Below are 55,404 nucleotides of genomic sequence, written 5' to 3' on the forward strand. Positions count from 1 at the left end.
TCGCCGACACCCGGCGCCTGACCGGCTCTTTCCCCTCGATCGACTACTTCGAACGGCGCGGCATGCCGTTCATCGTCGCCGTCAACTGCTTCGACGGCGTCCCGCCACACACGATGCCCGACGTACGCCGAGCCCTGAACATCACACCGCAGGTGCCGGTGATGCTCTGCGACGCCCGGGAACGGCGCTCCGGCACCGACGTTCTCATCACATTGCTCGAACACGCCCATGGGCAGCTGCGCCGCCCGGCCCACGTCTGAGAGGCGACCTCCGGCACCGACAACCGGGACTTCTGGCCCTGACCCGGCCGGCCTCGACCCCCTGATTCTTGAGGTGCCGGAAGGACCGCGACAGGCACCGGCAGACAGGGGAGGGATCGAGATGACACGTACTACTCACCCGGCGTCCGCCAAGGTCGGCGGGCTGGATCAGCAGAGCACGATGACGACGGCTCGACGGTTCGGTACGGCGATCTGGGCAGTGACCAGGGTGGCGCTTGGCTTCGTCTTCCTCTGGGCGTTCCTCGACAAGCTCCTCGGCCTGGGCAAGGCGACCCCGAGCGAGCGCGCCTGGATCAACGGCGGGTCGCCGACGACCGGCTTTCTCAGCAACGTCGAAGGACCCTTCAGCGGATTCTTCGGCGGCATGGCCGGCCAGGCCTGGGCGGACTGGTTGTTCATGGCCGGGCTGCTCGGCATCGGTGTCGCGCTGATCCTGGGAATCGGAATGTGGATCGCGGCGATCTCCGGCACGCTGCTACTGACTCTGATGTGGCTGGCTGCCCTGCCGCTCGCAAACAACCCGTTCCTCGACGACCACCTGGTGTACGGCCTGGTGCTACTCGGCCTGGCGGCCACCGGCGCCGGCCTGCGCTACAGCCTCGCCGGCTGGTGGCACAGCCTGCCGATCGTGCGGCAGAACGGCTGGTTGGCCTGACGAACGACCGCGCCAACAGCCCGAAGCGGCCCCGCTGACCAGGTCAGCGGGGCCGCTTGCTCTTTGGTCTGGGTGATCTCGGTCTGAGTGCGACGCGTATGAGCGCCGGCCTCGGCTCAACGCCGAGACCGGCACCCACATCCATCAAACGGCAGTTGTGGAGCATCCGAACCGGACGCTCACCGCTCACGGCGGCCGTCGCCTGAACCAGGCGATCATCACTGCACCTCTATGCTAGAGGTATGCTGTCCAGGCGGTAATGGAATGTGGGGCATCCCACGTCGACGCCCTCCGGCGGGCCCGCGCCGGAGGATCAAGGTACAGCAGGTTCTCGCGCATTGACGTTCCCGACACCACGATTGACTCCTTGGACCGGCCCTGGCCTGCCGCAAATGGCGCCGGGAAGGAGATCCGGACCCGGCCAGTGCCGCCCACCGACCACTGACAATGGCCGAAGTGTTGCGGAATGGCACGCCAATGCGTCAGACTCAATTCCGAACACGGCCGTATCCCGAGGAGTGAGCATCTGTGGCCAAGAAAGTTATTACTCTCCTGACCGACGACCTGGACGGCAGCGAGGCCGATCGGACGGTGGAGTTCTCGCTGGACGGTGTCAGTTACACCATTGATCTGTCCGAGAAGAACGCCGGCAAGCTGCGGAAAGCCCTGGACGCGTACATCGCTGCCGGCTCCAGGGTCAGCCGCAGCACCGCAGCTGGACGAGGCGGCCGGGCCGGCTTCACCGCCCCGCCGGCCCGCTCCGACCGCGAGCAGAACCGGGCAATCCGCGAATGGGCCGCCAAGAACGGCTACGCGGTCTCCGAACGAGGCCGCATCCCGGCGAACGTGATCAACGCCTACCACAAGGGCTGAGCGCACCGTCGGGCACATTCCCGAGTACAGGTGCAGGCAAGGTTCCACCCGGACAGGTATCGGCGCCGGCGGCACAGCCGGGCCAAATGCGGGCCCGGCGGCAGGGCGGATCATCCGCCGGCGCCAACCGATCCGAACGAGTGCCACTGCCCTGAGGATCCGCAGGTCACGCGGACCATAGGATCCGGCTGGGCGGATCGTGGCGGACTGGATCGGCCGCCACGGTCAACCTGGTCCAATCAGCTGAACGACACATGATCAAACGCGAAAACGCCACTCATCTCGGCGCGACGTGATCGCAACTCGCCAAGCTCGTCGTTCAGGTCACGACGCTGGCGCAGCTGCGGCTCGCCCACCTCAAGCATCTTCAACCACTCGCCTACCCCGGCTGCGGCAAGATCCTCGGCGAATCGCTCGGGAGCTATCCCGCACTGCAGCCGATGCGGCCAGATCCGCACCCGCTCGAACAAGAACTGGCCGTCGCGGACCGCGAGCCACGCCCATCCCTCGGCGCAACCGTCGTTCCACCGTACGTGCAGGCTGCGCAGCAGCGGATCGGTCAACTGCCGGCTGACGAAGGCTTCCACCGCCCGGGTCCGGGCAACCGCGCCCAGATCGTTGACATACCCGGTGCGACCGTCCGGGAGCCGACCGATGATGTCCCGGTAGCTGACCGACCCAGCGGTGTCCGCAGCGGAACCCCCGCCACCGATCCGCTGGAAGGCGCGCGCGTCGAGAAGGTACTCCACCACCCGCCGACCGGACCTGGCCATGGACAGGGCACTTGACTCGATCCGCAGCAACTCCAGGCCGACCGCCTCGCACACCGCGTCCGTCATCCGCTCGTCCCGCAGTTGCTGCGGCGACCGTGCGGCCGGATCGACGAACACCACAACAAACGCCGGATGGTAGTCCGGCACGCCACACACCACGAAGTCCAGCCGGGACCGGGTCGCGACACTCCACTGGCGGGTGGTCACCCCTGGTGGGCGCCCAGCCAGCACCTGCCCGAGCCGCCTGTCCGGTTGGATGACCCAACCCGAACGCTCGAACAGTTCACCACGTTGCCGGCCTGCGGCATGCTCCGTGGAACTCAGGACCGGGCGCAGCCAGGTCCGCCGGGTGCCGTCGTCGTTCGTCAACATCTGTCCACCACGTCGCTGTCCACCGCACTGCGCCGAGATCGGCGATGCCTGACCATGCTAGTGGTCACCCCGCGACAGATCAGCGACGACGCGACGCCCGCTACCCCGGAAGCAGACGCAGTGCCAGCTCCGGGCAGTTCGCTACGGCGCGGTCGGCGTGCCGGCGCAGCTCCTGCGGCACGATCGGCTCCCGGCTGCCGTCCCGGGAGACCGGAAAACCCCAGTCGTCCCGGGTCAGCAGCTCCGGCAGGAACTCGATACAGAGCCCGCGCCCGTCACAGCGGGCCCAGTCGATCTGCAGCCGCGCACTGTCCGGATCGTTCACCTGTCGTCACTCCCTAACGGCGCCACCCTGAGGAGACCGCTTGTGGGTCACCACGATAGCCGCTGGGTTCGTCGAAGCGTCGGTGGTCACCCCCGGCGGGCCATGGCTGCCCGCCCGTGTCGGCCGACGGCGCACCGTAGGGATCAACCGGATCCACCGGCTGGGCGTACCCGTCACCAGGATCGGCGGCCTGGTAGCCGCCGCCATACATGGCGACGTACTCGGCGGCCGGTTGGTACCGGTCCTCCTCCGACCAGGCCGGCCCGACCGCCGAGGCCGCAGCGGAGTACGCCGGCCCGCCGTCGTCCGACCAGCCACGGTAGTCCGGCTGCGTCGTGTAGTCCGGCTGACCGCCGTAGTCCGGCTGACGGCTGTAGTCGGGCTGACCGGAGTAGTCCGGCTGACGGCTGTAGTCGGGCTGACCGGAGTAGTCCGGCTGACGGCTGTAGTCGGGCTGACCGCCGTAGTCCGGCTGACGGCTGTAGTCGGGCTGACCGCCGACGTACGCCGGGCGCTCGGGCGGATAGGTCTGCTTGGCGGGGGTCGACGGGAACGGTTGCTCGCTCGGGCCGGCGGTCTCTGCCGGCTGATGGCCGGGCGTCGGCTTACGGTACATGTCCAACAGGCTGGGGCTCGTCGCATAGCTGGGCTGTTGCGTCGCCACCGGAGCCGCACCGTATCCGCCGGTCACCGGAGCCGCGTCGTATCCCCACCCAACCGGAGCGCCCGGGTAGGACCAGTCCTGCCCCGGCCGTACCCTGGTGTCGCCCGCCGTCTCCCACGCCTGACGGAGCGGCGACGAACCGTCGGCGGCCTCCCCTGTCCGCGCCCGCCCCACCGCGCCGGCGGCGAGCTCCGGCGGCCGACCACGGCTTGCCGCCCCGGCAGCGGCCTGCCGGGGACGAGGTCGCAGCCACAGCATCACCCGCCACCCGAGCGCGGCGAGCACCGCGAGCAGGCAACCGGCTGCGACCGCCAACATCCAGACCTCGCCGGCATCGGTACCGGTGCCGATCGAGTGACCGAACGCCGCCGGCCAGGAGGCGTACGCCAGCCAGTGCAGCGCCCGCCACAGCCGGATCCCGGTATACCGGCGCAGCAGGCTGGTCACCACCAGAATCAGCATCACGTCGCTGGCCAGCGTGCCCAGGCCCATGTACAGCGGCCGATACTCGGCACCGAACGGAACGAACAGGTCGTACACCCGCAGTTTGGCGTACGGGTCGAACAACAGCGTGACGATGTGCACGACGAGCAACGCGATCGCCAGCAGCGCCGCGTTGCGGTGCACCAAATTGACCGCGAACCGGGGCAGGCCGAACGCCGGCCGTCCGGACCGGCTGCCCACACCGAGCACCACCACCACCGACAGCAGGATGAGTGCCATCACCCCGGTACCGCGCGCGACGAACCACCCAGCTTCCGTCACCGCTGCGCCTCCTCCTTCGCCGACCAGCCTCCGACAGTCCGCACCGCACCGCCCACCGCCACCAACCGGGCCGGAGCGCCGACACCGGCCAACCAACCGGGGGCCGCCGCGCCGCGTACCAGCGCCGCCGTACTCAACGTGTTGGCCCGTACGCAGCTGAACGCGGCCACGGAAACGCTGCGCCACCGCCGCGCGGCCGGCAGCGCGGTACGCGGATCGACGATGTGGTGCATGGTCGCGTCCCCGGCGGTCCACTGCCGGCTGACCGTGCTCGACGTGGCCAGCGCCCCACCAGCCGGCAAGCTGACCACGCAGTACGGGTCACCCGGCGTGTCCTGCACCCGGATCCGCCAGCCGCCGTCCGGGGCGGGACCGGCGGTGGCGATGTCCCCGCCCAGGGCCACCAGCGCACCGACCCCGCACCGCCGGGCCACGTCACGTGCGCAGCGGTCGGCCGCCCACGCCTTGGCGGTGGCACCGAGGTCCAGCTGTACGCCGTCGGGCACGGTCAGCTCGGAGCCGTCCAGGCGGACCTGCCGCCAGTCGATCATCGGCACCGGGGCGTCGGTGGCGATCCCCGGACGGCCGTTCAGCGTCACCCACCGCAGGTCCTCGTCGTAGCCGAGCCGGCACATCGCGGCGCCCACCGTCGGATCGACGTCCCCGTCGGTTTCACTGGCCGCCCGCAAGGCGACCGATACCAGGCCGGCCAGCAGCGGGCTGACCGGCACCGGCGTACCGCCGGATCGGCACGCCCGGACCAGCTCGGAGTCGGGTCGGAATCGGCTACAGGCACCGTCGACGGCGGCCAGTACGTCCTCCACGATGGTTCGTGCCGCCGACGTCGCCGTCGGATCGGTCACCACCACCCTGGCCAGAGTCCCCCACACCTGCCACTGGACGCAGTCCTCGCCCACCGGCAGGGTCTCCAGCAGCGGCATCGGGTCACGACCCGCCGGAGGTGGCCTGGCCGGGTTCGTCGCCGCCGTCGGTCACCGGCGGGAACTCCGCCGCCGGAGCCGGATCGACCGGGTCGGGATCAGCCACGGCCGGATCGCCGGCCGGCTGATCCGCCGGTGCATTCTCGGGTGTGGTCGCCTGCCCGTCGCTGCCCGGCTGCGGGTCGTCGACGGCGCCGGGAACGACCTCACCCGGGCTGGTCGGCACATAGGTGTCCTGCTCCGCGGTGTGTTCGGCGTGTGCCGCCACGGCGACGCCGAGCGTCCCGGCGATGCTCACCGCGGCGAGCCCACCGGTGAGCATCGTGACCCGCCGATAGCCGCGTTCCCGCTCGCCCAACGTCGCCTCCTGCGTCAGCGTCGGCGGCGGACCACCCGCCGTCAACCCGGGATACGGCTGTGGCCGCCAACCGGTTCAACCGTCGCGGCGGCCGCCCGGGCGGTCGTCCGCCAACTTCCCCCGTCGGCCGATTTACAGCGCCAATGATCGATGACACCGTGTCCACAGCGGAGGGCGAGGCGCGCCCGCCGCGTCGGGTGGGCGGCCGGACCGGCGGCCACCGATCGCCAACGAAGGGAAACGGATGTCGACAAGGTCAGCGCCGAGGTCCACAGCGGCAACCCTGCTAGCGGCCGTCGCCGCCCTGCTGATGATCATTTCCGTGGCACCGGCCAGCCAGGCGGCCGGGCCACGCTTTGCCAATCTCGATCCGGGCGGCTCGCCGAAGCTCACCGAGAAGGTCCCGGTCAACGTGGTCTTCCTCGGCTACAGCCAGGCCCAGGTGAAACGGTCGGCGTACCTCGACGAGTTGCCGAAGCGCTACGAGCCGGTGGTCCGTTCCCGGCTGTGGTACGACGAGGTGGAGAAGCTCGGCCTGACATACACCTACGACTACCACCTCAAGTACGCGGACCGGCGGTACACCGACCGGTTCTTCCGTGAGCTCACCCGCCTGGCGACGCCGGCTCCGCTCACCGTGTACCAGGATCTCTACAACGAGCAGACCGGCAAGGTCACCACGATCACCGACAACCACCACATCGACGCGCCGAGCGTGGAACGCTGGCTGGCGCTCAACCCTCCCGCGGGCGTCGACACCCGGCGGAACACCATCTTCTTCATCAACTGGTTCGGCCGCTCGGACTTCAAGTTCCACGTCTACACCAAGACGAACGAACCCGACCCGGACACCGGCTACAACTTCGGCGCCGAGCGGGACAGTCGCAAGATCTCCGCGTGGGGTGGCACCACCGCCGACGATGAGGAGAACGGGCTCGGCTCCACCCGCCGGATCTGGTTCCACGACCTGTCCGCCGGCCCCGAGTCGTGGACGGAGAACTGGAACGTCGACGACCCGGACCTGGACGGCAACGGCGTCGAGGACTACCGGATGCCGCCGGTCTGGGAGTACGCGGCCAACGGCTACCGCTCCCCCGCCGCGCTCGCCAGCGACCTTGGCCTGATCACCCGGTACGTGGCGCTGAACCTGCTGTTCACCACCTCGCCGCTGTACCCGGCGGAGCTACCGACCGCCACCCCGCCGGAGTCGATCAACCTGGACAGCAATGTCTACGAGGGATGGAGCGGCGTCGACGCATCCGCCACCTATGTCGACGAACAGCTGCTGCAGCGGGAGCTCAAGGAGCTGCGCTGGCGCAACGTGCTCGACTACGACAGTCAGGATCTGCCGTTCGAGGGTGAGGCGCGGCGCTGCTACTTCGCGCTGATGGACGATGACGAGTCCTGCTACCCGGAGTTGGGCTACGAACCGTTCGCCAACTTCTATCTGCAGAACACCTTCGAACTCGACCGGGTGCTCGACGACCGGGACCGGGTCGACTACGAGATGCCGATCTTCAGCTACGCGCTGCCGGCCGGGACCCCGGTGCCGGCGTTGGGCTTCGCCGACGACAATTACACCGACGGTACGCAGTCGTACGTCTTCGCGTTCGTCTCCCCGGACATCGTGGCGGCGGGCTACGGGCTGACCACCACCCTGATCCATGAGGTCGGCCACCACCTGGGCATGAGCCACCCGCACGACGGCTACGACAGTGAGACCGGTGTCGACTACGGCCCGGCCGACGAGTTCTTCTTCGCCTGGTCCGGCGACCAGGTCAACTCGATGATGAGCTACATCGACCTGAACTGGGACTTCAGCCAGTTCGACCGGGACAACAGCGACCGGTTCCTCACGGCCGCCTACAACGACGCGGCCAACCAGTTGGCCGGGGCGGTGCTGGACGGGGACCGGCCCGGCCGGGCCCACGGCAAGCTGCGGCAGGCCGATCTGCTCCTCGGCGCGGCGCAGCGGGCGCTGTCCGCGCACGACTACCGGCGGGCGTTGACGCTGGCCGAGCAGGCGTACGGCAAGGTCGTCGAGGCGGCGGAGCAGACCGGCGTGTCGGCCGACGTGGTCACCGAGGCGATGGCCGCCCAGGCCAAGCAGGCCCGGATGACCAGCGAGCTGACCGGGACACACGAGTTCATCGACACGCTGGGCCCGGACTCCCCGCGTAGCAAGCCCTGATCCGGCGAGGGGTGTCCGAGGATCGCTCCTCGGGCACCCCCGCTTCCGGGCTGCCACTTCGCCGAACAGATCGGTGGGAAGGGCGCGGTTCGGGTGAGCCGGCGCACCACCCGTACTGCATCCTAGGAGGATGGGAAGAAGTCGTCGGCCGCAGGCTGCCTATGCCGAACAGGCCGGTGTGAGGGCCACGGCGGAGCGGCTGGTCGCCACCACCAAGCCGAAGGTCACCGTACCGTCCGGCGCGACCGTGCCGTTGTAGGCGGCGTTACGCACGACGACGGATGCGCCGTCGCCGCCCGCTTCCCCACCCCAGACGGCCTGGATACGCTCGTCGCCCGGCCACTGCCAGGACACCCGCCAGCCGTGGATCGGCTCCGTACCGATGTTGCGGACGGTGACGGTGCCGACGAACCCGCCGGCCCACGCGGCATCCACCACGGCGGACGCGACGCAGCCGGCCACCGGCAGGGTCCGGGCAGGTCCCCCCACTGTGTAGACGTCCCGCCGGCCCTCGCCGTCGCTGAACCGGAACCAGTACTCGGTGTCCGGAACCAGCCCGTCGAGGGTGACGTCACCGTAGCGTTGCGGGCCGGAGACCGCCGCCGCGACCGGGTCGCGCCACTGCTGGGCGTCGGCCCGGCTGGCGAACAGGGTCACCGTGATCGGCAGGGTGTAGCCACACGGTGGACCAACCAACATCATCGAGTACGTGACCGTCACGCTGGTCTGAGTCGTCCCGGTCACCATACCGGTGAGCGGCAGCACAGGCGGGCACGCCACGGTCGGAGTCGGACCCGGGGACGGGGTGACGACCTGCGCCTGGGCGGCGCCGGCCCAGCCGGCGAGGGTGATGGTCGTGGCGGCCAGTAGTGCGCCGAGTCGGTGCAACATCTACGAACTCCTTCGGTTGAGCGAATCCGCCAGGTCGCAACGACGGGTACGCGTTCGCCACCGGCTCGCGGAACTGGGGGGAGAACGTCGCCAGCGGCCAGCAGGCCACAAGGCACGGTGCGACCCGGGACGGATGACCTGACTGCGGAGAGGATTGCCCGATGCCGGGCGGCGAACCACCTGGCTGCCCTCTCGACTCGGGTCGAGCCACTCGCACTGCTCCCGATGCGACTGAGCCGAATTCAAGCATGTGACGATGATCGATGCAATCCGCCATGCAGGTACGCCTGGGACACCCTTCCCACCTGCACTGGTGCCGCTGGTCCGCCACCGCCGGGAACCGGAAGCGGGCGGTGGTGCGATATCGGCTCGACCGGTTTGACAGCGCCTGCGATCATGATCGCCGTGACCAAGCTGAACCAGATCATCGCGGTGGAGAAGGGCGTCAAGAGCAAGTCCTTCGCGGAGTTGACCGAGGCGCACCACGCGGTGCAGAAGCAGCCGCTGCTGTCCGGCATCTCCCGCACCTACCAGCCCAAGGACGAGGAGGGCGAGCAGTTCCCGCCCGAGTCGACCCGGGTGCAGGTGCACGCCGAGCAGGTCATGCGGGACGTGGCGAAGACGCTGACCCGGCTGTTCGACGTGACCGCGACCAAGGACTGGGCGAACACCCGGGCCACCGCCGATGTGGTGGTCGACGGCCGGACCCTCGTCGCCGCCGCGCCGGTGTCGTATCTGCTGTTCCTGGAGAAGCAGCTGGTCGACCTGCACACCTTCGTCAAGAAGCTGCCGGTGCTGGACGCCGCCGAATCGTGGAGCCGTGACGAGTCGACCGACTCGTGGCGTACCGAGCCGGTGCGGACGGTCAAGACGAAGAAGGTGCCCCGCAACCACGTCAAGGCCGAAGCGACCGAGAAGCACCCGGCGCAGGTCGAGGTCTACTACGAGGACGTCCCGGTCGGCTACTGGACGACCGTGAAGTTCTCCGGGGCGCTGCCGGCCCGTCGGGTCAACGAGTTGCTGGACCGGATCGCCACCCTGCAGACGGCGGTCAAGTTCGCCCGCGAGGAGGCAAACGGCGCCGAGGTCACCGACCAGCGGATCGGCGACGCGGTCTTCGGCTACCTCTTCGGAGGGTCGTAGACCGGCTGTCGCGATACCCTCACAGTCTCTCCCGGAATGAGCCCCGGGGGATGCCCGAAGTCCGGGTTCCCACCCGGGTGAGGGCGAAGGAGCACCAAGCTGAAGCTGACGCAGAAGCTGACAAAGCGGTCCCAGTGCGGGTTCGAGTCCCGCCCCCGGTACCAGACCGCACCGGGGTAGCCCAACTGGCAGAGGCAGTCGCCTGACATCTCAGACTCTCGCTCCACGCTCAGCATTCGCCACCGGTCGCCAGGTCGAGAAGGGACGGACAGGGACAACTGGATGCTGGTTCGATTCCAGCTCGCGCCTCCACGTGGCGCGATAGTTTAAGGGCAAAACCCAGCGTCATGAAGAGTGATCCGTCCCTTTAAACGTGCTGGCGACAGCAAATGGGTGGCAGCCCAGAGGCCCGGAGACAGGACAGCTCTCCGGGCCTCGCCATGTCTGCCGCCGCACCCGTGCCCGTCTCTGATGATCCGACACACCACCCGGATTACGGACATTAGACGCACAAGGTGCTAGATTCACCCCGACCGCGCAGTCCACATCTAGCCGAGAAAGCGGCGCGACGGGAGACGACGCGACGGGTTCCTCGTGGGCCGCTGTCCGCAATGCGAAAGTCTGCACAATTCACAGTAGAGCAAAGATGACTTTGGAGTCACCTCACACGCCTGACACACTGTCGCATATGGACCTGCTCGCGGAGGCCACCATGAGCGTGCGGCGCGGACCCCGCGCGGTGCTCATGGCACCCGCTTACGACCACGGGACCTACCTGAGCGCGGAAAGTCTTGGACTGCGCTCGGTGGCCGCTTCTTTGCGTACGGTCGGTGCCGATGTTCAGGTGATCGACGAGTGCGCCATTCCCATGCCGAGCCAGGTCAGTAGGCTCATGACGAGGCAGACATCACCATTCAGGATCTCTGGGGCAGCCTGATGTCGGGCAGTCCACTCGAAGGCGTTCCAGGGTTGGTGATCCGCCGCGACAGGCAACTACACCAGACCGGGCCCCGACCGCCTGTCGAGGACCTCGACAGCTTGCCCTTCCCTTACCGTGCCCACACTGGCGACACGCCGCCAGTAGGCCACGTCGCGATGTCCACCAGCCGGGGATGTGCCGCCCACTGCAGCTTCTGCCAGTCGGGAAACTATGGCAACCGCTACCATTCGCTGCCACGGTGGCGACACCGATCTGCCGAGAATATAGTCCGCGAGCTGGTTCAACTGAATAATATGGGCATCACTGCGGTCAGCATCGTCGATGACGACTTTCTCGGCGGAGACGGGCGCGGGGTAGATCGGGCCCGGATCTTCATTGCGTTACTCCGAGCATCCCGGCTGGATATTCGATTCTCCATCGAATGCCGGGTGGACGAACTCGACGAGGAGTTGCTGACAGACCTACGCCAGGTAGGACTACGACATGTGCTGATCGGCGTCGAGGCAGCGAACGACTCCGATATCCGCTTGTTTGCCAAACGTACCACAAATAGTCAGGTCAGACACGCCGTCGCCCTGCTCCGTGAACTACGTATCGACTTCTCCGTCGGATTCATCATGTTCCATCCGCTCAGCACCGTCAGTGGACTCGAGCAGAATCTGAACTTTCTGCACGATCTACGGATCGGCACATACAGCAGGGTGACGAACCGACTAGAGCTGCACCCTGGCGCACCCTTGACCAACCACTACCGTCGCCATGGAATCGTTTTCTACGAGGAAAACTACCGCTTTTACTATCAGTTCTCCGATCCGCAGGTCGCGACTGCATACGCCATGTTTCGCGAGCTTCTCCGACCCTTCGTGACAGCCGAAACCGCAGGCTACCAGGCCCGTTTCACCGCAGCGACCGCGTTCGACCCCGCAGACGAGAAGATGGTCGAGCGGCAACTTGGGAGACTTTCAGAAAGGACCTCTACGGCACTGGTGGAGGCCGCAATTGAATGCCTACAACACGCCGTGTCCGTTGGCGCCGACATGGCATCCAGCAATCTCAGACATCAGATCGAGCGGACTGCGACGGGACTCACGGACTCCTGTCGACAATTTCTACCCAGGATCACGAAAGGAGGGTGACGATGCGTTATGACGGTGGCTGGATAAGTGGCAACAGTGGCGGCGGATGAGGCAGCTACGCAGGATTCGCGGACCAGCACGATAGCCAACCGGATCCCGCGTAGGAAAGCATCAATTTACCCCAACTAGGAGAAAGTATAGCGTGTCGGCACAGATCACAGACTACCTTTACTACGGGGCCTACCTGTCAGGTCTATCAACTGCCAACCTGGAGCGGACAATGTCCGCGATGCAGCGGCTCCTGCGGGACATCGTGCCGACGTCGACAGACCAGGTCGTCACCGGAATCCAGCTAGTTACTGCGGAGTTGCGCGGCGAAGTTGAGCTCGTCGACGAGACGTCGGCCGCGTGGTGTCTCCTGGCAGAGGACATGGACAAAATCGCGGCCGTCCTCGACGGTCAGCGGTCGGAGCTGGCACCGGCGCAGGCCGGCATCGAGGCTGCGGCACCGGCCATAGCTGAACAGTTGGGCCAGATCGGCCTCGACGTCGAGTCGGCACCGCCGAAGATCGTGGACCGCTTCCCCGTCCCGTTCGACTCCTTCGAATGGTCCGCCTTCGCCCCTGACGCGGAGGACGAGGAGCGGTTTGGCATCGCCCGCGGTGTGTGGTTCCGCCAGGACCGGCTTCGGCCGCTGTACAGCGAAGCACTCTATGCCCACGAGGTCGTCCATACGGTGACTGGCACAGTGGATCCGCACATCTACGCGATGGGGCTTGAGGAAGGTATCGCAGAGGTGATCGGCACCTGCTACGCCGGTTCGGCGGTGATCGGGGCAGACGCGGTCCTCAACATCCTTCTCCATGGCCGGCACGGAGCGGATCGGCCACGCGTCTGGGCGGCGTACCGCGAGCACACCCGGCAGGCGTTCCTGCTGTACCGCGAATTCGGCCTGCTAGGGCTGGCCGAGTTGGTGCGGCGGGGTCGGGCTGCGATCCATGCGGCCGAGGCGACGATCCAGGCTGGCGGATACCGTGAACTCGACCTGCCCCGAGACGGGTTCGACGACGACACCACCCGCGTCCTGGAGATCTTCACCTGCGGGTTCATGCCGGCTCATGTCTTCACCCCGTTCGAGTGCCACCTGCTGCGACACGTCAGGCAAGGCAGCACTTTCGACGAGGTCTGCCGTACCGCTCAGGTGCCGCCACCGGCCGGCAACCCTGTACTGCGACGACTCGGGGCCGAGTCTGCGTTGTTCGTCGCTGACGACGACCGGATCGCGTACTCGAATGTGGAGCGTTATCTGCGAATCGGGCAACAGACCGGCAGACCGGTCCTACGTTATCTGCCGCCGGCAGACCTCCCGTCTACGTGGGCCCTCGGATGACCGATCGGATCCGTGGTGGGCGTGACGCTCCGAGGCGACCGGGCCGGTCGTTGGCCGCGACGTTGGCGGACCTCTACCGCAGCCGAGGTATGTTGCTCGGGTTGCTCGCCATCACGCTGGGAATCATCCTGATCCTGGTGTCCCCGGCCCCTGGGCCGTCGATCACCACCGACGCGGCCGGCGGTATCACCGTCACCAACCCGACCGGACTGCTGGCCCGGTTGCGGCTCTACGACATCGGCGTGGCTCTGTTCCAGACCGGGCTGGTGATCACCGTGTTCCAGGTGCTGCTCAACCAGATCGCCGAAGACCGATTTGTGGAGCAGGTCCGTTGGACGATGCGGGAACATGAGGGCTCGGTTCGCAGCGCCGTCGCCGCCTCGCTGGCGGCCAGCCAGAGCCTGGACGGACTGAATCTGGCCCCGGCCGAGCTCGACCGCGTGATCGAGAATGCGGCGCGGCTGCGTACTGGAAGCCCGGAACTCGGCGCGGTGATCGCCCGCAAGCTACGGACCGGGGTGTTCGAGTCTCGAGAGCTGTGGCGCAACCTGGTGGTCCGGGCAGAGATCTACCGGGTCGACTCGGCCACCTCGAGTGGGCGCAAGTTCGACTACTACGACGTCTACTTCCAGTTCGGATATCACACGACAAACGTCAGCCGGACCAGGTTCGCCTTCAAGGTGGCACGCTGGCAGGACGAGTACGACCGGTTCCTGCGCGCCGAAGAGATGGGCGCGGTGTGGCGGTTGCCGTCGACCGGCGAGTTCGACGACGACTGGTCTGCGGGATTCGAGCTGCTGGCAGTCAACTTCGGCGGGCAGTCGGTGGAGTTCCAGCGCAACGACGCGGAGCGCGAGTACGTGGCGCACGCCCCGGTCGACGACTTCGCCGACCGGTCCGACGTTTTCGTGCAGTACTCCTTCAACGCGAAAGTTCTCGCGGACGGCAACCTACTCAGCTTCGAGGTGCCGAAGCCGACGTTCGCGGCAACCTACTCGGTGAGCGTGGCGGTGGACGACGTCGAGCGGGTCCGCGCGCTCGACTTCTTCGGCTCGACCCGGCCGGCCTCGGTCGAGTACGCCCCGAGCCTGCAGACGACCCGCTTCGTCGGGGTCTCCGTCGACGACTGGATCCTGCCGAAGGCCGGCATGGTGGTGGTCTGGAAACGCCGCCCGGAATCTCACCGGTGAACCCAACGGTGATAAGCGTCCAGGTCCACGTTGCCGCCGCAGATGACCGTCACGACGTGACGACCGACGAAACGGTCCCGGTCTTCCAGGACAGCGGCGACGCCGAGGGCGGCGGAGGGCTCGACGACCAGGCCCGTGTGCTCCAGGAGCAGCCGCATGCCCGCGATGATCGACGCCTCCTGGACGAGAACGGCGTCGTCCGCCACCACCAGCAGATCGCCCAGCACCGCGGCGATGGGGTGCCGGCCGGCGACCCCGTCGGCGATGGTGTCGGCCGATTCGGTGCTGACGACCCGGCGCTCATGCCAGGAGCGAGTCATCGCCGGTGCACCCACCGGCTGTACGCAGATCGCCTCGACGCCGGGTGCCAGGGTCTTCAGGACGTGTCCGATGCCGGTCGCCATCGCGCCACCGCCCAGGGCGAGCAGCACAGCGTCGAAGTCGGCGCCGGCACCCGCCAGCTCAAGGCCGATCGTCGCGGCACCCTCGCAGGTCTCGATGTCGAGACTGTCCTCGACCAGTCGAACACCGCGCGATCGCGCGATCGCGGCAGCTCGCTCACGGGCCATCTCGAAGTCGCCGTCGACCAGGTCGAGCTCGGCACCGAGCGCGCGGATCCGTTCGAGCTTGGCGGCAGGCGCCTGCCGTGCTGCCACCACGGTCACGTCGAGGCCACGGCTGCGGCCGGACCAGGCGAGCGCCTGGCCGAGGTTGCCGGCGCTGGCACACACCACAGCGGTGTGGCCCTGCCCGGTCAGCAGGCTCGCGACGAGCTCGGTGCCCCGGGCCTTGAAGCTGCGGACCGGGTTCGCCGTCTCCAGTTTGATGCTCACCGTGCAGCCGAGCTCGCGTCCCAGCGCATCGCACCGGTACAGCGGAGTGTCCCGGAACATGGGGTCGATCACGTCGCGGGCCGCACGGATCCGGTCAATATCGAGGCGGGTCCTGGGCACACTGGCACCGTACCCCCCCGGAAGTGCCGCCTCGGCCAGCGCATCCGTGGCTGCGGCGGTCGCGCCGATAGCAGTCGCCCCGGGCACCGCGATACAGATAGACGACAGACAATTTACAAATGGGCACCCGAACCGTATCGTCAGCGCATCGGACGGCAGCACGGGGGACTTGATGCCTGACAAGATCGACTTCAGCATGCCACGGACCAGCCTGGCGGACAGCCACGTACTCACGGCGCAGCGATGGGCCAACGCCACCTACGCCGGCGTGCCGGGATACATCAGGTGCCCGGAGGACGGCTACACCGGCTGGCCCACCGTGCTCTCACTGACCCAGGGACTGCAGTACGAACTCGGCATCTCCCCCACGGTCCAGAACTTCGGTCCCGGCACCTTCAACGCCGTCAGGACGCGCAACAGGCTGCCCGCCGAAGAGACCAACACCAACCTGGTGCGCATCTACAACGCCGCGCTGTGGTGCAAGGGCTACTGGGCCACGACCAACCAGGCGATCTGGAGCAGCGACTCGGAGACCGCGTTCGGCCAGCTCTACGCCGACGCCGGTCTGTCGTACTCCAACCTCCAGTCGCGCCGGACGATGTGGCCGCACATAGCCAGGGCGATGCTACGGATGGACCAGTTCCGCCTGGTGCCGCAGGGTGACGCCACCATCAGGCGCATCCAGCAGCGGCTGAACTCCCGGTACGTGGCCGGCGTCGGCATCCCGGCGATGATCCTGGTGCCGTGCGACGGGATCTACTCCCGGGACGTCCAGCAGGGCTTCATGATGGCCGTCCAGTACGAGATCGGCCTCCCGCTGAGCGGGATCAACGGCAACTTCGGGCCCGGCACCCAGGCCGCGTTGCGCAGCGTGGGCTCCGGTCGCCTCACCGGCGACCTGCGTTACCTGTTCCGTTCGGCGTGCTACTTCAACTCACCCACCATGCTGCCGGGCAACCCGCAGGTGCCACTGGACTACCGGCCGCAAGACATCGACACCGACACCGAGACGGCGACCCACCTGGAGTGGTTGCGGGCCTTCCAGCGGTTCTCGCAACTGCCGGTGACGGCCACCAACGACTACGCCACCTGGGCCCAGGCGCTTGTCTCCTGCGGTGATGTGGACCGGCCGGCCACCGGCTGCGACTGCATCACCGAGATCACCGCGGCGCGCGGCGCACAACTGATGGCCGCCGGCTACCGGATCGTCGGTCGCTACCTCGACGAGCACCTGCCGCCGACGGACCCGTACTTCCTGGGCAAGGCGCTCAAGCCCGGCGAGCCGCAGACCATTCTGGACGCCGGCCTGCGGTTCTTCCCGATCTTCCAGTACAACGGCACCGAGCTGGCCAACTTCACCTACACCAAGGGGTACGATCAGGGCCGCATCGCCCATCTCAAGGCAGTCGAGCACCGTATCCCTGCCGGCACCTGCATCTACTTCGCGGTCGACTTCGACGCGCTGGATATCGACATCGACAGCGGCGTCAAGCCGTACTTCCGGGGGGTGCAGGCCGCGCTCGCCGACCTCGGCGGCCGGTACCAGTTCGGCGTCTACGGCTCGCGCAACGTGTGCATCCGCGTGTCACGCGAGGTCGGCGCCCGATGGTCGATGGTCTCCGGCATGTCCTGGGGCTACTCCGGCAATCTCGGCTTCCCGTTGCCGGAGAACTGGTCGTTCAACCAGATCCGGGAGTACGCGTTCCAGCCGGGCTGGGGTCTGGACCACAACGTCTGGCGCGACGGAGCCGACCCCGGCGTCTCCGCCCTCGTACCCGGTCTGTGAGCGAGTGAGGAACCCGAGATGATCACCAGACGTAGCCTGCTCGGCGGCGCTGCCAGCGTCGGGGTACTCACCCTGACCCCGTGCGACCCTGCCCGCGCGGCCGATCGGGGCTGGACCCGCGGCGTCTCCGCCAACGGTTGGCGGATCGACCCGGCCGCCGTCGCCACCCACCGGGTCGAGGGCTCCGCCGCCTCGGTGGCGCTGCGCAGCGGCCCCGCCGCAGCGGTGCTGCTGCATGTCGCCCGCCGCTGGCACTACGAGATCGCGCCGGTCGACACCGGCGAAGGCGGCGGCATCGCCGGTCACCGCACCGACCGGGCCACCGTACGGGCCGACTTCGAGTCCAACTATCTCTCCGGCACCGCCGTCGCGCTGCACCCGACCGCGTACCCGCTGGGCGGCAGCGAACCGCTGTGGCCACACCAGGAGGCCGTCGTGCGGGAGATCCTCGTCGACTGCGCCGGCACCGTGGTCTGGGGCGGTGACCTGAATCCGGTCATGGTCTCGCACTTCCACCTCGTCGCCCGCCCCGGTGGCCGGGCCCTGACCCGCGTCGCCGCCCGGCTGAGCCCCGGCACCCACGCCCACGCGGTCGCCGCCCTGCGCTGACCGACCCCGACGCGGCGTCAAACACCCAAGATCAATGTGAGCGTCAGAGACCCTAAACCTCTGTTTTAGGGTCTCTGACGCTCACATTGATCTTGTCTCTGGCGCCGGGCCGGGCCAGCCTCGGTCGGGGTCGGTGTTGATTCCGCTACGGTTGGCCGATGCGGCAACTTGACGATGAGACGGTCCTGGCGGTTGGCCGGCTGACGTTGGCCGCGACCGAGTTGGAGTATCTCCTCGCCTGGGTCGGCGCTGATCAAGCAGGCGGCGATCCCACCGCGGTCTTCGCCAAGGCGGGCGAGCCGTTGCGGGCCGCACGCGGGTCGGTCCAGTTCGCCGCCGCCGACCATCGTGACGAGTTCGTCGCATTAGTTGAGGCAGCCGGGGCATACCTGTTGCAGGGCCAGGCGGCCGTGCGCGCGATGTGGTTCGACAATGGCCGGGTCGACGCGGCGACCTTCGACGAGATCTCCGGACTCCTGCTGCGATGCCGGGACCGGTTGCAGACGCTCCTCAGCGAGTCGCAGCACGCGCCGACCACTTGACCTCCAACTCCCCGGCACCACAGCGCGCGGCCGACGGGCAGGCTGCCGGGCAGGTGACGACGGCTTCGGTCACCGGCGCGTCGGCGACCCCGGGCGGCCTCGAACGCGACCTGGCCGATGACCGCGCCGATCAGCCGCTGCACCGTGATCTCGTCCTGGCCGAGCAGCACGACGCCGTCGTCGACGCATCGCTTCGGGTACGGCTCGAAGCGCGACGGATGGGCCTGCGCCAGGTGCAGGGCGTCCCGGCCGACCGCGACGGTGTGTGAGGTGCCGAAGTCGATGCCGAGCCGGATCAACGCTGTCACACCAGCCGCTGTAGGGCGAGCGACACAGGCCGACCCGAGCGCATGGTGTCACGTCGCCGGTGCCAGCTCCACCCGGCCAATCAGCTCGCGGACGGCCTCGGCGCGGCCGGTCCCCAGCCCGTGCCGGGTCACGTTGACCGCGCCGGCTGCGGCACCGGTACGGACGGCTTCGTCGAGGCTGCCGCCCCGGGCGAGGACCGCCGACACGCCCGCGGTCATCGAGTCGCCGGCGCCGCGGTGGTCGACCAGTTCCAGTTGGGGCACCCGCACCTCGACCACGTCGTCGTCGATCAACGCCAGTGCCGGCTGATCAACACGGCTTCCGCTCCGTCGGAGCGCGGCTGGTGTGCGGCGCGGACCAGCGCGTCGACACTGTCGTCGGCCGCCCGACCCGCGTCGATGACCTCCTCGTGGCTGACCTTGAGGAAGGACACCCCGCCGGCCAGCACCGCCGCCAGCTGCCCGCCGGACAGATCGGCGACCACCTGAGCACCGCTGGCGCGCAGGTCGCTGGCGAGCCGCCGGTACACGTCGTCGTCGACCACGTCGGGATGCGCCGGGCCGCTGAGCACGGCGACGTCGGCGCGCATTCCCTCGGCCAGGGCGATCCCGTACAGCTCGTCGAGGTCGTGGCGGACCAGCGGTGCACCCGGGTTCTCCGCGACCACCTCGCGGCTGCCGTCGGGGCGGTCGTGGACGTACCAGCCGCTGCTGGACTGGCGTGGCACCATTCGCAGCTCGATGTCCTCGTCGTCGAGGACCTTGCTGAGCACCGCTCCGACCTCGCCGCCGACGGCGGCGCAGAGCACCACCCGGGCACCCAGCGAGGAGATCCTCCGCGCCTGCCAGATTCCCTGCCCGCCGGCGTGCAGATGCAGTTCGAGTACGTCGGCCTGCTGCTCGATGGTCACCGACAGCACCGGCGCCGGGGCGAACACCATCACGTGGTCACTCATACCGCCGGTATTCCCCCGTCCGGGGTGATTCACGCCAGCCGGGAGGACAGCACCGATGCGTTCTCGTGGGCGCGCAGGAAGCCGGCGACCGCCGCCGACCAGGGGAACAGCTCGGCGCGGCGGCGGGCCGCCAGCCGGCGGGCCGGCACCGGTCGGGCGGCCAGGGCGCAGATGGCGTCGGCGAACCCGGTGCCGCCGCCGGTGGCGGCCAGGCCGGCGTCGCCGATCACCTCCGGCAGCGCGCTCTCGGCGGCGACCACCACCGGGGTGCCGGCGGCCAACGCCTCCAACGCGGCCAGCCCGAACGTCTCGACCGGGCCGGGGGCCACCACCACGTCGGCGCTGGCGAGCAGCCGGGCGATCTCGTCGCGGTCGCCGATGTAGTCGGCGAAGTGCACGTCGAGGCCGGCGTCGGCGGCCTGAGCGCGCAGCCCGGACTGGCGGGGCCCGGTGCCGACGATCACCCCGGCCGCCGGTACGCGGCGGCGGCGCAGCTCGGCCAGTGCGGCCAGCACCCGTTCGGGGCATTTCTCGGCGGACAGCCGGGCGCAGTGCAGCACCAGCAGTTCGCCGTTCGGGGCGTAGCGCTCGCGGACCGCCGGGTCGTGCCGGCCGGGGTGGAACTGGTCGAGGTCGACGCCGAGTGGCACCCGGACCAGGTTGTCCGCGCCGATCCGGGTGAATTCGCGGGCCGCCCAGCCGGTGGTGCAGACGACCTTGTCGTAGTTGGCGGCGGTGGCGGCGTTGAGTCGGTCGGCGACCGGGTCGGTGAGCCGCGCGGCGCCGGGCCGGCGACCGAACGGCAGCCGCAGCAGCCCGTCGAGGGTCTCGTGGGAGACCATCAGCGCCGGTACGCCGGCGCGCCGGGCCCATTGGCCGGTCCAGCGCAGCGTGGTGCGGTCGGAAACCTCGATACGGTCCGGGGCCAGGTCGGCGAGCAGCCGGCGCACCCGGGACCGGGCCAGCAGCACCCGGTAGCCGCCGGTGCCGGGCACCACCGGGCCCGCGACGGTGATGACCGTTCCTTGTCCGGTCTCCTCGACCGCGTCGGCCGGCCCTGGCGCGATCAGTACCGGGTCGTGGCCGGCGGCCAGGTACCCGGCGCCGAGTTCCCGAAGTGCCGTCCGTAGCCCGCCGGAGCTGCCGGTGACAAAGTTCGCCAGCCGTACGATCCTCATGATGCCGTCATCATGTCGCGATCATGCGGGCCGACAGCGGGCCGGCAGGACACAGTCTCGTGACGTGTCGGCGAACTGTGGTCGACCGGCAGGTCGGCGCCGGGGCGTTCAGGACCAGCCGTAGCCGGCCCGCAACGCGTGGCACACCTTGTCGAACCGGCCACGGTCCAGGATCGCGCCTTCGCGGCGAATGCTGTCCTCACGCATCGTGAGTACCCGGTCCAGCCGGATCCAACTCGGCCGGCCGTCGTTTCCCCAGGTGCCCAGCCCCAGCCAGTGCCGGTCGCCGTCGCGGTCGGACTGGCTGGACAGCATCAGCCCGTACAAAGTGCGGCTGTGCCGCCCGACGACCAGCACCGGACGGTCCTTGCCCTGGCGCGGGTCGTCCTCGTACGGCACCCAGGTCCAGACGATCTCGCCGGGGTCGGCGTGCCCGTCGAGCTCCGGGGCGTACGACAGCTGGCGGCGCTGCAGCGCGGCGACCTGACGGGGTCGGGCCGGCTTCGCCGGTCTCGGGCGCCGTTGAGTTGGGACGCGCTGCCCGGTCAGTCGGCCAACGGTCGCGGTCACGCCCTGCCAGAGTCTGCCCACGGCGACACAGACTAGCGGGGTGCCCCGGGCGGGGTCGCGGCGCACGGGGCCCAGCGGCCCGCCGGCACCGGCACCTCGCTGAAATCGGTGTCGGCGGCCAGGTAGAAGCCGGGGTACGACGGCTGGTTGTAGGTGGTCTGTTGGCGGGCCACCTCGGCCCGGTACTGCGGGTCGTGCATCAGGGTGTACATCTTGCGGCCGGTGACCTCGGTGCTGAGGTAGATCCGGATCGCCGAGCTGTCGACCGTACGGACCAGCAACTCCTCCCGCCAGTCGCCGAAGATGTCGGCGACCAGGCCCGGGTTGCCCTTCGTATGGTTGTTGGTGCGGGTGCCCTCGGCGGTGAGCAGTCTTCCCCGTCGCCAGTCGTCGATCGTCGGGGTCTGGTCGATCGCCCCGTCGACGATCTGGGTGGTGCCGTCGGCGGCCCACCGGATGCTCATGTTGGTGCCCGGGGTCCGGGTGTCGATCCGTTCGCCGGTGACGTCGCGCAGCCCGATGCCGCTGACCGCCCAGGCTTCGAAGCCGGGCCGGTCGGGGTCGATGTCGCCGATCATGCCGCGGCCGGTGTCCACCCCGGTGTAGTCGCCGAAGATCACCTCGCCGGTGGCGGCGTCGAGCAGCCCGTGCCCGTACGGCGCCCACGGTCCGCCCTCGAAGACCAGGTACGCCTCCAGTCCGGGCCGGTCCGGGTCGATGTCGGTGACGTGCATGGCGTCGCCGTGACCGAGCCGGGCCATGGTGCCCGGTGCCGCGCTGGGCGGCGGCAGCTCGGCGAAGGCGCTGTACAGCAGGCTGCCGTCGTCGTCGATGACGGCCGCCCCGTAGACGATCTCGTGGCGGCCGTCGACGTCGACGTCGGCGGCGCTGATCGAGTGCTGGCCCTGGGTGGTGATGGTGGCGAATTCGGGGTCGGTGCCGTCGCGGCCGTGCGGGGAGTCGTTGAACGGGTTGGTCATCGGCGTCCAGCCGCTGTCGACGTACCACTGCCGGGTGAGCCGGCGTCCGTTCCAGCCGTAGGCCACAAGTGTGGAGCGGGTGTAGTAGCCGCGGGCGAAGACCGCCGACGGGCGGGCACCGTCGAGGTAGGCCACCGCGGACAGGAACCGGTCGACTCGGTTGCCGGGCTCGATGCGGGCCATGGCGTAGTCGCCCCACATCAGGCCGTCGTCGTGGCGGCCCGGCTGGTACGGGATCGTCTGCAGTTCCCGGCCGGTCGCGCCGTCGAAGACGGTGAGGTACTCGGGGCCGTCGACGATGAACCCCTCGAAGGCGCGCAGCATGTTGCGGGTGCTGCGGGCGGGGGCGTACCCGTCGATGAAGTGGTCGACCAGGGCTTCGGCGTCGGCCTGGGACAACGGGTAGGCGTACCGGTCGGCGATGCCGAACGCCGCTTCCAGGGTGGCCGGCCAGTTCCCGGCGGTGACTTCGGGGTGGGTGTGCCAGCCACGAAACATCGCCACCAGGTGGTGGTAGTAGTCGTCGGCGGACATCCGGTAGTCGTCGGCGTGCGCGTAGCCGGCGCGGCGGTCGGCGGCCGGCATGGTGATGTGGCGGGTGGTGGCGACCCGGCCGTCGGCCCGGTAGGTGATGGTCCGGGTGCCGGGGGCGGTCTTGAGCATCATCTCGGACCGGCCGTCGCCGTCGAAGTCGTAGACCAGGAACTGGGTGTAGTGCGCGCCGGCCCGGATGTTCACGCCGAGGTCGATCCGGTGCAGCAGGCTGCCGTCCAGGCGGTACGTGTCGAGGTAGACCGGCCCGGTGTAGCCGACCTGGGAGACGTCCTTGGAATTGGACGGGTCCCATTTGACGACGAACTCGTACCGGCCGTCGCCGTCGACGTCGCCGACGCTCATGTCGTTGGCCGAGTAGGTGTACGCCTCGCCGGCCGGGGTGACCCCGGCGGCGGGGCGGCGCAGCGGCAGGTCGTGGTAGGTCTGCGACCAGGGGGTCACGGCGCGACCGCGGTCGACCTCGACACCGCGCACGACGGCCGCGACCCGGTAGCTGGCCGCGCCGGCGGCACCGGTGTCCAGGTAGTTGGTGCTGTCGGTGACGGTGGCGATGCGTCGGCCGTCGCGGTAGACGCGGAAGTCGGTGCCGGTCATGCCGGTGGCGTCGTGGCCGGTGACCTCGTGGGCGAGCAGCCGCCAACTGAGGAACACGCCGTCGCTGGTGGCGGCGGCGACCAGGCCGCGGTCGAGGTGTTCGAGTTGGACGGTGCCGGGCCCGGCACCCGCCGGACCGGGGTGGCCCGGGTGGCCCGGTGCGGCCGCTGCCGGTGCGGCGGTCAGGGTCGACCCGGCGACGCAGGCCGCGATGATCAGTGCGCTTGCGGTGGTGGGGCGACGACGGCTCATACCGGGCTCTCCTCGGGTGAGGATGAAACGATACAACAAACTGAAGGTTATGAATCTCCTGCACCGACTGTCAAGGGCGGCGAATCGCCCCAGGGCAGCTATGAACCGTTCCACCACGGCTACGGCCAGACCGTTCACCGTCGACGATCACCACACGTCGTCGAGTTGTGACCCATCGACCTATCGACTAGGGTCGGCCTTTCATCCGGCGATGCCCCAGGCCCGTCACGCGACCGAGCCCGTCAAGCCCGCAACGGCGACAACGAGGTAGGAGATAGACGGTTGAACAACCTCCCGGCACCCCCGTACCGGCACCGGCCGGCACATACCGCCCATACTGCGGGCACCCGCCTCGCTGGTCTCGCCGCCGTCGCGGTGCTCGCGCTGGCCGCCTGCACGACCGGTGAATCCCTGGAGACCGACGGCGGGGACGGCACCTCCGACGGCACCCTGGTCGTGGCGATCTCCAGTGAACCGGACAGTCTGGACGTGCACGTCTCCACCGCCTCGCCGACGTTCCTGGTGCTGGAGAACGTCTACGACACTCTCGTCGAGCCGGCCCCCGACCTCAGCTTCCAACCCGCCCTGGCCACCGAGTGGGAGGTCAGCGACGACCTGCTGACCTGGACCTTCCACCTGCGTGCGGGCGTCACCTGGCACAACGGACGCGAGTTCGTCGCCGACGACGTGGTGGCCAGCTTCGACCGGATCACCGACGCGGAGACCGCCGCGAACGCCTGGCGCTTCGAAACCGTCGACGAGGTACGCGCGGTCGACGACCGTACCGTCGAATTCGTCCTCACCCAGCCGACGCCGAACCTGCTGGCCAACGTCGGCGGGTTCAAGGGGATGGCCATCGTCGCACCCGAGCTGATCGACGGCGACGGACTGACCACCGACGCGATCGGCACCGGGCCGTTCCGGTTCGTCAGCTACACCCCTGGCGACCGGATCATCCTGGAGGCCAACCAGGACTACTGGGGCGACGGACCGCACGTCGACCGGGTCGAGTTCCGGTTCATCTCCGAGCCGACGACCGCGCTGACCAACCTGCGCACCGGCGCGGTGCACCTGACCAACAACGTGCCGCCGCAGGAGGTCGCCACCCTGCGCGACGACCCGGCGGTCGAGCTGGGCCAACTGGCCAGCAACGACTACTGGTACTTCACCTGCAACTTCGACCGGGCGCCGTTCGACGACCTCGACGTGCGGCGGGCGCTGTCCTACGCCCTCGACCGGGAGCAGGTCGCCCAGGCCGCGTACTTCGACGCCGCCACGCCGGTGCAGTCGGCGATGCCGCCGGGCAACTTCTGGGCCACCGACTACGCACCGTTCAGCTTCGACCCGGAGCAGGCCCGCGAACTGCTCGCCGAGGCGGGCGTGACCGACCTGACCGTGGACCTGATGTTGACCAACGAGTTCCCGCACACTCTTGCGGCCGCCGAGGTGCTCGCCAGCCAGTGGCGCGACGTCGGCGTCGACGTCGAGATCCGTACCCTGGACTTCGCCAGCTGGCTCGACGAGCAGGGCGCCGGCAGCTACGACTGCTACGTCCTGGGCTGGTTGAACAACCTCGACGGCGAGTACGCCTACTACGCCCAGCACCACTCGACCGGCTCGTTCAACTTCCACGGGTACGCCAACCCGCAGGTCGACCAGCTGCTCGACCAGGCGCGGGCCAGCGTCGCCGACGCCGACCGCAAACCGCTGTACCACCAGGCCGCCCGGTTGATCATCGACGACGTCAGCTACGGCTACCTCTACAGTCCACAGGCCTCCCTGGCCTGGGTGCCGCAGGTGTCCGGGGTCGAGATGCACCCCGACGGCAAGACCCGGCTGCGCACCGTACGGCTCGGCGGCTGAGCCGGCGCGATGACGCGCTTCCTGCTGTGGCGGGCGCTGCAGGCGGTGATCGCGATGCTCGGGGTGAGCGTCGCGGTGTTCCTCATCGTGCATCTGGTGCCCGGCGATCCGATCCGGCTGGCCCTGGGCACCCGCTTCGACGAAAGCCTGTACCAGGCGATGCGGGCCCGGGCCGGGCTGGACCAGCCGATCGTCGTGCAGTACTTCCGGTGGCTGGGCCGGGCGCTCACCGGCGACCTGGGGGTCAGCTTCCGCAGCGGCGAGCCGGTGACCCTGCTGCTGCTGGCCCGGCTCGGCCCGACCAGCCTGCTCGCCGGTGCCGCGCTGACCGTCGCGCTGGTGATCGCCCTGCCACTGGGGATCATCTCGGCGGTGCGCTCCGGATCGCTGATCGACCGGGTCGCCACCGCGTTCAGCCAGCTCTGGGTCTCAGTGCCGGATTTCTGGAGCGGGATCATGTACATCCTGCTCTTCGCCCTGGTGCTGGGCTGGCTGCCGGCGTCCGGCTACGTGTCCCCATTGGACGATCCGGTGCGGGCGCTGCGGCACCTGGTGCTGCCGGCGCTGACCGTCGGGCTGATCTCCGGCTCGGTGCTGACCCGGTTCGTCCGCTCGGCGGTGCTGGAGGCGCTGCACCAGGACTACGCGCGGACCGCCCGGGCGAAGGGGCTGTCCCGCTGGCAGACGGTCCGCCGACACGTGCTGCCCAACGCCTGGATCCCGATCGTCACCGCGGTCGGCCTGCAGCTCGGCTTCCTGCTCGGCGGCGTCGTCATCGTCGAGGTGATCTTCGAGTGGCCGGGGCTGGGCCGGCTGGCGTACGACGCGGTGGTGCGCCGCGACTACAGCCTGTTGCAGGGCGCGGTGCTGGCCATCGCGCTGATGTTCCTCGTCGTCAACTTCCTGGTGGACCTGCTCTACAGCTACCTCGACCCCCGGGTACGGCACCGGTGACCCGCCGACTGTTCACCCTGCTGCTGCGCAACCGGCTGGCGCTGGCCGGGCTGCTGGTGCTGGCCGGGTTGGCCGTGGTCGCCGCGGTCGGTCCGTGGCTGGCCCCGTACGACCCGAACGCCATCGACGTGCCCGGCCGGCTGGCGGCGCCGTCGCCCGCCCACCCGTTCGGCACCGACAACCTGGGCCGCGACGTGCTCAGCCGGGTGCTGGTCGGTGCCCGGGTGTCGCTGCAGGTGGGGCTGGTCGCGGTCGGCATCTCGCTGGCCGCCGGGCTGGCGATCGGACTGGTCGCCGGCTACTACGCGGGCGCGACCGACGCCGTGCTGATGCGCACCATGGACGTACTGTTCGCGTTCCCGGCGATCCTGCTCGCCATCGCCGTCCTGGCCATCCTCGGACCCGGCATCACCAACGCGATGATCGCCATCGGCATCGTCTACACCCCGATCTTCGCCCGGATCGTGCGGGCCGCGACCATGGTCGCCACCACCCAGCTGTACGTCCTGGCGGCCCGCGCCGTCGGCGCCGGCGACCTCCGGATCCTCGTCCGGCACGTGCTGCCGAACATCGCCGCGCCGGTGATCGTGCAGACGTCGCTGAGCCTGGCCTTCGCCATCCTGGCCGAGGCGGCGCTGTCGTTCCTCGGCCTCGGGGTGCAGCGTCCCGACCCGGCGTGGGGCCGGATGCTCGCCGAGGGCCGCGACTTCGTCAACCTGGCCCCCTGGATGGGCATCTTCCCCGGCCTGGCGATCTTCCTGACGGTGCTGGCGTTCAACGTGGTCGGCGACGGGCTACGCGACGCGCTCGACCCTCGGCAGCGCTCCGTGATCGAATCGAGAGGGCAGGCCGGATGAGCGGCGACCCGACGGGCGCCCCGAGCACCGGCGACCCGGTGCTGTCGGTACGCGACCTGACGGTGCGCATCGGCACCCGGCGCGGCGTCGCCCGCGTCGTCAACGGGGTCAGCTACGACGTGCACGCTGGCGAGACCCTCGCCATCGTCGGCGAATCCGGCTCCGGCAAGACGGTCGCCGCGCTGGCGGTGATGGGGCTGCTCGACGAGCCGGCCCAGGTCGGTGGGCAGGCGCTGCTGGACGGCACCGACCTGCTGGCCCTCGACGATCGACAGTTGCGCCGGGTGCGGGGCAACCAGATCGCGATGGTCTTCCAGGACCCGATGACCTCGCTCAACCCGGTCAAGACCATCGGGTCGCAGCTGGTCGAGCCGATCGTGCTGCACGGCCACGCCACCGGCGCGGCGGCCGTGGACCGGGCAGCCGACCTGCTCGACCAGGTCGGCCTGCCGGACGCCCGGCGACGGCTCGACAACTACCCGCACCAGTTCTCCGGTGGCATGCGCCAGCGGGTCATGATCGCCATGGCGTTGGCCTGCGAGCCGCGGGTGCTGCTCGCCGACGAGGCGACCACGGCGCTGGACGTCACCACCCAGGCGCAGATCCTCGACGTGGTGTCCGGCCTGCAGCAACGGCTCGGGCTCGCCGTCGTGTGGATCACCCACGATCTCGGGGTGGTGGCCGGCATCGCCGACCGGGTCGCGGTGATGTACGCCGGCCGGATCCTGGAGGAGGCCGGCGTCGACGACCTGTACACCGCACCCCGGCACCCGTACACCATCGGGTTGCTCTCGGCGGTGCCGCGCGTCGGCGTCGAGCGGCCGCGCCGGCTGGCGACCATCGGCGGCCAGCCACCGGACCCGACGGCGTTGCCGCCCGGTTGCGCGTTCTACCCGCGCTGCGGCTACCGGCACGACGAGCGGGCGGCCAGCGAGGTGCCGCCGCTGCGGACCGTCGCCGCCGGCGGGCACCGGGTGGCCTGCTTCTACGACGTACCGGCAGGCCAGGATGGCTGAGCACGGGCCGCTGCTGCGGGTGACCGACCTGCAGGTGCACTTTCCGCAGCGCGGCATGGGCCGGCGCCCGGCCGGGCCGGTGCGGGCGGTGGACGGGGTGAGCTTCGACATCGCCGCCGGCGAGACCCTCGGTCTGGTCGGCGAGTCCGGCTGCGGCAAGAGCACCACCGGGCTGGCGGTGCTGCGGCTGGTCGAGCCCACCTTCGGCACGGTCACCCTGGGCGACGTCGAGCTGACCGCGCTCGGTCTGCGCCGGATGCGGGCGATGCGCCGGCACCTGACGATGATCTTCCAGGATCCGTACGCCTCACTCGACCCGCGGATGTCGGTCGGTGCGATCATCGCCGAGCCGTTGGACGTGCACGGCCTGCACAAGGGCACAGTGGCCCGCCGGCACCGGGTCGGTGAGCTGCTGGAACTGGTCGGTCTGGACCCGGACCACGCCAACCGGCATCCGCACGAGTTCTCCGGCGGGCAGCGCCAGCGCATCGGGATCGCCCGTGCGCTGGCCGGCGAGCCGGACCTGATCGTCGCCGACGAGCCGATCGCCGCCCTCGACGTGTCGATCCAGGCGCAGATCATCAACCTCCTGGAGGACCTGCGCGACACTCTCGGGCTGGCGTACCTGTTCATCGCCCACGATCTGGCCGCCGTCGGGCACCTCAGTGACCGGATCGCGGTGATGTACCTGGGTCGGATCGTCGAGATCGCCGACCGGGCCACCCTGTTCACCCGGGCGGCCCACCCGTACACCCGGGCACTGTTGTCGGCGGTGCCGGTGCCGGACCCGGTCGCCGAACGCTCCCGCCAGCGGATCATCCTGCAGGGCGCGGTGCCGTCCCCCGCCGATCCGCCGAGCGGCTGCCGGTTCCGGACCCGCTGCCCGGCCGCGTTCGACCGCTGCGCCGTCGACGATCCGGCGCTCACCGTACGCGGCGACGGTCACCTGGCCGCCTGCCACCTCGTCGACGAGCGTCGTGGTTGAGTCAGTCGGTCAAGTCGAACGCACCGAGCTTCGCGCCGCCGATGAACGCCTGCCACTCAACCTGCGTGAACGTCAGGATCGGCCCCTGCCCCCGGGCCTTGGTGTCCCTTACCCCCACAGCGTTCCCGCCCAGGTGAGCGACCTCTACGCACGCACCGTTGTTGCCGGATCGGCTGGACTTGAACCACTTAACCGAGTCCATCCTTCTTCTCCTGAATCAATCGGGTGGACTCCCTGGGCGACAGCGTCAGGGAGAGCAGGTGATCGAACACGCCCGTGAGCCGCCGGATCTCGGCTGGCGACTCCAGGAACAATTCTCCGGCCAGGGTCTCGATGTAGCCAAGGGGCGGGTCACCATCCGCGAACGTCAGGACGTCGAAGCCGCCGTGCACGGCGAGGTGGGCACCGGCGGCGAGCGTCAGGACCTGCACAGTGACATTGGGCAACGCGGAAACCTTGACGAGGTGATCAAGTTGCTCGCGCCGCACGTCGGCGTCGCTGACCTCCAACATCAGCGACTGCTCCGTGATGATCGCGTGCAGCCGAAGCGGTGGCTGGCGCGCCGTCAGCACTTCCTGACGCTTGAGACGCGCCTCGACACGCTGAGCGATCTCCTCCTGGTCGGTCTCCCGACCGATGCGGATCACCGACTCGGCGTACGCGCGGGTCTGGATGAGCCCAGGGATGAGGGTCGGCTGAAACTCGCGGAGTTCGACAGCCTCGGCCTCGTAGGCGATGAACGTGGCGTAGCGGGCCGGCAGCGTGTTGAGCCGCTGCCACCAGCCCTGTTCCCGCACCTGCTCGGCCATGTTACGGAGGGCCAGCCCGTGCTCTTCGTCGTGCGGGACGCCGTAGGCGACGAGGATCTCCAGCACATCCCGCGGACGCGGCTTGATGTCGCCGGACTCGATACGGGCGATCCGCTGCTGCGAACACTTGAGCAGCCTGGCCGCGTCTCCCTGCGTGAGACTGCGTGCCTCGCGTAGCCGCCGCAGCTCCCTGCCGAGACGGCGAGACCGAGGCGTCGGTGGAGTGAATCCGGCCATGCGTTGATCCTCCCTTATGCGCCACCAGCGAGTCCACGTAGGCATCGCGGCCTGACACTTGCCTACATCGTACGATGCTGCAACACTATCGAACAGTAAGGCCGCGACGCAAAACGGCGACAGGTTGCACTCGTACGCATTTCCCGGCAGACGAGACAGGTGATCAAATGGATTCGGCCCTCGGGACGGTTACTTCTGATCAGATTCGCGAGGTGCAGAAGTCGTTGGGTCGTCGGCTAGCCCACTGGCGCAAGGCCGCCGGCATGACCCAGGCTGCCCTCGCCAAGCGGACCGCCTACTCCCGAAGTGCAGTAGCCAATGTAGAGATCGGCCGAGAGTCGATACCCCGTAGCTTCTGGGAACGCGCCGATGGCGAACTTGGCGCCGGAGGAACGCTGGTGGATGCGTTCGACAAGCTCCATACCCTGGTCAACACGCTCCGGGCCCATCGCGCGTGGGCCGCCGAACGGGACAGACTGCGACACCGTCAGGCAGCCGTCCCGACCTACCCGGCTGACGGATGGACGGCCAGTTCAGCCGGCTGTGAATGCGCGATCACGATCGCCCGATGGGGCAGGCAGGAAGTTCTCGCGTTGAGAGAGGCATTGCGGCTCAGCGTCGAAGCGTTCGCCGAACGGATTCGCGTCGCCACTTCGACCGTCACCGCATGGGAGGACTACAGGCAGCCGACGCAGCCCAGTCTGGCGATGCAAGCGGCTCTCGACGACCTACTCAAGATCGCCGATCAGGATGTCCGCACCCGCTTCACCAAGATCCTTCGGATGCCGCCAGCATCCAGCGACCTTCTCGACGCGCCTGAAGTCTGATCGCCAGGTAGTGAGGACTGTGGATCCCGGTCAGAGCAGGCGGGCCACCTCGTCGCGCATCACCTCGGTGGAGCCGCCGCCGATAGCGAGGAACCGCACGTCGCGGGCAATCCGCTCCACCGGACCGTCCTGCACGAACCCGGCACCGCCGAGAAACTGCACCGCACTGTACGCGATCTCGTTGGCCAGCTCCGGCAGCTGCGACTTGAGCACGGCGGCGTACGCCCGCGTGTCGGCACCCCGGTCGGCCTGCGTGGCGGCGTGGTACAGCAGCGTCTTGCCGGCGGCGAGCCGGCCGACGAGGTCGGCGACCCGGTGCCGGATCGCCTGCTTGTCCCAGAGCACCCCGCCGTACGCGGGTCGGAGCCGCACCGAGGCCAGGACCGCGGCCAACGCCGCCTCGGCCAGCCCGACCACCTGCGCGGCCAGGCAGAGCCGCTCGTGGTCGAGGCCGGCCATCATCAGCGCGAAGCCGTCTCCTTCGGCGCCGATCCGGGCGTACGCCGGCACCCGGCAGCCGGTGAGGACCAGCTCGCCGGTGTCGGAGCTGTGCCAGCCGGACTTGCCGAAGGTGCGGCCGTTGGCCAGGCCGGGGGTGTCGCGTTCGACGGCGAACAGCGACAGTCCGTGCCGGCCGGGGCCGCCGGTGCGGGCCACGACGAAGAAGATCCCGGCGATGTTGGCGTTGGTGATGAACGTCTTCGTGCCGTCGAGCAGATAGCTGTCCCCGTCGCGGCGGGCCCGTACCGCCAGCCGGGTCAGGTCGGAGCTCGCGTCCGGTTCGGTCACCGCGAGCGCGGCGACGGTCCGCCCGGCCAGGATCCCCGGCAGCCAGCGGTCGATCTGCCCGGCCGTGCCGGCGCGGGCCAGGTGCAGCGCCGAGAAGTCGGTGTGGGTACCGACCGAGCTGGCGACTCCGCCGAAGGTGGACCGGGCCAGTTCCTCGTTGAACACCACCGCGCCCCGGACGCCGGCACCCCCGCCGCCGAGCTCCGGCGGAAACGACAACCCGAGCAGGCCGAGCTCGCCGAGGCGGGCGAAGGCGGCGGGCGGCACCCGCCGTTGCCGTTCCCAGTCGGGCGCGGCGGGCACGATGTCGCGGGCCACCACCTGGCGGGCAAGGGTGCGCAGCGCCCGATGCTCCTCGGCGAGGAACGTGGCGTCCAGGGCGAGGCCGGCGAGGATCCGGTTGTCACCGGTCACCTGCGGCTCCCGGCGTCGGCTCGGCCGGCGTCGGCTCGGGGTGTGGCTCCCGCCACTGGATCGCCCGGCCCTGGCTCAGCCGCGCCACCGGGTTGCCGGACCGGTCGTGCAGCGTCGACTCGTCGACACAGAAGTCGGTCGTCGACCAGACCGTCCGGTTGGTCACGTGGTGCCACTGGCCGGCGACGTCACCGAGGTCGGGGGCGAAGTGGATGGTGAAGTCCACCGACGGCACGAAGTGTGGCGGCTCGGCCAGGGCGAACAGCCCCGGCGGCAGCGCGTCGAGATAGATCGAGGCGACGGCGTGCGGGCCGAGCGTCTCACCCAGATCGGTCTGCGGCGAGATGCGGACCCACGCGGCGGTGCCGTCGGCGAGGCTCGGCGGGCCGGCGGCCCGCACGTCCAGTTGGGCGCTGTAGGCCAGCGGCCGGTGCCGGGGCGCGTACGCCGGCAACTGCTCGGGGTCGCCCCACGGTGCCGGATCCTCGCGACGACGCCAGCTGAACTCCTGCCCGACCGGCACCAGGGACGCCAGCGCATGCACCCGGGCCCGGCCCTGCTGGGCCAGGGTGATCCGCAGGCTGGTGGTGGACCGGCCCCGGTGCAGCGTCTCGGTGGTCAGCTCCACCGGACCGGGGCGCACCCCGGCCACGAAGTGCATGGTGACGGCCTGCGGGGCGAAGCCGTCGACGCTGTCGGCGGCCTCGACGACCCGGCCGAGGACGAAGCCGCCGAAGATGCCCTGCATGCCGAGCCACCGCTGGGTGAAGACCGGAGCGCCCATCCGGCTACTTCTCCACTCGGACGTAGTCGCCCGGCCGTGGTGCCGGTCCGGTGCCGAGTCGCCGCCAGCCGGACAGGTCGGCGCTGACCACGTCCCCGGTGGCCCCGCCGGGGACCTGGTCGCCGGGCGTCCAGGTGGCACCGGGCAGGTCCAGCAGCACGGCTCCCGGTCCGAGGTGGACGGTTTCGGCGACCGGTGCGGCACCGGCCGGCAACTGGTCGGCGGGATGGAACACCGCCGGGCCGCCGAACCAGGCGAGCACGGTGGCACCGCCGGGTGCCGTCATCCGGGTCCGGACCGCGCCGGCCGGAATGTAGGTCAGGTCGCCACGCCGGTAGGTGGCGTCGCCGAGGTGCAGCTCCCCGGCGAGCACGACGAACTCCTCGTCGACAAGGTAGCCGCCAGCGACGTCGCGGGAGAAGCCCGGCGGGAAGTGGCCGTGCACGACGAACGCCCCCGACCGGGAGGCCAGCCGGGTGAGGTGGAAACCGAGGTTGGCACCGGGCATCGGCACCTCCTGCCACGGATGCCGTGCCGCGGTCAGGTCGACCTGCTCCGGCCGTGGAGCGCGTGGGGCACGGTTGCCGCCGCTCATCCCAGGCCCGCCCGTTCGGCCAGGGTCAGCGTACGGCGGGCGCCACGCAGCACCGCCGCGTCGACCAGCCGGCCGGCCGCGTCCAGCATCACGCCAGTGCCGTCGGCGGTGGCCGCCTCGAGCAGGGCGATGGTGTCGCGGGCCGCCCGGATCTCGGCGGCCGTCGGCGTGTAGACGTGATGCACCACCGGCAGCTGGTTCGGGTGGATGCAGGCCCGGCCGACGAAGCCCTGCCGGCGCAGCCGGCGGGTCGAGGCGTCCAGGGCCGCCTCGTCGGCGGTGATCCGGGAAACCGGGCCGACCGGCGGGTGGATGCCGGCGGCGGCGCTGGCCACCACGACCTGGCTGCGGGTCGGGGCGAGTTCGGCGTCGTCGGCGCCCGGTTCCAGGCCGAGTTCGCCGGCCAGGTCGACCTCACCGAGCTGCAGCTGGTACACCCGGGGCTGCCGGGCGATGGCGGCGATGTCGAGCAGCGCGGCGGCGGTCTCCACCATCGGCATCAGCAGCGTGTCGTGGTCGGCGGCGTCGGCGAGCACCCGGGCGGCGTCAGCGACCTCGCTGGCAGTGCCGACCTTGGCCAGTACCACGCCGGTGAGCCCCGGCTGGCCGGCGACGGCCCGTAGGTCCGTGTCGCGCAGCGGGCCGGAGTTGACCCGTACCCAGATCGGCAGGTCGCCGGGTCCGGCGGTGAGCCAGCCGACGACGGCCTCGCGGGCGGCGGCCTTGCCGGCCAGCGGCACCGCGTCCTCCAGGTCGACGATCAGCGCGTCGGCGCCGCGCCGCGCCGCCTTGGCCAGCTTGTCGGCGGCGTGGCCGGGCACGTACAGGTAGGATCGGGGTGGCACCGGGTCGCCCATCAGACGGTCACCTCGCCACGTACGAGGGCCTTCGCCACGACGGTACGCAGCACATCGTTGGTGCCTTCGCCGATGCTCATCAGGATCGCGTCGCGGTACAGCCGCTCCACTTCGAACTCGGTCGAGTAGCCGTAACCTCCGTGGATCTTCATCGCGTCGATGGCGGCCTCCAGGGCGACCTCCGAGCAGAAAATCTTCGCCATGCCGGTCTGCGCGTCGGCGCGACCCTGGCGGACCGCGTCGGCCGACCAGTACGCCATCAGCCGGGCCGCCTGCACCTGGGTCGCGATGGTGGCGAGCTTGAGCTGGATGGCCTGGAACTCGGCGATGTGCTTGCCGAACGCCTTACGTTGGCGGGCGTAACCGAGGGCCTCCTCGTGGGCCCGCTGGGCGATGCCGACCGACCGGGCGGCGATGTTGACCCGGCCCCATTCCAGGGCGGACAGCGCCTGCTTGAGACCGATCCCTTCGACGCCGCCGAGCAGCCGGTCGGCGGGCACCCGGACGTCGTCGAGCAGGATCTCGCAGGACTCGGTGCCCTTGTAGCCGAGTTTGGGGATGTCCTTGGTGACGGTGAAGCCGGGCAGGACGGCGTCGATCAGCAGGATGCTCATGCCCTTGTGTGCCGGGCTGGCCTGCGGGTCGGTCTTGACCAGGACCGGCAGCGGGTCGGCGTACCGGGCATTGGTGATCCAGATCTTGGTGCCGTTGACCACGTAGTGGTCGCCGTCGCGGCGGGCGGTGGTGCGGATGCCCTGCAGGTCGGTGCCGGCGTCGGGTTCGGTCAGCCCGATGCCGGTGCGCCGTTCACCGGTGGCCAGAGCGGGCAGGTACGCCTGCTTCTGCTCCTCGGTGCCGTGCATGGCGATCATGCGGCAGGCCAGCGAGTGGCTGCCGAGGATGCCGGCGATGCCCATCCAGCCCCGGGAGATCTCCTCGAAGACCAGGGCGAACGACACCGGGTCGAGGTCGAGGCCGCCGTAGGACTCGGGGACGGTGACGCCGAACAGGCCCATGTCGGCCATGCCTTTGACGATCTCCGTCGGGTAGCGGCCGGTCTGCTCCCATTCCCGGGCCACCGGGATTATCTCGCGGTCCACGAAGGAGCGCAGCAGCTGCTGGAACTCGCGCTGTTCCTCGGTGAGGGTGAAGTCCATCGGGGTCTCCTGGGTGGTCGGCGGGCTCAGCGGGGATCGGCCGGCGTGGGTCGGCGTGGCGTGGGTCGACGGAAGACCGGCAGGGCGCGGCCGTCGGGCAGGTCGACCCAGTCGACGGTGACCGGGTCGCCGATCCGCCAGCCGGCATCGTCGGCGTCATCGTCCGGCCCGGTGCCGGGGCTGAAGCCGTCGAGGCGGGTGAGTAGCAGCGGGCCTTCGGCGAGCAGGACCCGGGCGATGGTGTACGGCACCGCCAGGTCACGGCGCGGCGCCCGGTGCACGACGGTGAACGTGTCGACGGTGCCGTCGCCGCTGGCTTCGGTGAAGCCGAGCCGCGTGGTGTCGCCGCAGCGGACGCAGACCGCGCGGGGCGGATGCTGATGGTGCCCGCAGCCGGTGCAGGTCTGCAGCACGAGGCGGTGTTCACGGGTCGCCTGCCACCAGTCGGCGGTCAGGTCGTCGGCGGGTGGTACCTCGGGCAGCGGGTTCATCACGACACCCCCAGCACGACGGTGGCGTGGGTGGACAGGATCGCGCCGGTGCCGTGCGCGACGGCGATCCGCGCGCCCGGCACCTGCCGGGCACCGGCCTCGCCGCGCAGCTGGCGGACCGCCTCGACCAGCAGCAGCACCCCGAACTGGCCGGGGTGGCAGTACGACAACCCGCCGCCGGAGGTGTCCAGCGGCAGGTCACCGCCGGGGCGGATCCGGCCGCCGGCGATGTAGTCGAGCACCTCGCCCTCGTCGCAGAAACCGAGAGCTTCGACGCTGAGCGCGGCGGTGATGGTGAACGAGTCGTACACCTGCAGCACGTCGACGTCGGCGGCGGTGATCCCGGCCCGGGCGAACGCCTCCGCGCCGGCCTCGCGGGCCCCGGTGTCCAGGATGTCGTCGGCGGCGGTCATCGACGTGTTGGTGGAGCGTTCGCCGTAGCCGAGCACCGCGACCGGCACCCGGCGCAGGTCACGGGCCCGGTCCGCGCTGGTCAGCACGATCGCGCCGCCGCCGTCGGTGACCAGGCAGCAGTCGGCGACGGTCAGCGGGGTGCAGACCGTCGGTGCGGCCCGCACCTCGTCGACGGTCAGCGGCGGCGCACCGTGGCGGTAGGCGGCCGGGTTGAGCCGGGCCCATTCGCGGGCGGCGACGGCGATCTCGGCCAGCTGCTCCGGGCTGCCGCCGTAGCGGTGCAGGTACGCCTGGGCGGCCATCGCGTAGTAGGAGATCGGGAACAGCGGCGCGTACGGCGTCTCGAACTGCGCCTCCGGGGTGTGCTCCTCGATCACCCCGGCCAGGCTGCGCGACCGTGCCGACCGCTGGTTGGAGGCAAAGCTGACCACCACGACGCTGGCCTGGCCGGCGTCGATGGCCTGCACGGCGCGGGCCACCATCATCTCGGCGGCGCTGCCGCCGACGAAGCTGGCGTCGACCCAGCGGGGCCGCAGCCCGAGGTGGTCGGCGAGCGCGGTGGTCGAGAAGCGGGAGATGCCGGTGGTGGCCAGCCCGTCGACGTCGGCGAGGGTGAGCCCGGCGTCGGCCAACGCCCGGGTGACCGCCTGGGTCTGCAGGGTCAGCGTCGACGCGGTGGTGACCCCGAGGTCGGATTCGGCCGCCCCGACGATCGCCACCGCCGCCCGGTCCCGCCCGGTCACGGCACACCGTCGGCGGTGCCCGCGCCTGGTCCGTCGGCGGTGCCGAGCAGGACGACAGCCCGGGCCGGCCGGGCCGCCGGACGTTCGGGGCCGTAGTCGCTGGCGGCGATGACGGCGGCCAGTTCGACCTCGATCCGGTCGCCGTCGACCTTGACCACCGTGCCTGTGCAACGCACCGTCTCACCGGCGAACATCAGGTTGCGGAAGGTGAAGGAGAGCTGCCGCACGAAGCAGTACGGCCCGAAGGCGTCCTGTACCAGTTCGACGAAGAGCGCGCCGAAGACCTGGCCGTCGACGACCGGGCCGGGCACCTTGGCGGCCGCCACGAACTCCGGGTCGTAGTGCAGCCGGTACCAGTCCCAGGTGGCGCCGGCGTAGGCGACCATGTCGGCCAGGGCGATGGTGCGTTCCAGCCCCGGCAGGGTGTCACCGACCTGCGCGATCACGTCGGATCACCGCCCATCGCGACCAGGATGATGGTTTCCTCGTTGACCGCCAGCAGTTCGCCGTGCTGGTTGGTGTAGGTGGCCCGGGAGCCGACGACCAGCATGTCGCCGCCGCCCCGGGTGCGTTTCTCGGTCAGGTCGTGGATCTCCCAGGTCGCGGTGATCACGTCGTCGGGACGGACCCGCCGGTGGAAGGTGTACGTGTTGCCGCCGCGTACCTGCCGGGTGCCGGGCACGTCCAGGTGCCAGGAGTGGCCGGCGTAGCCGTCGGAGGCCATCGGCAGCCCGGTGTACTGGCCGGTCTCGCAGATCAGCGTCGGCGGGGCGGTCACCCCGGGCAGGCCGTGCGCCCGGGCGTAGTCGCCGTCGCGGTAGATCGGATTGTCGTCGCCGACCGCCATCGCGAAGTAGCGCCCGGCGGCGGCACCGAGCGCCTCCGGCGCGGTGTAGACCTTGCGGGTGCCGAGCAGCGCCCGCAGCTCGTCGGTGAGCAGACCCATCAGCTACCTCCAGCGGTGCTCGGCCCGTCGGCGGGCTCGACCCGGTCGACGGCCAGCTCGGCCGGTTCGTCGGCGGGCTCGGGGTAGACGGCGGTCGGGAAGACCTCCAGCAGGAACTCGGGGCGCAGCAGCGCCGCGCAGATCGCCCCGGTCGACGCCGGCCAGGGCGGGCTGAGCAGCCGCTCGCGTACCCCGGCGACCGCCCGGTAGTCGCCGATCGCCGAGGCGACGCAGAATTCGGTGGTCTCCACCAGGTCCTGCGGGCCGAGCCCGGCGTGGTCGAGCAGTTCGCGGATCGCCCCGTAGGTCACCTCGGCCTGCGCGCCGATGTCGTCGGGGTGCAGTGCCTGCTGGGTCCGCATGTCCAGGGCGGCGAAACCGGACATGTACAGGGTCCGGCCGGCCTTCACCCCGGGGGCGTAGGTCAGCGAGTCGTACCGCGACCAGCCGGGGTTGACCAGTTCCAGCGGATGCCGCGACGCGGTGACGTCGATCGCGACCAGCGCATCGGGATGGTGCAGCCGGCTCATCAGGATGCCACCGGCTCCCGGGTAGACGCCGGCACCGCCGAGCCGTTCGGCGCGGACCCGGTGGGTTCTGCGGTACACCTCTCGGGTCGCCGGGGTGGAGTAGTCGTAGGTGGTGACGGCGGCGTCGAGCGACAGACCGGCGGCGACGAGCAGGTCCTGCGCCCGGTCCAGGCAGTACGCGTACTGGCTGACGAAGTCGCCCGGGTGGACCACCTCGCCGGTGGCGTCGACCGGCAGCATGGTCGGCAGGTAGACGGCACCGTCGTGGCCGCCGCGCACCGGTGAGGTCACCCAGCTGCCGGCGGCTCGCGGTTCGCTGGCGACAAGCAACTGGCCGCCGCCGCCGACGGCGTGCAGTTCGATCTCGATCAGCGCGGCCCGGCGGACCAGCCGCTCGACCACGACGGTACGGACCACCGGCTGGTGCTCGCCGAACACCTCGGCGCGCACGGCGGCCGCGGCGGCGTAGTCGTCGAGGCCGGCCACGGTGACGTTCTCGGTGACCCGGGTGACGTCGGCCGGTCCGTAGCCGGCGGCTTCCAGGATGGTCAGCACCTTGCGGTACGCGGTGGCGGTCTGGGTGGCCAGGTCACCGCCGACGGTCATCTTGCCGAGCGTGGTGTCGAGCGCGGCGGCGGTGTGCCCGGAGGTCCAGGCGGCGTCGCCGTCGGCCAGCCCGAGGCAGAAGGTGAACCCGTCGTACGGGAACCAGGGGAAGTCGGCGGGTCGGATCGCGGCGGGCGGCACGGGCGTCTCCCTGGTCAGTCACCGGCGGCGGCCAGCGCCGCCATGATCGGGTCGAGGTCGTCGAGGTCGTCGAGGCGGCGCAGCAGGTCGACGACGGGCGCGCCGGCCGGGCCGGCGTTGCCGAGGAACTTGGCGGCCAGTTCGTCGTCGGTCAGCGGGGTGTCCGGGCCGCCGCCGCTGCGCGGCACCGCGCCGCGTACGGTCGTGCCGTCGGCCAGGGTGACCACGACGGCACCGGGGGCGTCGGCGGCGTGCCCGCCGGTGGCGACGATCCGCCAGTGCAGCCGGGCCGCGAGGGCGGTCACGTCGGCGCGGTCGATGGCGTCGGGCCGGTAGCTGGCGGTGGTCAGGTCGCCGTCGAGCAGTGTCGCGGCGACGCTCCACGGCAGCGAGAACTTCGCCGCGTACGGGGTGGCCGGCCGGGTCAGGTCCCGGCCGGGCCCGCAGACCGTGGGTGCCGAGTCGGGGTGCACGTCGACGTCGATCCGGGCGATCGCGGCCGGGTCGGCGGGGAAACCGGGCTGGCGGCGGGCGGCGCGGGCGGCGTCGATCGCGGCGTGCGACAGCTGGCAGGCCGGGTAGGGCTTGATGCCGATCCGGAGGGTTTCCCAGCGTTGGCCGAGGCCGGCGATGATCGACGCCGGGTCGACGGGGCCGGCGGCCAGGGCGTCGAAGACGCCGTGCGGGCCGTCGAAGACGTTCGCCGGGCCGGCCGCGCCGGCGGCGGCGAGCCGGGCGGCGAGGATGCCGGCGTGCGAGGCGAAGCCGGGGTGCAGTTGTTTGGTGGCCGCCCCGGTGTGCAGGAAGGCGAGCAGCCCGCCGGCCTGGCTGCCGGCGATGCCGAGCGCGTCGGTGGCGCGGGCGGCGTCCAGCCGCAGCAGCCGGGCGGTGACCAGCGCGCTGGAGAAGACCCCGGCGACCATGGTGGCGTGCAGGCCGCGGGCGTGGAAGCCGTGCGGGGCGGCGGCGGCGACCCGGCAGACCGTCTCGTACCCGGCGATGGCGGCGTGCAGTACGTCGCGGCCGCTGGCGCCGACCTGCTCGCCGACGGCGAAGGCGGCGGGCAGCACCACGGCGGTGGCGTGCACCAGGCCGGCGGCGTGGGTGTCGTCGAAGTCGAGCGCGTGCACCATGGCGCCGGCGGCCAGCGCGGCGGCGGGGGCACCGATCGAGTCCCGGCCACCGAGCAGGGTGGCTTCCGGTGGGCCGCCGAGGTCGCGGGCGACGTGCAGCGCCGGGTCGACGGTGCCGCCGCGCCGGCCGGCCAGGGCGGTGCCGAGGCCGTCGAGCAGGTGCCGTAGCGCGGCCCGCCGGACCGCCGCCGGCGGGTCGAGCGGTCCGGTCGCCCAGTCGGCGAGCGCTGCGGCGATCATGGCGGGCCGGTCATCGTGCGGTGTCCTCGGAGCCGGCGGCGGCCGGGCCGGGGCTACGGGGGGTGCCGAACGCGCCGGCGGCGGTCAACTCGGCCAGGGTCTGCGGGTCGAGCCCGAGGATGTCGCCGGTGACGGTGGCGAAGTCCTCGTTGCGTTGCGGCGCGCGGCGGTACGCGGGCGGTTCGGCGCCGACCCGCACCGGGCTGGCGAGCTGCGCCACGGTGCCGAACCGGGGGTGTTCGGTGGTGACCACGAGGTCCCGGGCGGCGGTGTGTTCCTCGGCCAGCGCCGCCGGCACGTCGTTGATCGGCCCGCAGGGGATCGCGGCGGCGTACAGCTGGGTCAGCCACTCCTCGACGGTGCGCTGCCGGAAGATCTGCTCCAGTTCGGCGAGCAGCTCGTCGCGGTTGTCGCGGCGGGTGCCGAAGGTCCCGTACGGCGATCCGGCGGCGGCCCATTCGGGGTGGCCGACGACGTCGGCGAGCCGGGTCCAGAACTTCTCCTTGGCACAGCCGACCACCATCCAGCCATCCTTGGCCTGGAAGACCTGGAACGGCACCAGCGACGGGTGCGCCGAGTGGTGGGTGCGGGCCGGCTGGAAGCCGGCGTTGAGATGCCAGGTGGCCGGGTAGGTGAGCATCGAGATCGCGGTGTCGTAGAGACTGACGTCGCAGTCCATGCCGACGCCGTCGCGGCGGGCGGCGTGCACCCCGGCGAGCAGCGAGATGGCGGCGACGAACCCGCCGGAGTAGTCGACCAGGGACAGTCCGGACTTGGTCGGTGGCCCGTCGGGTTCACCGGTGAGCTCCATCCAGCCGGCGAGTCCCTGCAGGATGTAGTCGTAGCCGGGTTCGGCCCGACGCGGGCCGGTCATCCCGAAGCCGGTCAGCGAGACGCAGACGATCCGCGGGTTGATGTGCTTGAGGTCGTCGTAGCGGATTCGCATCTTCTCCGGCACGTCGCCACGCAGGTTGGAGTAGACGACGTCGGCGACGGCGACGAGCTTCTCGAACACCTCGCGGCCGGCGTCGGTGGTCAGGTCCAGTGACAGGCTGCGTTTGTTGCGGTTGAACGTCTCGAAGAACAGCGAGTCCTCGTCCTCGGCGTACGGCGGCACGTAGCGGCCGACGTCGCCGCCGGCCCGTGGATCCTCGATCTTGATCACTTCGGCGCCGAGGTCGGCCAGGTGTACGGTGCCGAACGGGCCGGCGCCGTACTGCTCCACGGCGATGATCCGGATGTCGGCCAGCGGCGTCATGCTGCGGCTCCCGTCAGCTCGGCGATCAGCGCGATGATCTCGTCCTGGGCGGCTCGGGTCTCGGCGGCGGGCAGCCCGTGGGTGGGTGGACTCAACTTGACCGAGTCGGCGATGCCCGCGTACCCGGCGATCCGCTCGGCAACCTCGGCGCGGTCACCCGCCAGGGTCAGCGTGTCGACCATCCGGTCGCTGACGGAGTCGGCGAGGTGGTCGGCGCCGGCGCCGGCCCGGAACGCGTCGATCACCTGTTGCTGGTCGTCGGCGAGGCCGTGGAAGGCGAAGAAGTCGGCGTAGGTGCGCACGGTGGCGTAGAAGCCGACCAGGCCGGCGGCGCGGCGGCGGGCCAACGCCCGGTCGTCGGCGACCGAGCAGCAGGCGGAGACGACGACGTCGAGGTCGGCGCGGGTCCGGCCGGCCCGGTCGATGCCGGCGGTCAGGTCGGGCAGGATCTGCCCGGCCAGGTACGCCGGAGAGCAGAGTTCGTGGCTGATCCAGCCATCGCCGATCTGCCCGGCCAGCCGGGTCATCAGCGGCCCCATCGCGGCCAGGTAGACCGGGATGCCGGCCGGCGGCACCGGGAACGGGCGTTCGTAGCCGCGGATGCGCATCGGCTCGTACTCGCCGTCGAGCATCATCGGTTCGCCGGTGGCGCAGTTGGCCCAGAAGTGCCGGATGTTGCGGACGGTCTCCCGCAGGTGGGCGACGGGTTTGCCGAAGCCGACGTGGTGCCAGTCCTCGTTGAGTCGCCGGACGCCGGAGCCGAGGCCGAGGATGAACCGTCCATCGGAGAGCTCGTCGAGGTCGAGCGCCTCCAGCGCGGTGATCATCGGGCTGCGGGTGAAGGCCAGCACGATCGAGGTGCCGATCCGGGCGGTCGTGGTGGTGCCGGCCAGCGCGGCGGCGGTGCCGGTTGCGCTACGGTGCAGTTCGGAGACCCAGAGCACCTCGGCGCCGGCCTGCTCGGCGCGACGGCCGGCGGCGGCGAGTTCGGCGAGGGTCTCTCCCCAGGGCTGGTAGGTCAGGCGCAGGCTCATCCGGTCGCCTCGTTCTCCAGCGACAGCGGGGTGGCGGCGGCCGGGAAGATCCCCTCGACCTGCTTGGCGCCACGCTTGTAGACGTAGAAGGTGCGTTTGAAGGCGCAGACCTGTGCGCCGTCCTGGTTGAGGGTGCGGGTGCGGACCGTCACGATCCCGGCGTACGGGCGGGACCCGGATTCACGCTTGTCGAGTACCAGCGATTCACTGTAGAGGGTGTCGCCGGCGAACACCGGGTGCGGCAGGACGATCTCGTTCCAGCCGAGGTTGGCAAAGGCGTTCTGGGTGAGGTCGGTGACGCTCTGCCCGACCGCGATGGCCAGGGTCAGGGTGGAGACGACCAGTGGCCGCTCGAACTCCGACCGGGCGGCGTACTCGGTGTTGAAGTGCATCTGGCTGGTGTTCATCGTCAACAGGGTGAACCAGGTGTTGTCCGCCTCGGACACGGTGCGCCCGAGGGGATGCTGGTAGACGTCGCCGACGCCGAAGTCTTCAAAGAAGCGTCCGGTCCACCCCTGCCGTACCGACATCGACCGATCCTCTCGCCCGCCCGTGAACTGCCACCAGCTTATTTGTCTGACTTTTACGAGTCAAGGGTCAGCAACTCAACCAGGCCAACGAAAACGTCCTGCTCAGCACGACAGCAGGGCGTAGTTCCGAAACATCAGGTATTTAGTTGTGAGATTGTCTTCAGTGTCCGTCGTACGCCCGGCGGACGGTACCCAGGTGGGCCCGCATCGCCGCCTGCGCACCCTCGACATCACCGGCCTCGACATAGCCGCAGATCTCGGTGTGTTCGGCGTCGATCTGGCTCCAGTACTCCGCGGGCATGTCGCGGTCGGCGGTCCGCGCCTGCAGCACCCGGAAGACCGGCTCGGCCATCACCCCGAGCAGCTGGTTACCGGTCGCCTCGACCAGCACCCCGTGGAAGGTCCGGTGCTCACGGAACTTGCGGCCGCGGGCCCGAGTCGACTTCTCCCGCTCCACCGCTTGACGCATCAGCACCAGATGTTCGTCGGCGCGGCGCAGCGCGGCCAGCCCGGCCGCCGGCACCTCCAGGCACTCCCGCGCCTCCAGCAGGTTGTCCAACGTGATGTCCCGGGCCCCGGACATCAGCCCGAAGCTCATCTCCAGATACTCGCTCACCTGGTCGAACTGCACCCGGGCCACGAAGGTGCCGCCGGTGGTTCCCCGGGTGGTGCGGATCAGATCCTTGGACGCCAGCACCCGCAACGCCTCCCGTACCGTGCTACGGCTGACCCCGAAGATCTCCGACAGTTCGACCTCGGTCGGCAACCGGTCCCCCGCGGTCAGCGACCCGTCCAGGATCCGCTCCCGCAACTGGTCGGCGACCTGCTGGTACGCGGGTTGGACCCGGGTCACCCCGAGCACCCCAGGATCCCGGCGGTGCCCTGGGATCGCCTTTTCCGACCGGCTCGCCGGCTCGTGCGTCACGTCCTTGGCCATGGTCACTTCGGCTCCGCATCCTTTCGGACCCGCACACCGGAGTGCGGATTCGTCGCGAACCACCACGGTAGGGCATGGCGGACGCCGATCCGCGTCACTGTCGGCCATCCCCGGTCGAACGGGTGGTCCCGGCCAGCTCGCCGATCAGCGCCCGCGTTGCCGCCCGTTCCTCCGGGGTGCCGTAGAACTGAGCCGCGAAGGTGCTCGCCCCGGCCCGCGCATAGCGGTCGATCTCGGCCCGCACCTCGTCTGCGTCACCGACGATCGCCATCTGGTTGGCCCGCTGTAAACCTTCGCGGTCCAGCATCGCCCGGTAGGACGGCTTGTCGTCGTACCAGCCGAGCACCGGGTCGATCGCCGCGCGGGCCCGGGTCGGGTCGTCGGTGACGCAGACCGCGGCGGTCACCACGATCTCGGGGGCCGGCCGACCAGCCGTCCGCGCGGCGGCGGTGATCGCCGGTACGGTCAGCTCGGTCAGCGTGCGCGGGCCGACCATCCAGGTGATCGTGCCGGCGGCAAGGGCACCGGTCAGCTCCAGCATCTTCGGGCCCAGCGCGGAGACCATCACCGCCGGTGCCGGCGGGTCGCCGCTGATCGTCAGGTCACCCCGGGCGGTGATCACCTCACCGGTGTAGCGGACCCGCTGGGTCAGCGCGCCGGTCAGCGCGGTCAGGTACTCGCGCATGTAGCGCGCCGGCCGCTCGTAGGACATCCCCCAGCAGGGCTCGACCACCTGCGGGTGCGACGGCCCGACGCCGAGCACCAACCGGCCGCCGAGCAGCATGTTGGTGGTGAGCGCCTGCTGGGCCAGGGCCATCGGGTGACGCGGGTAGACCGGCACCACGGCGGTGCCGATCCGCAGCCGGCTCAGCTGCCGACCGTACGCGCCGATCACGGTCAGCGTGTCGTGCCCGAAGCCCTGCGTCAGCCAGTAGCTGGCGATCCCGTCGGCGTCGGCGGCCCGCAGGTCACGCTCGAGGTCGTCGAGCCGTTCGATGTGGCTGAAGATCCCGTAGTCCATCGTGCCCCTCAGTGCCGGAATTCCCGCATGGACTCGCCGCGCCGGGCGGTCGAGGCGTCGGAGCGGGCCAGCATCGCCAACCCGAACGCCTCGGCCGCGGACCGCTGCGCCTGCACCGCCGTCCACACCGTCTCCACCGTGGTGGTCAGCACGTCGAGCGGATGCTGGGCGATCTCGGTGGCGATGGCCAACGCCCGGTCCACCAGATCGGCGGGAGCGGTCACCTCGGTCACCAGACCGAGCTCCAGCGCCCGGCGGGCGTCGATGCGGTACGCGCGCCCGGTCAGCACCATCCGCATCAGCTCGCCGAGCGGCAGCCGCCCCAGCGCGCCGACCGCCTCGACCGGGTTGGCCAGGCCCACGTCGTGGTGGGTGTCGAAGAAGGTCGCCGTCTCGGTGCAGAGCACCACGTCGGCGTCGTTGACGAAGTGCCAGCCACCGGCGCAGCAGTGCCCGTTGACCGCCGTCACCACCGGCTTGTAGACGCCCAGGTCGCGGGCGGTCAACGCGACCCGGCCGGCGTGGTCCAGCGACGGACTGGTGACCCCGGCGTCGAGGGTGTCGTCGACGTCGAAGCCGGTGCAGAAGCCGCGCTCGCCGGCTCCGGTCAGCACGGCGACGTGCAGGCCGTCGTCGGCACCGAACCAGCGCCAGGTACGCCGCAGTTCGTCGACCATCACCCGGTCGTAGGCGTTGAGCCGGTGCGGCCGGTCCAGGGTGACCAGCAGCACCCGCCCGTGCCGGGTCAGCGTGAGGGTGCTGGTCGACGGCGGTTTCACGGCTGCTCCGGGTTTTTCGCGCCGACGCCCGGCGCAGAATCGGACTCGGACTCGGACTCGGGCTCGGGCAGTGGGCGCAGCAGGTAGGAACGCGTCATCCGCAGGACGGTCTCGTCCCGCTGGTTGCGTACGTCGTCGTGCACCACGCCCACGTACATCCGCCCGCCCGGGGTCGGCTCCAACCGCGTCACCTCGATACGCACGCGTAGCGTGTCACCGGCGGACACCGGCCCGGTGTAACGGATCTCGTCGATGCCGAGCGCGGCGTGGCAGTCCAGGCCGGCGGCGTACCAGGCGGCGTACATGGTGGTCGAGGTGAGCCCGGCGGCGAGCGCGATCAGGCACGGCCCGCCCAGGATCGGCCGGCCGAACCCGGTGCCGCGCATGTACTCGGCGTCGGTGTGCAGCGGGCCGTTCTCCCAGGAGACGTTGACGATCGCGGCGAAGTCTCCGTCGGTCAGCGTCCGGGCCGGGGTGAGCAGCACCGCCCCGGCCGCGAATGCGGTCGGCAGCCGGGGTCGCAGCGCGCCGGTCACGACGCACCCGGCCCGGCGAGTCGGGTGTGTGCCTCGTCGACGACGAGACCACCGTCGTCGGTGGCGGTCATCGTCGAGATGATCTCGTGGGTGAGTTCGCGGCTGACGTCGAACAGCCGGGGATCGTCGTAGCTGCGCGGCAACGGCACCTCGACGTCGACCACCCGGCGTACGGTCGACGGCCGGTTGGACATCAGCACCACCCGGTCGGAGAGCACCGCGGCCTCGAACACGTTGTGGGTGACGAAGACGAACGCCTTGCCCGCCGTCTGGGTACGCAGTTCCAGCAGCAGCTGACGCAGGCTGCGGGCGGTGAACTCGTCCAGCCCGCTGAACGGCTCGTCCATCAGCATCACCGGCGCGTCCAGCACGAACGCCCGGGCCAGCGCGGTGCGCTGCTGCATGCCGCCGGAGATCTGGTGCGGATAGTGGTTCTCGAAGCCGGCCAGTCCGACCCGACGCAGCACCGGCATCACCCGGTCGGACCACTGCGCCCGGTCCACCCCGGTCGCCTTCAGGGCGAACTCGACGTTCTGCCGGACTGTCTTCCAGGGCAGCAGCCGCGGCTCCTGGAACACGTAGCTGAACTGCACCCCCGGTGCCCCGCTGCGGATCTCGGCTGTGCCGGTGAAGTCGGTGTCCAGCCCGCTGAGCATGTTCAGCACGGTCGACTTGCCACAGCCGGACGGTCCGACCAGCGCGACGAACTCGCCGTCGGCGATCTCCAGGTTCATCCGCTCGATGACCGTGATGAAGCCGTTGCGGGTGTGGAAGCCCTTGACCAGGTCGGATATGACGATCCGGGCGTCGGCGCTCATCGGGCCCCCTCCGGACGCCAGCGGAACAGCTTGGCCTCGATCGGTTTGAACACCGCCAACTCCAGCACCACCATCAGGATCGAGAAGAACAGCGTGAGTGCGAAGACCTGTTCCATCCGGAAGAGCTGGAACCAGTAGTTGAGCCGGTAGCCGATGCCGTCGGTGCGGCCGAGCAGCTCGGCGAGGACGACGACCTTCCACACGATGCCGAACCCGAACCGGGCCGAGGCCATCACCGCCGGCAGCACCTGGGGCAGGGTCACCTCCCGGGTACGCAGGCCCCGCGACGCACCGAGAGTGCGGGCCATCTGGCCGAGCCGGGGGTCGATCGCCTTGACCCCGGACCACATGTTGATCGCGATGATCGGAAAGGACGTCAGGGTGATCGCCACGACGGTGGCGGTGTCGTTGAGGCCGAACATGATGAACGCGACGATCACCCAGCAGAGGCTGGGGATGGTCTGGCCGACGGCGATCCAGATGTCCAGCAGCCCTTCGGCGATCCGGGACAGCCCCATCACCAGACCGACCAGCACACCGAGCACCATGGAGGCGGCGAAGCCGATCAGGATCCGGACCATGGTGACCTGCAGGTCGGTCCAGAAGACCGTCTCCTGCACGCTGGTCACCAACGCCGACGCGGTGGTCCACGGGGTCGGCAGGATCCGCTCACCGACGGCCAGTGAACCCAGCCACCAGATGACGATCAGCATGAACACGGAGGCGATCCGCAGCGAGACGCCGTGCCGCAGGAAGCGGTGGGCACCACCGCGCCCACCGCCACCGCGGCCACCCGCCGCGCCACGATCCGCCGCTCCGGCCGTCGCGAGCGCCGGCTGGGTGGTTTCGGACAGGGTCATCGTGCGTCTCCTCGCGAGGCGGGGGGTGGTCGACGTCAGACGAACAGCCCGTCGGGCACCTCGGGCAGGAACTCCGGCTCACCGTTGTCGCTCAGGAAGGTGAGCAGCTCGGCGGCCTGCTGCTTCTCCTGCTCGCCCCACTGCTCGACGAGCCGGCCGCGCTGGTTCTCCCAGATGACGTCGAGCACTGCCTGGTCGTCGATCTCGTACAACTCCCGCAGGGCGCTGTCCCACAGCGACTGGTCGCCGTTGAACCGGGTCTGGTACTCGAGGTTCACGTCGACGAAGGCCTGCACGGCCTCCTGGTTGGCGTCGATGAAGTCGGTGGCGAAGTCCCAGCCGGCGGTGAACGCCTGCAGCCCGGTGGCCTCCTCCAGCAGCACGCCGAGGTCGCCCAGCGACCGGTACTCGCCGCTGACCACCCGGTCCGCACCGGCCGGGTCGATCACCAGTGCCATGTCCACGTCGCCCTGGCCGAGCAGTTCGGCCATCAGGTTCGGGGCGCCGTACTGCACCTCGCAGTCGGTGGTGGGGTTGAAGCCGTGGTATTCGCGGCAGAGTGCGAAGAACTGGTTGGTGGAGGAACCGATCGCACTGCCGAACAGACCAAGCTTGCGCCCACGCAGGTCACCGAGGGACTGGATGTCGCTGTCGGCGCGCACCAGGATGCCGTTGGTGGTGCGCTGCAGCGCGCAGACGACCTTGCGGTCGACGCCGGTGGCGACCAGGTTGGCGGTGGACGGGATGCCGCCGAGGCCACCGTCGACCTCGTTGGCCCGGTACGCGGTGTAGACGGCGGCCGCCTCGGCGTACTCCTCGTACTGGATGTCGAGGCCGGCGGCCTCGAAGGCACCGTCGGACATGGCGAGCTTGAACGCGGCGAGCGCCGAGGCCGGTAGTCCGGCGAGTCGGATCGTGGTGAGGTCGCCGTCGGCGGCGCCGGTGGAACCGGAGTCGGAGTCGTCGCTGCCGCAGGCGGTCAGCAGTACGCCGCCCATGAACGCGCCGCCGAGACCGGCGAGCACGGAGCGACGGGAGAGGGCGACACCGGAACTATTGAAGTGGGACACGATGGCCTCCTGATCACGAAGTCCGTGCGGTCGACAGGTGAGCCGCGAGCCGCATCGGGACCTTGGTGCGGATGACACTAACGGCCTCTGACCAGCCAGTCCACTAAAAGTCAGAGTTTTACCGTACTGACACAATCTCCACCGCTGGCAGCAGCCCAACAAGCGGGCAGCGCCGCGTTTCAATACGGGTACAGCGACGAAAACTGTCCCACCCACATTGGTCAGACATTGGAAGAGAAGGCGCCTACAATCAACCCTTACCAGGTTGACTGACGTACTCGTCGCGGATCGTCCGCTTGAGGATCTTCCCGCTCGGGTTGCGCGGCAACTGGTCGACCACGTGCCATTCCCGGGGAACCTTGTACCGCGCCACGTGCTCCCGTACGTAGCCATCCAGCGTGGAGACGTCGATCTGCTGGCCGGCACGGCTCACCACGAACGCGGCGATCCGCTCGCCGTACACCTCGTCCGGAACGCCGACCACCGCGACCTCGTCCACCGGCCCGTGCCGCGCGATGACCTCCTCGATCTCGCGGGGGAAGATGTTCACCCCACCCGCGATGATCATGTCCTTCTTCCGGTCGACGATCGAGATGAAGCCTTCCTCGTCGCGGACCGCGATGTCGCCGACCGAGAAGAACCCGTCGGCGTCGTACCCGGCCCGGGTGGCCTCCTCGTCGTTGAGATAGCCGGTCAGCAGCAGCGGCGAACGCGCGTACAGCTCGCCGGGCTCGCCGGGACCGACCTGCGCCCCGTCCTCGTCGACCAGCCGCACCTCGTTCCAGAACCACGGATGGCCCACGCTGCCCGCCCGGTCCAGCGCGAACTCCGGCCGCAGGTTGGTCACGATCGAACACTCCGTCGACCCGTAGAGTTCGTGCACCTCCACGCCGGGGAACGCCTCGATCACCCATTCCTTGAGCGCGACCGGCAACGCGGCGGCGTTGAAGTAGAGGGTCTTCAGCGCCGACAGGTCGTAGCGGGCCGCCGGCTCCGGGCAGAACCGGCGGATGTGCTGGGCGTGCGTGGGCACCAGGAAGACCGTCTCCGCCCGGCTGCTCACCATCAGGTCGAGCAGCCGCTCCGGATCCCAGGTCGGCAGCACGGTGCAGGAGCCGCCGAGCATCGGTGCCGCGTACGCGAACTCGAAGCCGGCGCCGTGGTACATCGGGGCCACCGCGATCGTGCTGCGGTTCGGGCCCAGCCCGTAGTCCAGCCCCACCCCGAACGCGGTCAGCACCCGGCCCCGGTGGGTGAGCAGCACCCCCTTGGGTCGCCCGGTGGTGCCGGAGGTGTACGTGACACAGAACGGATCCAGCTCGTCGACCGGCACCTGCGGGTCGACCGCCCGCCCACCGTCGAGGAACGTCCCGTAGTGCTCGCCCACCCCGCCGTCGAAGCTGAGCACCAGCCGTAGCCCGTCGAGCAGCCCGTCGACCCGGTCGGCGAGGTCGTCGGCGACGATGATCCCCTGGACGGCCGAGTGGGCCAGGATGTACGCGTTGTCGGTCACGTTGTTGCGCGGGTTCAGCGGCACCGTCGGGATACCGGCCTTGGCCATCGCCGCGGAGATCTCGAAGTACTCGTACCGGTTGTTGCTCAGCACCGCGATCCGCTCCCCGGGCGCCAACCCCCGGTCCAGGGTCGCACTGGCCAGCTGGCTCGACCGCTGGTGCAGGGCACCGAAGGTGACCTCACGGTCGCCGTCGACCACCGCGATCCGGCGTGGCGTGGCGCGGCCGAACTCCCGGATCCCGGCCGCCATGTTGAGCTGCACACCCGTCACCTTGGGTCCGCCTTTCCCGATTCGTTCATCAGCATGACGGCTTCGGCCTCGGCCACGGGCGCACCGTCGGCGTCGACGGCGGTCCACCGCAGCTCGGCCACGACCTTGCCGCTGGAGGTGCTCCGGCTGGCGAGGCGCTCGATCCGCACCCGCAGCGTGGCGCCGGCCCGGACCAGCTGATGGAACCGCATCCGGCGCAGCTCCAGCAGCGCGATCGCGTCGTCGAGCTGCCCGGACTGCTCGGCCAGGCCGCCCATCAGCAGCAGCACCGCCTGGCCGGGCAGCGGCGGGCCACCGCCACTGCCCGGGTCCGGCGGGTTGAACAGCGGATGGGTGTAGCCGCCCCGACTGATCAGGGTGTCGACCAGCTCCGCGGTGACGGTGACCGACGGCGGATCCGCCGACGGCGAGGGCGGGGCCGGCGGTTCAGGCAAGGCCGCGGACATCGACGTCCCCCCAGACCGGCTCGCGCTTGTCGACGAACGCCCGGTAGCCCTCGGCCACCTCGGGCACCTCCTCGTGCAGCCGGGAGAACATCTCGCGCTCGTAGCGCAGGCCCTCCTCCAGCGTCATGGTGTGCACCGAGTTGAGCAGCCGCTTGGTGATCGCCATCGCCGGGCGGGACCGGCCGCGCAGCGACGACAGCAGCTTGCCGACCTCGTCGTCCAGCTGCGCCCGGGGTGCGCTGGCCAGCGCGACACCCCACTGCACCAGCTCCGGCCCGCGCAGCCACAGCGGGGTGAGCATCAGCGCCTTGGCCCGCTGGTCGCCGAGCTTGCGCGGCGCACGCTGGCTGGAGCCGGCACCGGGCGGCATGCCGAACTCCAGGTGGATGTCGCCGACCTTCGCCTCGTCGGCGGCGATCACGAAATCACAGGCCAGGATCAGCTCGAAGCCACCGGCGCGGGCGAGGCCGTTGACCCGGGCGACGACCGGTACGCCGAGCTGCTCGATGCGACGCAGTACCGCATGGTACGAGCGCAGGAACGGCAGAAAGATCCGCTGTGGGTCGTCGAAGCAGGATTCCAGGAAGTCGATGTCCATCCCGACGCTGAACGCCCGGTCCCCCACTCCGGTGATCACCACGGCCCGCAGGGTGTGATCGACCTCGGCGGCGGCCAGGGCGGCGTCCAGTCCGGCGATCGCCGCCGGCGTCAGGCTGTTCATCGTCTCCGGGCCGTCGAGGACGATCGTCATCACCTGGTCGTCGGTGGCGAACCGTACGTCGGTCACGTCGTCGCCTCCCCCACCTTGACGAACAGTTCGACGTCGGTGTCGGCGACGAACGTGGGTGCCGGTGCCCCGGCCGGTACGTGCACCAGCGAGCAGGCGGTCAGGGTCCGCCCGGCGACCGTCGCCGTCCCGCTGGTGGTGACGAGGAACCGTTCCCGGTCGACCGGTTGCGGCGTGCCGGTGTACCCGGCCGGTAACCGGACCAACGCACTGCACGCCCCGGTGGCCACGTTACGGCTCAGCGGCTTGCCGACCGGCACGGTCGGTGACGCGACGCCCGCCGGGCCGGTGCCCGGCGTCGCCGGCCGCACCGTTGCGGCCGGCGACGCCGGCAGACCGAGTACGCCGGGGTCGAGGCCTGACCAGTTGGCGTCGATCGGTGCCCAGGGCAGGTGCCGTGACTCGACCCGGCGCAGGTAGCCGCGCGGTCCGACGCCGCCGGCGGGCGAGCCGGTCTCTCCTACCGGGGCGGCGATGGCCTGCTCTCCGGCCTGGTGGTCCGGGCAGACCACCCGGGTCACCCGGTCGCTGCCCTCACTGGCCACCGCACCCTCCATGCAGAGGATGTTCTCGAACCCCTCGTCGCTCCAGGCCTTGTGTACCCAACCCGGCGGACGCCAGAAGTAGTCTCCGGCGATCAGCCGCCCCTCGGCGCTGAGTTCGGCGGCACCGTCGAGGAAGTACGCCTCCTCGACGCTGTCGTGGTACGCCTCGCTGAGGTCGCGGTAGCCGGCGACGGCCCGGATGTGATCGATCCGCCGGGTGCTGCCGCGGTCCAGCCACAACGACCGCATCCAGTACCGGGACAGCAGTTCACGCACCTGGTCGGGTTCGCCGCCGAAGTTGTCGCGGAAGGCGGGCTCCATCGAGTCGTACACCTGCTCGCCGTTGACCCACGGCACGTCCTCGGCGTCGACGATCGTGACTGTCATCCGGGTACCTCCACCTCCCGCCGCCACCGACGAGTGCGCCACGTTCTCGAACTAATATGTCTGACGTTAGGCGGAAGGATATCGGCGACCAGCGTCCGGAGCCGGTTCTGTTTCCACCTGGTAAACCGGGAACTGCCAGCACAGAGGCATTTCCTGACCACACTCTGCCGGCGGAGACCCGGTCTGGCAAGGCCTTGACAGCCGGCATCCTTATTCATCAGACTTTTGCCCGGAAGGCGGTGGCCGGTGTCGACCTCTCCGCTGGAGGAACCCCTACGGCTCGGCGACGCGACCGACAGCCCGGTCATCGGCGACCGGCGGGCCCCGACGTCCGGATCGGCGTACCTACCGTCCGCGCGGATGGCCGCCGCCGCCGGCGCGCTGATCCTCGTCGCCGTACTGGGCAGCTTCGCCGCCTCACCGCTGTTCCCGATCTACGCCGACCACTGGCAGCTGACCCCGGCGCAGATCGCTCTGGCGTTCGCCGGCTATCCCGTCGGGGTGATCCTGGTCGTCACCCTGCTCGGCGGCCTGTCCGACCTGATCGGCCGGCGGGCGGCGATGCTCGGCGGCGTCGCACTGGTGCTGGCGGCGTGCCTGGTGACCGCGACCGCGACGTCGCTGCCGGCGCTGGTCGCCGGGCGGATCGTGCAGGGGATGGCGACCGGGATGGTCAGCGCCACCACCGCCGCCGCGCTGCTGGACTTCCATCCCCGGGGCACCCGGGCGGGCACCCTGACCCACTCGGTCTGCACCACCCTCGGCATGGGGCTCGCGCCGCTGATGTCCGGTCTGCTGGCCGACCACACCCGGTACCCGCTGGTGCTGCCGTTCGTCGTCATCGGCGCGGCCGCCCTGGTGCCGCTGGTCCTGCTGGTCCGCACGCCGGCCGACCGACGGACGACGCAGCGGGTCCGACTGGTCCGGGCGGTCCGGGTCCCCCGCGACATCCTGCTGCCGTTCAGCATCGCCGCCTGCTCGCTGATGACCCTCAACGGCTGCATGGCGCTGTTCGGCACCTTCGGCTCCCGCATCCTCGCCGAAGGCGCCGGCGTCACCGCCGCCGGTGGCGCCGGCGGACTGCTCACCCTGCTGATCGGCATGACCCTGC

The 55,404-nt window shown here is 70.2% G+C and carries 57 protein-coding genes and 1 pseudogene (2 of these 58 running past the window's edge); 20 read left to right on the forward strand and 38 right to left on the reverse strand.

Translation table 11 applies throughout. The features are described 5' to 3' along the window. The 3 genes from ACFHVL_RS07715 to ACFHVL_RS07725 all read left to right on the forward strand — a co-directional run. Positions 1–260, forward strand: the final stretch of a protein-coding gene (locus tag ACFHVL_RS07715) for a GTP-binding protein (RefSeq protein ID WP_416626531.1). 340 nt of this gene lie to the left of the window's left edge; only the last 260 of its 600 coding nucleotides appear in the window; its start codon lies beyond the left edge, outside the window; it ends in the stop codon at positions 258–260. Between the two features lie 121 nt (positions 261–381). After that, complete coding sequence (locus ACFHVL_RS07720; protein ID WP_416626532.1) at positions 382–936, forward strand: hypothetical protein; 555 nt, start codon at positions 382–384, stop codon at positions 934–936. 528 nt (positions 937–1,464) lie between these two features. Beyond that, positions 1,465–1,809: a histone-like nucleoid-structuring protein Lsr2 gene (locus ACFHVL_RS07725; RefSeq protein ID WP_416626534.1), complete on the forward strand. Its 345-nt coding sequence runs from the start codon at positions 1,465–1,467 to the stop codon at positions 1,807–1,809. Positions 1,810–2,048: 239 nt separating this feature from the next. On the opposite strand, the gene ACFHVL_RS07730 is transcribed toward ACFHVL_RS07725, so the two are convergent. From ACFHVL_RS07730 to ACFHVL_RS07750, 5 genes are all read right to left on the reverse strand, one after another. Continuing rightward, entirely contained in the window at positions 2,049–2,954 is a 906-nt protein-coding gene (locus tag ACFHVL_RS07730) for a DUF2726 domain-containing protein (RefSeq protein WP_416626536.1), read from the reverse strand. Between the two features lie 100 nt (positions 2,955–3,054). Further along, positions 3,055–3,279: a ferredoxin gene (locus ACFHVL_RS07735; RefSeq protein ID WP_416626537.1), complete on the reverse strand. Its 225-nt coding sequence runs from the start codon at positions 3,277–3,279 to the stop codon at positions 3,055–3,057. 13 nt (positions 3,280–3,292) lie between these two features. Next, entirely contained in the window at positions 3,293–4,708 is a 1,416-nt protein-coding gene (locus ACFHVL_RS07740) for a ferric reductase-like transmembrane domain-containing protein (protein WP_416626539.1), read from the reverse strand. Further along, positions 4,705–5,649 carry an FAD:protein FMN transferase gene (locus tag ACFHVL_RS07745; RefSeq protein WP_416626541.1) on the reverse strand — a complete coding sequence of 315 codons (945 nt, stop codon included), beginning with the start codon at positions 5,647–5,649 and terminating at the stop codon, positions 4,705–4,707. Before ACFHVL_RS07745 ends, ACFHVL_RS07740 begins: the two co-directional genes overlap by 4 nt. 4 nt (positions 5,650–5,653) lie before the next feature. Continuing rightward, complete coding sequence (locus ACFHVL_RS07750; protein WP_416626542.1) at positions 5,654–6,007, reverse strand: hypothetical protein; 354 nt, start codon at positions 6,005–6,007, stop codon at positions 5,654–5,656. A gap of 310 nt (positions 6,008–6,317) precedes the next feature. On the opposite strand from ACFHVL_RS07750, the gene ACFHVL_RS07755 reads away from it, so the two are divergent. Then, positions 6,318–8,198: a hypothetical protein gene (locus tag ACFHVL_RS07755; protein WP_416626544.1), complete on the forward strand. Its 1,881-nt coding sequence runs from the start codon at positions 6,318–6,320 to the stop codon at positions 8,196–8,198. A gap of 159 nt (positions 8,199–8,357) precedes the next feature. Here the strand turns inward: ACFHVL_RS07755 and ACFHVL_RS07760 are convergent, their stop codons facing one another. Continuing rightward, positions 8,358–9,089 (reverse strand): cellulose binding domain-containing protein, encoded by a 732-nt coding sequence (locus ACFHVL_RS07760; RefSeq protein ID WP_416626546.1) that lies wholly within the window; start codon positions 9,087–9,089, stop codon positions 8,358–8,360. A gap of 405 nt (positions 9,090–9,494) precedes the next feature. Here ACFHVL_RS07760 and ACFHVL_RS07765 point away from each other — a divergent pair, with 405 nt between their 5' ends. The 5 genes from ACFHVL_RS07765 to ACFHVL_RS07785 all read left to right on the forward strand — a co-directional run bounded on the left by ACFHVL_RS07765 (position 9,495) and on the right by ACFHVL_RS07785 (position 14,828). Then, entirely contained in the window at positions 9,495–10,232 is a 738-nt protein-coding gene (locus ACFHVL_RS07765; protein ID WP_416626548.1) for a hypothetical protein, read from the forward strand. Between the two features lie 688 nt (positions 10,233–10,920). After that, positions 10,921–11,169 carry a hypothetical protein gene (locus ACFHVL_RS07770; protein ID WP_416626549.1) on the forward strand — a complete coding sequence of 83 codons (249 nt, stop codon included), beginning with the start codon at positions 10,921–10,923 and terminating at the stop codon, positions 11,167–11,169. Positions 11,170–11,327: 158 nt separating this feature from the next. After that, positions 11,328–12,308: a B12-binding domain-containing radical SAM protein gene (locus tag ACFHVL_RS07775; RefSeq protein ID WP_416626551.1), complete on the forward strand. Its 981-nt coding sequence runs from the start codon at positions 11,328–11,330 to the stop codon at positions 12,306–12,308. 229 nt (positions 12,309–12,537) lie between these two features. Next, positions 12,538–13,638 (forward strand): hypothetical protein, encoded by a 1,101-nt coding sequence (locus ACFHVL_RS07780; protein ID WP_416626552.1) that lies wholly within the window; start codon positions 12,538–12,540, stop codon positions 13,636–13,638. After that, positions 13,635–14,828 carry a hypothetical protein gene (locus ACFHVL_RS07785; RefSeq protein WP_416626554.1) on the forward strand — a complete coding sequence of 398 codons (1,194 nt, stop codon included), beginning with the start codon at positions 13,635–13,637 and terminating at the stop codon, positions 14,826–14,828. Before ACFHVL_RS07780 ends, ACFHVL_RS07785 begins: the two co-directional genes overlap by 4 nt. Here ACFHVL_RS07785 and ACFHVL_RS07790 read toward each other — a convergent pair. Further along, entirely contained in the window at positions 14,819–15,781 is a 963-nt protein-coding gene (locus ACFHVL_RS07790; protein WP_416626556.1) for a threonine ammonia-lyase, read from the reverse strand. The two genes, ACFHVL_RS07785 and ACFHVL_RS07790, sit on opposite strands and share 10 nt — an antisense overlap. Positions 15,782–15,953: 172 nt before the next feature. Between ACFHVL_RS07790 and ACFHVL_RS07795 the strand changes: the two genes are divergently transcribed. The 4 genes from ACFHVL_RS07795 to ACFHVL_RS07810 all read left to right on the forward strand — a co-directional run bounded on the left by ACFHVL_RS07795 (position 15,954) and on the right by ACFHVL_RS07810 (position 18,987). Beyond that, positions 15,954–17,567: a glycoside hydrolase domain-containing protein gene (locus ACFHVL_RS07795; RefSeq protein WP_416626558.1), complete on the forward strand. Its 1,614-nt coding sequence runs from the start codon at positions 15,954–15,956 to the stop codon at positions 17,565–17,567. 18 nt (positions 17,568–17,585) lie between these two features. After that, positions 17,586–18,176, forward strand: a complete 591-nt coding sequence (locus tag ACFHVL_RS07800; RefSeq protein ID WP_416626559.1) for a hypothetical protein — start codon at positions 17,586–17,588, stop codon at positions 18,174–18,176. Positions 18,177–18,334: 158 nt separating this feature from the next. Continuing rightward, positions 18,335–18,718 carry a hypothetical protein gene (locus ACFHVL_RS07805; RefSeq protein ID WP_416626560.1) on the forward strand — a complete coding sequence of 128 codons (384 nt, stop codon included), beginning with the start codon at positions 18,335–18,337 and terminating at the stop codon, positions 18,716–18,718. Continuing rightward, a complete protein-coding gene (locus ACFHVL_RS07810; protein ID WP_416626562.1) occupies positions 18,715–18,987 on the forward strand; it encodes a hypothetical protein in 273 nt (90 codons plus the stop codon). Before ACFHVL_RS07805 ends, ACFHVL_RS07810 begins: the two co-directional genes overlap by 4 nt. Positions 18,988–19,074: 87 nt before the next feature. On the opposite strand, the pseudogene ACFHVL_RS07815 reads toward ACFHVL_RS07810, so the two are convergent. The 4 genes and pseudogenes from ACFHVL_RS07815 to ACFHVL_RS07830 form a co-directional block, all read right to left on the reverse strand. Continuing rightward, positions 19,075–19,982: pseudogene (locus ACFHVL_RS07815) on the reverse strand (1-phosphofructokinase family hexose kinase). A gap of 29 nt (positions 19,983–20,011) precedes the next feature. Beyond that, complete coding sequence (locus ACFHVL_RS07820; protein WP_416626563.1) at positions 20,012–21,160, reverse strand: glycosyltransferase; 1,149 nt, start codon at positions 21,158–21,160, stop codon at positions 20,012–20,014. A 108-nt stretch (positions 21,161–21,268) separates the two neighbouring features. Then, positions 21,269–21,730: a type II toxin-antitoxin system PemK/MazF family toxin gene (locus ACFHVL_RS07825; protein WP_416626564.1), complete on the reverse strand. Its 462-nt coding sequence runs from the start codon at positions 21,728–21,730 to the stop codon at positions 21,269–21,271. Positions 21,731–21,762: 32 nt separating this feature from the next. After that, complete coding sequence (locus ACFHVL_RS07830; protein WP_416626565.1) at positions 21,763–24,111, reverse strand: rhamnogalacturonan lyase; 2,349 nt, start codon at positions 24,109–24,111, stop codon at positions 21,763–21,765. Positions 24,112–24,486: 375 nt separating this feature from the next. Here ACFHVL_RS07830 and ACFHVL_RS07835 point away from each other — a divergent pair, with 375 nt between their 5' ends. From ACFHVL_RS07835 to ACFHVL_RS07855, 5 genes are read left to right on the forward strand one after another with little or no spacing between them, the layout of a single operon-like run. Then, positions 24,487–25,974: an ABC transporter substrate-binding protein gene (locus tag ACFHVL_RS07835; protein WP_416626630.1), complete on the forward strand. Its 1,488-nt coding sequence runs from the start codon at positions 24,487–24,489 to the stop codon at positions 25,972–25,974. Between the two features lie 9 nt (positions 25,975–25,983). Continuing rightward, the gene (locus ACFHVL_RS07840; protein WP_416626567.1) at positions 25,984–26,928 is read left to right on the forward strand and encodes an ABC transporter permease; all 945 of its coding nucleotides are present in this window, start codon (positions 25,984–25,986) and stop codon (positions 26,926–26,928) included. Next, on the forward strand, positions 26,925–27,785 hold the full coding sequence (locus ACFHVL_RS07845) for an ABC transporter permease (RefSeq protein WP_416626568.1): 861 nt from the start codon (positions 26,925–26,927) through the stop codon (positions 27,783–27,785). The genes ACFHVL_RS07840 and ACFHVL_RS07845 overlap by 4 nt, the downstream gene beginning before the upstream one ends. Then, positions 27,782–28,801 (forward strand): ABC transporter ATP-binding protein, encoded by a 1,020-nt coding sequence (locus ACFHVL_RS07850; RefSeq protein ID WP_416626569.1) that lies wholly within the window; start codon positions 27,782–27,784, stop codon positions 28,799–28,801. The genes ACFHVL_RS07845 and ACFHVL_RS07850 overlap by 4 nt, the downstream gene beginning before the upstream one ends. Continuing rightward, complete coding sequence (locus ACFHVL_RS07855) at positions 28,794–29,786, forward strand: ABC transporter ATP-binding protein (RefSeq protein ID WP_416626571.1); 993 nt, start codon at positions 28,794–28,796, stop codon at positions 29,784–29,786. The genes ACFHVL_RS07850 and ACFHVL_RS07855 overlap by 8 nt, the downstream gene beginning before the upstream one ends. A 1-nt stretch (position 29,787) precedes the next feature. Here the strand turns inward: ACFHVL_RS07855 and ACFHVL_RS07860 are convergent, their stop codons facing one another. Continuing rightward, entirely contained in the window at positions 29,788–29,988 is a 201-nt protein-coding gene (locus ACFHVL_RS07860) for a DUF397 domain-containing protein (RefSeq protein WP_416626573.1), read from the reverse strand. Then, positions 29,975–30,877: a helix-turn-helix domain-containing protein gene (locus tag ACFHVL_RS07865; protein WP_416626575.1), complete on the reverse strand. Its 903-nt coding sequence runs from the start codon at positions 30,875–30,877 to the stop codon at positions 29,975–29,977. The genes ACFHVL_RS07860 and ACFHVL_RS07865 overlap by 14 nt, the downstream gene beginning before the upstream one ends. Before the next feature lie 122 nt (positions 30,878–30,999). Here ACFHVL_RS07865 and ACFHVL_RS07870 point away from each other — a divergent pair, with 122 nt between their 5' ends. Then, positions 31,000–31,659, forward strand: a complete 660-nt coding sequence (locus tag ACFHVL_RS07870; protein WP_416626577.1) for a helix-turn-helix domain-containing protein — start codon at positions 31,000–31,002, stop codon at positions 31,657–31,659. Between the two features lie 30 nt (positions 31,660–31,689). On the opposite strand, the gene ACFHVL_RS07875 is transcribed toward ACFHVL_RS07870, so the two are convergent. From ACFHVL_RS07875 to ACFHVL_RS07995, 25 genes are all read right to left on the reverse strand, one after another. Then, positions 31,690–32,862: an acyl-CoA dehydrogenase family protein gene (locus tag ACFHVL_RS07875; RefSeq protein ID WP_416626579.1), complete on the reverse strand. Its 1,173-nt coding sequence runs from the start codon at positions 32,860–32,862 to the stop codon at positions 31,690–31,692. Then, complete coding sequence (locus ACFHVL_RS07880) at positions 32,852–33,646, reverse strand: thioesterase family protein (RefSeq protein ID WP_416626581.1); 795 nt, start codon at positions 33,644–33,646, stop codon at positions 32,852–32,854. The genes ACFHVL_RS07875 and ACFHVL_RS07880 overlap by 11 nt, the downstream gene beginning before the upstream one ends. Before the next feature lie 4 nt (positions 33,647–33,650). Further along, positions 33,651–34,241, reverse strand: a complete 591-nt coding sequence (locus ACFHVL_RS07885; RefSeq protein ID WP_416626583.1) for a hypothetical protein — start codon at positions 34,239–34,241, stop codon at positions 33,651–33,653. Further along, positions 34,238–35,098 carry an HpcH/HpaI aldolase/citrate lyase family protein gene (locus ACFHVL_RS07890; RefSeq protein ID WP_416626584.1) on the reverse strand — a complete coding sequence of 287 codons (861 nt, stop codon included), beginning with the start codon at positions 35,096–35,098 and terminating at the stop codon, positions 34,238–34,240. The genes ACFHVL_RS07885 and ACFHVL_RS07890 overlap by 4 nt, the downstream gene beginning before the upstream one ends. Continuing rightward, positions 35,098–36,255 (reverse strand): acyl-CoA dehydrogenase family protein, encoded by a 1,158-nt coding sequence (locus tag ACFHVL_RS07895; RefSeq protein ID WP_416626585.1) that lies wholly within the window; start codon positions 36,253–36,255, stop codon positions 35,098–35,100. The genes ACFHVL_RS07890 and ACFHVL_RS07895 overlap by 1 nt, the downstream gene beginning before the upstream one ends. A gap of 26 nt (positions 36,256–36,281) precedes the next feature. Then, on the reverse strand, positions 36,282–36,746 hold the full coding sequence (locus ACFHVL_RS07900; RefSeq protein WP_416626586.1) for a Zn-ribbon domain-containing OB-fold protein: 465 nt from the start codon (positions 36,744–36,746) through the stop codon (positions 36,282–36,284). Then, the gene (locus ACFHVL_RS07905) at positions 36,746–37,903 is read right to left on the reverse strand and encodes an acetyl-CoA acetyltransferase (RefSeq protein WP_416626587.1); all 1,158 of its coding nucleotides are present in this window, start codon (positions 37,901–37,903) and stop codon (positions 36,746–36,748) included. The genes ACFHVL_RS07900 and ACFHVL_RS07905 overlap by 1 nt, the downstream gene beginning before the upstream one ends. Further along, positions 37,900–38,349, reverse strand: coding sequence for a MaoC/PaaZ C-terminal domain-containing protein (locus ACFHVL_RS07910; RefSeq protein WP_281554296.1), 450 nt, complete (start codon positions 38,347–38,349; stop codon positions 37,900–37,902). Before ACFHVL_RS07910 ends, ACFHVL_RS07905 begins: the two co-directional genes overlap by 4 nt. Further along, complete coding sequence (locus ACFHVL_RS07915; RefSeq protein WP_281554295.1) at positions 38,346–38,849, reverse strand: FAS1-like dehydratase domain-containing protein; 504 nt, start codon at positions 38,847–38,849, stop codon at positions 38,346–38,348. Before ACFHVL_RS07915 ends, ACFHVL_RS07910 begins: the two co-directional genes overlap by 4 nt. Then, positions 38,849–40,126, reverse strand: coding sequence for a Rid family hydrolase (locus ACFHVL_RS07920; protein WP_416626588.1), 1,278 nt, complete (start codon positions 40,124–40,126; stop codon positions 38,849–38,851). Before ACFHVL_RS07920 ends, ACFHVL_RS07915 begins: the two co-directional genes overlap by 1 nt. 14 nt (positions 40,127–40,140) lie before the next feature. Next, on the reverse strand, positions 40,141–41,499 hold the full coding sequence (locus tag ACFHVL_RS07925) for an MmgE/PrpD family protein (RefSeq protein WP_416626590.1): 1,359 nt from the start codon (positions 41,497–41,499) through the stop codon (positions 40,141–40,143). Between the two features lie 10 nt (positions 41,500–41,509). After that, positions 41,510–42,757, reverse strand: coding sequence for a CaiB/BaiF CoA transferase family protein (locus ACFHVL_RS07930; protein ID WP_281554292.1), 1,248 nt, complete (start codon positions 42,755–42,757; stop codon positions 41,510–41,512). Then, positions 42,754–43,791: an LLM class flavin-dependent oxidoreductase gene (locus ACFHVL_RS07935; RefSeq protein WP_416626592.1), complete on the reverse strand. Its 1,038-nt coding sequence runs from the start codon at positions 43,789–43,791 to the stop codon at positions 42,754–42,756. Before ACFHVL_RS07935 ends, ACFHVL_RS07930 begins: the two co-directional genes overlap by 4 nt. Further along, the gene (locus tag ACFHVL_RS07940) at positions 43,788–44,321 is read right to left on the reverse strand and encodes a MaoC family dehydratase (RefSeq protein WP_281554290.1); all 534 of its coding nucleotides are present in this window, start codon (positions 44,319–44,321) and stop codon (positions 43,788–43,790) included. The genes ACFHVL_RS07935 and ACFHVL_RS07940 overlap by 4 nt, the downstream gene beginning before the upstream one ends. Before the next feature lie 160 nt (positions 44,322–44,481). Continuing rightward, positions 44,482–45,258: a FadR/GntR family transcriptional regulator gene (locus ACFHVL_RS07945; protein ID WP_281555537.1), complete on the reverse strand. Its 777-nt coding sequence runs from the start codon at positions 45,256–45,258 to the stop codon at positions 44,482–44,484. A gap of 94 nt (positions 45,259–45,352) precedes the next feature. Continuing rightward, a complete protein-coding gene (locus tag ACFHVL_RS07950) occupies positions 45,353–46,279 on the reverse strand; it encodes a TIGR03564 family F420-dependent LLM class oxidoreductase (RefSeq protein ID WP_281554289.1) in 927 nt (308 codons plus the stop codon). 8 nt (positions 46,280–46,287) lie between these two features. Continuing rightward, entirely contained in the window at positions 46,288–47,058 is a 771-nt protein-coding gene (locus tag ACFHVL_RS07955; RefSeq protein ID WP_281554288.1) for an enoyl-CoA hydratase/isomerase family protein, read from the reverse strand. Beyond that, positions 47,055–47,594, reverse strand: a complete 540-nt coding sequence (locus ACFHVL_RS07960; RefSeq protein ID WP_416626593.1) for a MaoC/PaaZ C-terminal domain-containing protein — start codon at positions 47,592–47,594, stop codon at positions 47,055–47,057. Before ACFHVL_RS07960 ends, ACFHVL_RS07955 begins: the two co-directional genes overlap by 4 nt. Beyond that, positions 47,591–48,412, reverse strand: a complete 822-nt coding sequence (locus ACFHVL_RS07965) for an ABC transporter ATP-binding protein (RefSeq protein WP_281554286.1) — start codon at positions 48,410–48,412, stop codon at positions 47,591–47,593. The genes ACFHVL_RS07960 and ACFHVL_RS07965 overlap by 4 nt, the downstream gene beginning before the upstream one ends. Continuing rightward, on the reverse strand, positions 48,409–49,272 hold the full coding sequence (locus tag ACFHVL_RS07970) for an ABC transporter permease (RefSeq protein ID WP_289206805.1): 864 nt from the start codon (positions 49,270–49,272) through the stop codon (positions 48,409–48,411). Before ACFHVL_RS07970 ends, ACFHVL_RS07965 begins: the two co-directional genes overlap by 4 nt. A gap of 35 nt (positions 49,273–49,307) precedes the next feature. Continuing rightward, positions 49,308–50,342: an ABC transporter substrate-binding protein gene (locus tag ACFHVL_RS07975; RefSeq protein ID WP_281554284.1), complete on the reverse strand. Its 1,035-nt coding sequence runs from the start codon at positions 50,340–50,342 to the stop codon at positions 49,308–49,310. Between the two features lie 250 nt (positions 50,343–50,592). Next, positions 50,593–52,128: a class I adenylate-forming enzyme family protein gene (locus ACFHVL_RS07980; protein ID WP_416626595.1), complete on the reverse strand. Its 1,536-nt coding sequence runs from the start codon at positions 52,126–52,128 to the stop codon at positions 50,593–50,595. Continuing rightward, a complete protein-coding gene (locus ACFHVL_RS07985; protein ID WP_281554282.1) occupies positions 52,125–52,574 on the reverse strand; it encodes a hypothetical protein in 450 nt (149 codons plus the stop codon). Before ACFHVL_RS07985 ends, ACFHVL_RS07980 begins: the two co-directional genes overlap by 4 nt. Then, positions 52,555–53,361, reverse strand: a complete 807-nt coding sequence (locus ACFHVL_RS07990) for an enoyl-CoA hydratase/isomerase family protein (protein ID WP_281554281.1) — start codon at positions 53,359–53,361, stop codon at positions 52,555–52,557. The genes ACFHVL_RS07985 and ACFHVL_RS07990 overlap by 20 nt, the downstream gene beginning before the upstream one ends. Further along, complete coding sequence (locus ACFHVL_RS07995; RefSeq protein ID WP_416626598.1) at positions 53,358–54,293, reverse strand: hypothetical protein; 936 nt, start codon at positions 54,291–54,293, stop codon at positions 53,358–53,360. The genes ACFHVL_RS07990 and ACFHVL_RS07995 overlap by 4 nt, the downstream gene beginning before the upstream one ends. A 246-nt stretch (positions 54,294–54,539) precedes the next feature. Between ACFHVL_RS07995 and ACFHVL_RS08000 the strand changes: the two genes are divergently transcribed. Next, a protein-coding gene (locus ACFHVL_RS08000; protein WP_416626599.1) for an MFS transporter crosses the window boundary here: on the forward strand, positions 54,540–55,404 show its 5' portion. The gene runs 410 nt beyond the window's last position; only the first 865 of its 1,275 coding nucleotides appear in the window; its start codon is at positions 54,540–54,542; the stop codon falls past the right edge of the window.

It is taken from the genome of Micromonospora sp. LOL_023 (assembly GCF_048060115.1).
Taxonomy (GTDB): Bacteria; Actinomycetota; Actinomycetes; order Mycobacteriales; family Micromonosporaceae; genus Micromonospora_E.

Excerpts from the sequence above, each read along its gene's own strand:
- ACFHVL_RS07970 (WP_289206805.1), bottom strand. The coding sequence starts at position 49,272 with ATGACCCTGTCCGAAACCACCCAGCCGGCGCTCGCGACGGCCGGAGCG.
- ACFHVL_RS07900 (WP_416626586.1), bottom strand. The coding sequence starts at position 36,746 with ATGAACCCGCTGCCCGAGGTACCACCCGCCGACGACCTGACCGCCGAC.
- ACFHVL_RS07720 (WP_416626532.1), top strand. The coding sequence starts at position 382 with ATGACACGTACTACTCACCCGGCGTCCGCCAAGGTCGGCGGGCTGGAT.
- ACFHVL_RS07855 (WP_416626571.1), top strand. The coding sequence starts at position 28,794 with ATGGCTGAGCACGGGCCGCTGCTGCGGGTGACCGACCTGCAGGTGCAC.
- ACFHVL_RS07915 (WP_281554295.1), bottom strand. The coding sequence starts at position 38,849 with ATGGGTCTGCTCACCGACGAGCTGCGGGCGCTGCTCGGCACCCGCAAG.
- ACFHVL_RS07775 (WP_416626551.1), top strand. The coding sequence starts at position 11,328 with ATGTCCACCAGCCGGGGATGTGCCGCCCACTGCAGCTTCTGCCAGTCG.
- ACFHVL_RS07805 (WP_416626560.1), top strand. The coding sequence starts at position 18,335 with ATGCGGCAACTTGACGATGAGACGGTCCTGGCGGTTGGCCGGCTGACG.
- ACFHVL_RS07760 (WP_416626546.1), bottom strand. The coding sequence starts at position 9,089 with ATGTTGCACCGACTCGGCGCACTACTGGCCGCCACGACCATCACCCTC.
- ACFHVL_RS07780 (WP_416626552.1), top strand. The coding sequence starts at position 12,538 with ATGCAGCGGCTCCTGCGGGACATCGTGCCGACGTCGACAGACCAGGTC.
- ACFHVL_RS07945 (WP_281555537.1), bottom strand. The coding sequence starts at position 45,258 with ATGGCCAAGGACGTGACGCACGAGCCGGCGAGCCGGTCGGAAAAGGCG.
- ACFHVL_RS07995 (WP_416626598.1), bottom strand. The coding sequence starts at position 54,293 with ATGACAGTCACGATCGTCGACGCCGAGGACGTGCCGTGGGTCAACGGC.
- ACFHVL_RS07850 (WP_416626569.1), top strand. The coding sequence starts at position 27,782 with ATGAGCGGCGACCCGACGGGCGCCCCGAGCACCGGCGACCCGGTGCTG.
- ACFHVL_RS07925 (WP_416626590.1), bottom strand. The coding sequence starts at position 41,499 with ATGATCGCCGCAGCGCTCGCCGACTGGGCGACCGGACCGCTCGACCCG.
- ACFHVL_RS07870 (WP_416626577.1), top strand. The coding sequence starts at position 31,000 with ATGGATTCGGCCCTCGGGACGGTTACTTCTGATCAGATTCGCGAGGTG.
- ACFHVL_RS07930 (WP_281554292.1), bottom strand. The coding sequence starts at position 42,757 with ATGACGCCGCTGGCCGACATCCGGATCATCGCCGTGGAGCAGTACGGC.
- ACFHVL_RS07785 (WP_416626554.1), top strand. The coding sequence starts at position 13,635 with ATGACCGATCGGATCCGTGGTGGGCGTGACGCTCCGAGGCGACCGGGC.
- ACFHVL_RS07890 (WP_416626584.1), bottom strand. The coding sequence starts at position 35,098 with ATGGGCGACCCGGTGCCACCCCGATCCTACCTGTACGTGCCCGGCCAC.
- ACFHVL_RS07885 (WP_416626583.1), bottom strand. The coding sequence starts at position 34,241 with ATGAGCGGCGGCAACCGTGCCCCACGCGCTCCACGGCCGGAGCAGGTC.
- ACFHVL_RS07755 (WP_416626544.1), top strand. The coding sequence starts at position 6,318 with ATGATCATTTCCGTGGCACCGGCCAGCCAGGCGGCCGGGCCACGCTTT.
- ACFHVL_RS07860 (WP_416626573.1), bottom strand. The coding sequence starts at position 29,988 with ATGGACTCGGTTAAGTGGTTCAAGTCCAGCCGATCCGGCAACAACGGT.
- ACFHVL_RS07880 (WP_416626581.1), bottom strand. The coding sequence starts at position 33,646 with ATGGGCGCTCCGGTCTTCACCCAGCGGTGGCTCGGCATGCAGGGCATC.
- ACFHVL_RS07840 (WP_416626567.1), top strand. The coding sequence starts at position 25,984 with ATGACGCGCTTCCTGCTGTGGCGGGCGCTGCAGGCGGTGATCGCGATG.
- ACFHVL_RS07820 (WP_416626563.1), bottom strand. The coding sequence starts at position 21,160 with ATGAGGATCGTACGGCTGGCGAACTTTGTCACCGGCAGCTCCGGCGGG.
- ACFHVL_RS07965 (WP_281554286.1), bottom strand. The coding sequence starts at position 48,412 with ATGAGCGCCGACGCCCGGATCGTCATATCCGACCTGGTCAAGGGCTTC.
- ACFHVL_RS07730 (WP_416626536.1), bottom strand. The coding sequence starts at position 2,954 with ATGTTGACGAACGACGACGGCACCCGGCGGACCTGGCTGCGCCCGGTC.
- ACFHVL_RS07745 (WP_416626541.1), bottom strand. The coding sequence starts at position 5,649 with ATGCCGCTGCTGGAGACCCTGCCGGTGGGCGAGGACTGCGTCCAGTGG.
- ACFHVL_RS07770 (WP_416626549.1), top strand. The coding sequence starts at position 10,921 with ATGGACCTGCTCGCGGAGGCCACCATGAGCGTGCGGCGCGGACCCCGC.
- ACFHVL_RS07950 (WP_281554289.1), bottom strand. The coding sequence starts at position 46,279 with ATGGACTACGGGATCTTCAGCCACATCGAACGGCTCGACGACCTCGAG.
- ACFHVL_RS07800 (WP_416626559.1), top strand. The coding sequence starts at position 17,586 with ATGATCACCAGACGTAGCCTGCTCGGCGGCGCTGCCAGCGTCGGGGTA.
- ACFHVL_RS07935 (WP_416626592.1), bottom strand. The coding sequence starts at position 43,791 with ATGAGCCTGCGCCTGACCTACCAGCCCTGGGGAGAGACCCTCGCCGAA.
- ACFHVL_RS07865 (WP_416626575.1), bottom strand. The coding sequence starts at position 30,877 with ATGCCTACGTGGACTCGCTGGTGGCGCATAAGGGAGGATCAACGCATG.
- ACFHVL_RS07895 (WP_416626585.1), bottom strand. The coding sequence starts at position 36,255 with ATGGACTTCACCCTCACCGAGGAACAGCGCGAGTTCCAGCAGCTGCTG.
- ACFHVL_RS07830 (WP_416626565.1), bottom strand. The coding sequence starts at position 24,111 with ATGAGCCGTCGTCGCCCCACCACCGCAAGCGCACTGATCATCGCGGCC.
- ACFHVL_RS07940 (WP_281554290.1), bottom strand. The coding sequence starts at position 44,321 with ATGTCGGTACGGCAGGGGTGGACCGGACGCTTCTTTGAAGACTTCGGC.
- ACFHVL_RS07795 (WP_416626558.1), top strand. The coding sequence starts at position 15,954 with ATGCCTGACAAGATCGACTTCAGCATGCCACGGACCAGCCTGGCGGAC.
- ACFHVL_RS07985 (WP_281554282.1), bottom strand. The coding sequence starts at position 52,574 with ATGTCCGCGGCCTTGCCTGAACCGCCGGCCCCGCCCTCGCCGTCGGCG.